Below are 54519 nucleotides of genomic sequence, written 5' to 3' on the forward strand. Positions count from 1 at the left end.
GACCTTGCCCCGACAGACCTCGGCGAAAACTGCCGCCGTGACATCGTGCTTGAGCTTGAAGACATGGGATTTGAAATCGAAGCTTCCCACCACGAAGTGGCACCGGGACAGCACGAAATCGACTTCAAATACGCAGACGCCATCACGGCCTGCGACAACATCCAGACGTTTAAGCTCGTTGTTAAAACGATCGCGCGTAAGCACGGCCTGCACGCAACCTTTATGCCAAAGCCATTGTTCGGCGTAAACGGATCCGGCATGCACTGCAACATGTCCCTGTTCAAAGGCAAAGAGAACGCGTTCTACGACAAGAAGACCGATTCTCAGCTGAGCACAACGGCCATGCAGTTCCTCGCAGGTACACTCGAGCACGCGAAGGCGTTCACGGCGCTGACGAACCCAATCGTCAACTCCTACAAGCGTCTTGTGCCAGGCTACGAAGCACCAGTATACGTGGCGTGGTCCCTGCGTAACCGCAGCCCGCTCGTGCGTATCCCGTCCTCCCGCGGCATGAGCACGCGTATTGAAACGCGCAGCCCGGACCCGGCAGCGAACCCGTACCTTGCGATTGCAGCAATGCTCGCAGCCGGCCTGGACGGCGTCAAGCGGAAGCTTGAGGCACCAGAGCCGACTGACCGCAACATCTATGTGATGGAAAAAGCAGAACGCGAAGAACTCGGCATCGAGGACCTTCCGGCAGACCTGAACGAAGCGCTTCAGCACCTGCTGAACGACGAAGTTCTCGTCAACGCCATCGGCCCACACGCCATCGAGCACTTCGCCGAAGCAAAAGAAATCGAGTGGGACATGTTCCGCAGCCAGGTACACCCTTGGGAACGCGAACAGTTCCTGTCCACTTACTAAGATTGAGAAAACCCTTCAGCCGCAATGGTTGGAGGGTTTTTTGTGTTTCTTAGATTGTCAATTTAAGCGCAACACTTCTTCATGAAACACATTTTCCGTGGTCTCCCCATGTAAACAATTTCTGGGGCGTCGATGAATCAGTCCGGTGACGTAGTCCACTTCCCGCCGGCTGAGGCGAGCTAAATCCATGCCCTTCGGAAAAAATTCCCTCAGAGCTCCTGCATGCACTTAGAAACATAAATGAAGGAGTATCGAGGTATAGAAATGCTTCATTCTCTTTCAATTAATTCCCCCTAGATTCAACTAATTAAGAAAAATATGGTTAATAGAGCTACAAAAAAGAAGAGGGTTCTAGTTATCCTCTTCATAATTTTTGCGTTTCTCTCGCTGGAATTCAATATAGCGAATTGCTTCTTTTTTCTCTTCCTTTGTCATTTTATAGAATTCATGCTAAAGTGTCTGGTCCTCATTAGGCATAGGGTTATAGGGTTGTTCATTCTGTTTGAGGAGTCGTTCATCCTGTTTAATGAAAGGATAGTTCCTTGTATTCATGCTATCTTCTGGGTAATCTTTGCGTCCCAACAAATAATCTGTAGTAACTTCGAAAAAATTAGCAATTTGGGTAAGTTTATTAAAATCAAAACTTCTATTCCCTTGTTCATACATTGCGTATGTCGTCCTGCCCATGCCCAATTTTTTAGCCATCTCTGTTTGATTAAATTTATATTTTTTTCTTAGGCAAGATAGCCTATTACTTAACATAACAAATTTTCCTCAGAATAGATTAATACAATTATAACTACACGGAATGTGTAAAGTAAGTATATGACATTGGAATTCGAATGAACTATTTTTTGAAGATGATAGTCACGATAAGTGTCAAAAAATAAATAAATATAGTGAGGGCAACAATGGACCGAAACAAAGTAACCAAATGTGAAAGCTGTGGCGAACGAAATTGGATAGCGGATTGAGAGACCATCAATAAACACCGCGTGGTGATTCTCTATAGTTGCAAGTCCTGCCGACATGAATGAAAAGCCGAATATCTCTTAAGGGTGTGACGAAATGGATTTACTAGATATTTCTAGTATTGTAATGGCGATTGGAGCTTTATGTTTGTCCATTTATTCTTTGGTGTCCAGCTGAGGCCATTTTTCAAGGTGATAAACGATCCCTTCATAATGAAACTTTTTTCGTTTCGTAACAGCGAACCGATCTTTAGGTTTGGTCCAGGGCTTTCTCATAGAAAATTTAACAGAAAAGCCTAACTCTTTTTGATCTTCCCGAGGAAACATCACCAAATCGAGAATTATAAAGGAATTGCTTTTAATTATGCCGTGGTTTTTATCTGGAATATATAACTCAGTTAAACGAGTTGATTCATTAGAAGTCGGAATCACTTCATATATAGGTTTTTCTCGATGGTCATGATAAACCGCTCTTCTAGTTAATAAGTCTCCGTTGATATTAGTTTGGGGGTCAAAAGCCCGCATATCAAAGAAAGCAATATCCTTGTTCGAAGGATTAACGATTTCTAAACGTGCTTTTAACGCAGAACCGTAAGGCAACGGACCATCTTCTTCCATGATCATTATATGTTGAGGTTTGATAACTTCTGCGTTTTTAGAAATTTCTACTACTAATGTTTTTTTGTTTGTCCAAGCTACTATCCCTGAAATTACTAAAGACACTAAAGCAATACCTACAGATACGTAATCCACCCATTCTGTCACTAGACCCCACCTTTCTAATATAGATGTATTGTAACAGATTGGTAAGTTGACTATTTATTAAGTAGGTAACCGCTATGAACCGAAGATACGGCATTTACTACCAAGGCATCTTGATGGAGGAACACGAAACGCCAGCGGCAGCCTACAAGGCATTGATCGAACGAACGAAAAGCATGCAAGTTTTTCACGAACTAAAAGTTATTGAAGAGGAATCAATATGCGCAATTTCATAATTATAGCCACCACGATCGCCGTTGCAGCCACAACAGCGAAGAAGGTAGCAAAATCGAAAGATAAAAATATAGTAACAATTACTCGTCCGGACGGTTATCACATTACGCATGCCCACATAAGGATGTAAAAGCCGGTGTGCATTTCTATCAAGTCAATAACGAAAGCGAGCAAATGCAGGTGATTTTAATGTGCAAAGGAAGTAGTTTGGCTTAGACAAATACTCAGTGCTGCTAGACGAGATCCGGACCATGTTACGTGCTAATGGTTACCTCAATTAAGTCCAAGCTGTTCCTTGATAAGTTGCCCAGCAATATTAGCTAATACTGGCAGTGATGCTCCAGCTACTTTAGAAGACCTCTCTTTCGTTTTTTGCCATATTGTAGAATCTCGAACATTGTCCAAAAATTCATGGCCTGCAGTGGTTAAGTTGCCGACTCTTATATCTATCAGCATGTTATCGGCATACAAAGGCTTGGCGTGAATATAGCCAGCTTCAATCATTTTAAGCGCGGCATATCTAACTATGTCTTGATCATAACTATCTAAAGGGGAAATAGATTCTAATTTATCGATGGGTACCATATCATTTAGCCCGATGTTGTTCTCGACACTCAGTAATAACTCTCTAACGCAATCGTGATCTAATATCATAATTTCACTCTCCCTTACGCAACCATGTTCGGTACGGAAGAAGGGAGTTCCTACTAAGAACAATTTTTCGAGAACAAAGAACTACTAATTATCCCTTAGAATGGGATTCTAGCTGCGGATACATCTTCAAAATTAAAAAGAATTAATTGGATTAGGCTGACCGGGGGCTGACATGAATAAACGACTGACAGAAATTGAATGGGATAAACATACAGGGAAGTTAGATTTTGATATACTGGAAGCGGAAGAGCCAATGGTCTTAGTAGTGGGACAAGGGCGTATGCGTTGCGCTCCGCTGCCGGCTCATGGCAAGACGAGAATTGTCACTCACCAAGGGAAAGTCAAGCGGGTGGAGTGGGGTGAGGGGGAAGAGTTCTGAAGCTTTTTAAAACCGGGAAGAATATGGCTATATTTCTGTTAGTCATATTGTGCCTTAGTTTACTAGTTTTCGATGTCTCAAACATGGAGATAAGATCTGAAATGCTATCGGGAACAGTATTAGGAGCTATTGGTTCATTAACGGCAGCTGGGATTGCTGCTTATACGGTGTGGTTTCAAAAATTTAGGTACGAAAAAGAAAGAGAGCCACTTCTATCTCCGATGATTCAAAGATTTCATTTGGAAGACATCAAACTAAAAGACGACTGGGAAACACAAAAGAAAGTAGATAAAAAATGGGCTGAGACGTGTGTCACATTAGCCAACTTTGGTTCTACTCCGATTATAGATATTGAATATAGCTACCAATTAATAAATTATGAATATGTAAAAAACAACATAGAAACTTTTAATAATATTTATAAAGATGAAGAAGAATCTGCTATTGTAGAAAAGGAATATAACTATGTAAAAATAGAAGACGCTCCGGATAAAAATTCAGATACTGAACTAAGATACCCGTATCTTTATGTATCAGGACCAGGGATTAGTTCAGTCAATAATGTTATTCATCATTATGCTTTGAAAGCTGATGCTTTAAGACCTGGGGAAGAAGTAGAATTAAAACTACCCTCATATTTTTTAATTATCAATAATTATATTCTAATTTCGACCAGAGATATTCGGGAAACTAAATATATTAATTTTGAACCAGAATTAAAACTATTTGTACATTGTACAGATGTTGAACAAAGAAAATGGATTTTTGAGTTTAAGATTTTTTTGGACGTTAGAAATAAGATTGAATCTAATAAAAACGTTTCTAATTATCATATAACTTTAGCATTTGATTTCGTGAAGTCACATAGAGCATAGTTCTACCAGCCTACTGGAGGACACTGAACGACAGCACAACGCTGTGTCATTGTCACGCACCAGGGATAAGTCAAGCGGGCGGAGTGGGACGAGGGAGGAAGAGTTCTGAGAAAAGATGCTTTTATAGGAGCTACGGTTTTCGTAGTTACTATAGCGCTATTACTTTATTGGAAAGGAATTATAGAAGCTATTGGGCTAGCTAGTGTGGATGGAGGGACCTGGTTACAAACCTCAGGGACGATAATTGGAGCTTTCTTGGGTGCCGCTTTAGCGGGTGTAATTTCATTAAAAAGCGTAGAGAGACAAATCAATCACCAAAAAGATGAAAAAGAAAAAGAAAAAATACATCAAGAAACAGAAAAAAGAAGAGAAGAATGCAGACACTTAATAAATGTATTACAAAGACTAAGAGTCAATTTAGAAGAAGCAGGAAGAATATTTCTAGAATTAGAAAAAACTTATTATAACAATGATGAAGGTCTGACATTATTTCAAGCGATTTCTTATTTGATTGATTTAAAAACTTTGCAAAGAGATTTAGAAAACTTGAACATAAACGATTTGCCTAATGAATATTATTATTCCGCTTATAAATGCAAGCTGACCTTAGTATACAAAGTGAATAATATGGAACAATACAAAGAAAAAATTATACACTATCTAGAAGTTAATAGATTCTCAGAAAAGGCGAAGGCAGAGCGCACAGTCCTAGCTCCGGATTTAATTGCTCATTTGCAGAATGGAAGAGGGGTTATAGGCGAATATTTGCCTACCTTCCATAGCCTTCTAGATTATTATAAAAGTGAGCTAAAAAAAATTGAATCATAGCGTTCTACCAGCCTACTGGAGGACACTGAACGACAGCACAACGCTGTGGTTTGGTGTCCTCTTTTTTTGTTAGGAGGCATGTATGTAAAAGAAATTGCAAGAGTGGAAGAGCCAGCTGCCCGAGCGTGAAGTTAAAGATTTGATGGCTTGCTGATGCCTTGGCACGTAACGAAGTCGCGTTTCAGTGGGGAAAGCACTCCAAGGAGCGAACAGCCCCCCTTAACCAAAGAGAACAAAGTGCAATAGGAGGAGAATAAGTTCATAAACATTACGAGAGCGGAGGGACTAAAAAACAGAGAAGGCTTAAGAAGCTTTCTCTGTACGATACACCTTGGGTTGTACTGGTTGGATGCCCAGGAATAAAAACCGTGTGAGGAATAATTGATTAAATATGTGATAAGCCATAAATGGGAAGAGGATGCCGAAAACGGTGTACGCTAAAGCACTCTCAATGCCGATCGACTGCAGAACGAATTGCACCGGAAAATGGAGATACATGATGCAAACGGAAGTGGAGCCAACGGCATAAATTATGGTGCTGAATCGCCAGTGGCTGACAACGTAACTGACGTATAAAATGCACAGGGCAAAGGAAACAGGCAAAATAAAATCCAACCAGAACGATGTGTAGCTCAAGTATTTCATGCCCATGTAATATCGAAAGGCAGAAAAATGTTCGACGATCCCGAATGTAAGCGCGACACCAAAGGCTAAGGAGGCCCAGACGTAATGGTTCATCTGTTGATAAAAAAGCGACCGTAGTATCCCAAGGCGAAAAATGGGAGTGTATACAGGAGAACATCGGCGTTCCACGGAATCACAATTTCGGAAACATTATTGTCGTACCAGGATTCAACATGGGCAATTGAATAAGCTACAATCAATATGATTATTCGCGCAAGGTGGTTCTTGACGAAATAGAACAGCACGTGGATGCTATGTAAGTAAGAAAGAGTACCGTAATAAACCAAAAAATACCGAAATATCCTTGCAGCTGCTGGCCGCCAAAAAGGAAGAGTTTGACGTTATACCAAATGGAGCCCAGATAATCTCCAGAAGAAGGCCGATCAAAAACAAGGTTGATGGTCAGGATCAAAATAAAAAACGAGACGTAAGGAATCATGAGTTGTCTGGTGAGTTTGCCCAGATTAGCAAGTAACTTTTGTTGATCGAGAGGGATTTTGATTAAAAATCCACTCAATGCAATGCGATTGGTATTTTTAGTCATATGTATTCACCCAACGTAATCATAAGCGTTTCGGAAGGAAAAATAAAGGAGTTATTGGATGAAGTTTGAAGAAGTATTTTTGGAACTATGAGAAGTGAGAACTAACCAAAATATAGGTCGTCGGATTGTCTTCATGTAAACCCCGGACGGAAAACAAGACGCTTGTAAAAATCATTTCTGAAACAGTATTCTAATACCTGTCTTTTATATGACTTTCATCCTGAAAACGCATTTAGACGTTTGCTTCCCCGGTATAAAGAGGTAGAGAAGAATACATAAAAAAATAAAGGATGATAAAAAATGAATAAAGCACATTTGATTACAGAGAAACTGGCGCTGGAGGAAGAGTACGATAAAGGTGAGGTTCCGCACGATGAATATACCGAGCGTGTGGAGGAGCTGCAGCAGCAGCTCGAGCAGCCAAACTTTGTAAAATAAATGTAATGATGAAAAGCTAGAATAGTATGGTAATGTGTAAGCAGAAGGTGATAAAATGAGTAACTTTGCTTACATCAAACGCGGAAAAACCAATGAAATTCTTATCGGAGCGTACAAGGAAATCGTCAATGCGTATTACGGAGAAGAAATTTATTCGTTTGAAACCGAAGAGGAATTATTTCACAGCATTCAAACGTACCGGCAAAAGGAATATATTATCACCCGCCTGAGCGAATTACCCATCATTGATATGCTGTGGAAAAAGACAGGAAGTGCCCGCTACGAAACCGAGTAGCGGGTTTTTTTTGTTCAATTGCGGGCCGTATTGAACCAGGCATGGAAAAAATTCCCCTTACATAATAGTTTTTTATCCCCCGAAACAAATAGTCCAGACAATATACAACGTGGGGAAGACGAAAAATAAATTCGTTGTTTTCTTTGAAAATTATAAAGAGGTGAAAAGTGTGAGCAAGCATCAGGAACTGCGGGCCATCATGAAGAAAATGAGCGGACAGGATCATATAATCACGGTGCCGCGTATCTTTATCGAATTTTTGGACGGCGATCTGAACACGGCGCTCGTTTTAAATCAGCTCGTGTTTTACGCCGACAAAACAAAGCGCACCGACGGCTTCTTTTATAAAAGCTACGGGGAATGGGAGGCAGAGACGGGATTAACCCGGCGCAAAATCAAAGGGTCGATCGATAAGCTGATCCACAAGGAGCTGGTCGCCACCAAGCTGAAAAAGGCGAACGGGGCGCCGACGCTGCACTATGCGCTGGATTACGACAAAATGCTTGCTTCCATTATGACGAAGTGTACAAATCCATCTGAACCACCTGTCACTAACCCGGATTTGGACAAAGTGTCGGATTCCATAACAGATGATTTGCAGTTGAATTCAACAGATGAGTTAAACAGTAGTCCCCGCGCCATCGCAAGCGTTGTTGCGTTTTACGAAGAGAATTTTGGAGGGGCGGTGACAGCCTATCACCGGGAGCGGCTGGGTGATTGGTGCGAGGGTCTTTCCCCGGAGATTGTGCTTCGTGCATTAGAGATTACCATTCTTCAGGGCGGCCGCAGCCTGAAATACGCTGAGCAGATCCTGAATGACTGGCAGCGGTTCGGCTGTCGCACGCTTGATGATGTAGAGAAATACGAAGAAACGAAAAAACAGCAGAAGGAGGCACGCCGACATGGAAGAAGCAGCCAAGGGAATGCAGGAGGTACTCGCCAGTCTCGAAAAGAAATCAGCAGAAATGAAAAGCAGTCTACTCTCGGTAACGGATGGTACCGACCGGAAGCCTGAGTACCAGTGTTCGGTATGCAAAGACCAGACCGGCTGGCTGGAAAGGGTGGAGGGAGTGGAAAAATGGGTGATCTGCCCGTGTATTCGCGAACGCCGGACGCAGCGGCTGCTGCAATTCAGTGAAATTACCGAAAGCTTCCGGAACGTTACCTTCGGGCAGTTTCAGACCGACCACGTGGATCCGCAGGTGGCCAGTATGAAAGAAGCCGCGCTCGCCTACTACAGCCATTACCAGGATCTGCGGAAGCATCGGGAGAACAGCATGCTGATCATGGGTGTTCCGGGCTGCGGCAAAACGCATATTCTGACGGCGCTCAGCAACAACCTGATGCAGCGCAAAAAGATCGAGGAAGAGGGCGGACAGCAGCAGGGCGTATCCGTCCAGTATTTTCCTTACGTTGAAGGGTTCAACGACCTGCGGGACGACTTTAATCTGCTGGAGCGGAAAATGGAGCGCATGAAAAAGGCGGATGTGCTGTTTATCGATGATTTGTTCAAGCCGGTGAAGCAGTGGACAAAGGATGGGTATGAGCGGGTGCCGCGGGCGACCGCCTGGCAGATCGAGCAGATGTACGCCGTGATTAATCACCGGTATCTGAATCACCTGCCGATTCTCGTCTCCACTGAGCTGATCATGGAAGAGCTCGTTGATGTGGATGATGCGCTCGCCTCCCGAATCGTGCAGATGTGCAAATCCTTCCTGGTGACGATCACCGGGTCGAAGAATGAATTAAACTACCGGCTCAAAGGAGTGTATTAAATGGTGCCAGCGTGCGCGATAGTAATGCAGGGGAGAAAGCTGAATGAAGTGGAAGAGCAGCTGCGAAGGGAGCGGGTGCAGCGGAATATGGAGCGCTTTAAAGAAGCAGAACGGAATTTTGAAAAACAGAAACTGGTGGTGGAAGGGTGAAATTATAGTTAATAAAATAAAAATCGGGTTAAACCCTCCAAATATTAGGGGATAGATGAATACATAGCGGGGTGGTGTAATGAAAAGAAGGATCAGGCTCATAGCGCTTTACGGCGGTACATTTCTGGTTATTAGTACGATTATGAGCTACATATTAAATGGGGGACTGGATACAACGCTTGTGGCCGGCCAGACCATCGGAGGCATAATTATTGGATTGTTTATAGCCCCGCACTTTCGGCAGGAATCCGAGGAGAAGGCGCAGAGGCTGATACGCGTTAACAGGATTATCACGAACACGATGTATATCTTTCTGGTACTATTTTTAATTATGTTCAGCTTGAATTTTATCTCCGATTCTATTGATTGGAAAGCTGTTTTGTACTTTTCGATTCCTTTGGTTATAACTGTTTTAGTTAAACTTACTTATCGATGGCGGATGAAGAAAGTGATAAGGTAGGGGGAATTGCCGTAAATATGCTTGTAAATACAGAACCCCTGCAGCCGTAATGACTGCAGGGGTTCTTGTGTTCGAAAATGGTTTTTCAGATGAAAAAATATTTGAGTTTATTCGCTCAAATTAACTTTGGCAGAATTGTTTCCGAACATACCCTCATTTAATTGAGCTTGTAAATCGTCCGCTTCAGCAACATCAGGATTCACATCGAAAACGACTTCACCAGAAATCGTGGAATCTGGATTGACCTGCTCCAAGAATAATTCAGAATTCCCGCCGTCAGCTTCGTACGTATTTCCGTCACTAAGCAATGAAATATAAGAAGAATCCATCGTTACAGCTTCGCTTCCATTGTTGGTCACTTCAACATCCAAGACGATGAAAGTGCCGTCTGCTTCAGCTTCCATGCCTTCCATACCGGCTGTATCGGACGTTTCCATTCCGTTTACGACATAAGTCACATCCCCAACTTGAACTTCCTCACCAGTACTATACGTTTCTTCCTCAGAACCTCCGTCTTCCGACGTGTTACTTTCTTCTGAAGAACCTTCATTGTTGCTACTGTCACTAGACGATTCATCTCCGCCCCCACCGGTAGCCACCACAATGATCACGATAATAATGATCACCAGGACCAGGGCTCCGACGCCTGTCAGACAGCCTTTAAACATTTTTCCCATGAAAATTAACTCCCTACTTATGTAATGAAACGAGGTTAATTTTACCAGGTGTACGCGTAATTGGCAATTTATTTTACATACTTTTTTCATATAATGTAATACTTTTTACTCAATATCCGCTTAATCTGACAACTCAAGCTGATCCTCCTGCTCCGGGGCGTTCTCAATTTCTATATCGCTGTCCTCTGCAATATCCCCTAAAACGAGCGGCACCTCCGTGTTCGGGGCAAAGCCGTCGAAGCCGCCGTACAACGCTATGGTTAAACCAACCTTCAGGTAACTGTCCTCCGGCGCAGTCACTAAATAGGTATCTTTATCCCCGGAGGGCGCGTGCATTCTGTAAACACGTTCGTCGTAAGGGTTAAAATTTTCGTGAGGTGAATACTCATGAGTAATTTCTCCTTCGACAACGATAGGGGCACCTTCGTGCATATTCTCGTAATAAGGCTCGGCCGCGTTTTTTAAATTCTCCTCAAAATCGATTTCCTCAGACGGCTGGGCCACCGGCTCCTCCGGGGCCGAGCTCTCCTCCGTCATAGTGGATGGTTCCTCAGAGGCCTCCTGCTCGTGGCTCTTTTCCTCCGGGGAAGCATTCTGCCCCGGGCTGCAGCCTGCAGACAAAACACCGAATAAAATGCCTGACAAAAGAAGCCTGCATTTCTTTTGCATCTAATCCCTCCATCCCGTACTTAAATATAAAGCTTTCCTTTCTTATCATACTACATTACAGCTTCATGCTTTTTATACAGATGCCTTCCGGGGGCATCTATTTTATATTACTTTTGTACCTAATTGGAAAAGGAAGGTTTGCCGGACCTGCCCAAAGAGGTAGAGAAGAGTACAAAATAAATAAGGGATGATAAAAAATGAATAAAGCCCATCTGATTACAGAGAAATTAGCGCTGGAGGAAGAGTACGAAAAAGGCGAGGTACCGCATGAGGAATATACCGAGCGTGTAGAGGAGCTGCAGCACCAGCTGGAGCAGCCAAACGTTGTAAAATAAATGTAATTATGAAAAATTAGAATACTATGATAGTGTGTAAGCAGAAGGTGATACTATGAGTAACTTTGCTTACATTAAACGTGGGAAAACCAATGAAATTCTCATTGGGGCTTACAAGGAAATCGTCAACGCGTATTACGGAGAAGATATTTATTCGTTTGAAACCGAGGAGGAGCTGTTTCACAGCATTCAGACGTACCGGCAAAAAGAATATATTATCACCCGCCTGAGTGAACTACCCCTCATCGATGCGATGTGGAAAAAAACAGGAATCAACCGCTGCGATACCACGTAGCGGCTTTTTTATGGTTAATGGAGGGCCTCCGGTCAGAAAAGGTGAATCAGAAAGGACCGCCTTTAAAGAAATTCGGGTTAGGACACTCCACAATTAGGGGAAAGACCAGTACGTAATCAAATAGTTTAAGGAAAAGAAGAAGCACATTCATTTTGACGCTGGCGCGATAAAAAGACTTAGACTGGAGCAATAGGTCCTGCATCTGCGCCTTAGTACAAATAAAGGAGACGTTCGATGGAGGATATGAAGAAGGATTTATATTTAAAGGTGAAAGCGATGGGCCCGGGAGCCTCTATTATCCTGCATAAAACGAATGAGGAAAAAGCATTCGATGAATTGATTGCCGCAGGCTATATAAAAGCAAAAAAAATTGACGGCAATCCTCAGGGGGAAATTGAATACCGGGATATTTCTGTTACGTAAAAGGGTGCTCCCTTCCAAATCAAAGGCTATAGGGACTACTGCTAGGACTAGGAGGAATTTAAATGAAAGAGCAGGAAATAACTGCAAAAATAGAGGAGCTTGAAACGGGGCTGGACCGTTCAGGTGACACGTTGGAAAACGATCATAACGTGCCTGTCCATAAAATAAAGGCAGAGGACGGGGCGTCTGTGAAGTATGAATATGGTAAGGATGACAAAGCCAGTGGTGAACAGGAGCTTACCAATCTTCGTGTTGAATTTGGCCGGGGCCAGACCGGCGAATTTACGGCGAGGGCTGCTATCGAAACGAACTGGCATAATACAGAAGTTGCCGGCGGCGAAAAGCCGTTTGACGCGCTGTATTTAACCAAGGAGGGCACGTGGCGCATTAATGCCGCTGACGGAAAAGAGCTGGAGCAGAATGATCTGGATAAAATCCTTGCCTACACCTTCCAAAGCTATTTGCTGGAGTAGATGACTTCAGGTCAGTCCTTATTTGCAAAAAAAGACCCCGCGCGCACGCAGGGCAATCTGAGGGAATATACCTTTTCAAACCAGCATCATTTCCTTCCACCAGGGAGACGAGTTGGGAAAGCGGTACATCCTTTATATTAAAGCGCTTTCATATAAAAAGCACGAGGCGATAGTCCCTTTTACAGAATTGAGACTATTCTGCTAAACAAAAAAAGCCCCGCGGGGAACACGGGGCCAGTCTCAGGATCGGGGATGAAATATTCATCCCACAAGCACTTTATCGGATGAATGACGTTCATTAATGAGTCGTTTGGTATAAATAATGTCAAAAATCTTAAAAAAACTGCCGGCGGCTGCCGAAGGAGCCGTTAACGATTACTGGCTTTTTGAATCGCCTGCTCGACCTTTTCTTTGGACACGCCGAATTTGTCCGCAGTTGCTTCCTCCGGGCTGGTCTTCGAATCGCTGCTTTCTTCGTATGCAGGGCCCGCCCAGTAAAAATACATGTCCAGTTGTTTATCGGTCGGGTAGTTCTCCTCCTGCTTCGGCAGCCCGGGATTGTTGATGGAGCCGTACACCGTGACTATTTCATGATCGCTGTAATCGCCGGGTTCGTAATTTTCAGCCGCATCAATTTCCCCGTTAGGAAAATAATCCGTTTTTCCGTAAACGTAGCTGCCGTAATCCATCGCCTCTTCGTCGTCGATAAAGCTGACCGTGAGCAGGGTAAAGTCCTCTTTTTCTTTGACGTCAATGATTACCTCATCACTGATTATATCAATGTCGGCTTTATCAATGGAGGTCGGATCCGCATCCAGAATCACGAAATAATTAACATAAACGACACCATCGTAGCTGGTGCGTTCGCCCTCCTGCAGGGTGTAGGAGGGAAGCTCTGCTTCAGAAGCCCCGCCGGTCTGTTCTTTTTCGTAGGCTGTGAATTCGCCCTCCATATCCTCGGACAGCACGGCGCACGGCACTCCGTCCCCATTCGCATCAAGATCACCCGGGTCATTTTCAGAGCTGTAGCCATGCTCTGTCCAGTAGTCATACAACTGCTGATCGTCTTCAAAGTCGCTGCAGCTTTGTATATCCGTATCAGCGGCTGCATCGTCTTCGCTGAAATTTTCCGTCGTGTCATTTGCCGGCGCCCCCCTGAATACTGCAGCGATAACACCGATAAGAACCAGGGCATAAACGAGCGTGGCGAGTGTAAGCTTCCACCTGGTGCCTGAGCGGAAGCCGGGCAGCTGCCGCCATTTTTTATTTTTCTGCATGAATCTCCCCCCTGGAAACGTTGCCTGTCGCTATATATGATTCTCCTGCTTTATGGTTTTTAAAAAGTGCTCTTCCTTTGATTTGAACTCCAGCTCACGGACTCTGCTTAAAATAAAATGATATTTAGCAATTTCCCCGCTGATTTTTAAATTCCTTAGAAAGGCATCCACGGCCTGTCTGATTTCTGCTGTCTCGAGCAGGCTTTCAAACGCGATGACATTCCGGGTAACAAGCCTTGCTTTATCATGCACGGATAAGTGCGTGATGACATCAAGCAGATCGTCGTAGTTGCTGGTTTTGGTGTTGTTGATTAAATCAACACTAATCAGAAAAACGCCCACGAAGCATCCCCCCATGGAAGTAGTAGGCGGGCCCATTGCCTTCAAATCAGCGGCCGGCCCGTAAAAACCCCGTTTCTCCAACGGGGTCAATCCTGCTTTGCCTTTTTTTTCGTGTACGCTGTCCACCCAAGGTAAATGACAATCAAAGCGGCAATAATGGAAGCCACCCTATCCCGCCTTCCGTAATTGGTTAAGGCTATTGTACCACAGGAAAATAGCGGAGGGGGTTGTCAAATACGCCTGCGGCCTGCCTTTTGAACGTACAGCTTTAAATGAAAGGGATGGTTATGGTGTATTACGAACCAAACGCGCGGGTGTTCAGTGAGGCGAGACAGCAGTGGGGTGTGGTGATGCTCCGGAATCACCATCATGGACCGGATTGGTACTATGTTAAATTTACGCCGGTCCGCTCGGGATGGCATCACGAAAGCGACCTGTGGGAAGCAGGGGAGGTGTTTGCGTTCAGCTGGGACCGGCACCGGGCCGGGCAAATCTGACCGCAGCGGCGCCATTTTTTCTTAATTGGTGGTCGTTTGGCCCAATTATATGTAAAATAGACGGCGGTGCTATAAATTTGGGAGGGATCGTTATGTACACATCTATTATCTTTTTCATCGAAGACGGGGACCGGCTGATTGTGCCGAAATCCAACGAGACCCCGAGCGTGGATGAAATTATTGAAAAGCTGAAAAAGGGCAAAAAGCAGGATCTGAAAATGTCCGAGGTATTCAGCGAATGGTTCAACACCGAAGTGGAATGCAAAAAAGTAACAAGCGTCAGCGTCAACTTCATTTAACACTGAGCATCTGCCTGCGGGCGGATGCTTTTTTCATCGATGAAAAAATTTTCGGCGGATGGTTGTAAAAAGAAGCGTCCGGGTTCCTTTACTGGATAGGGCGGCAAAAAGCCGGCACCTATTCGCTTCAGGAAAGGATGATGAGCATTGGCACACACATTGGGGCATCAACTGATTACGTACGGGGAGGATCATCTCGGCACGCCGTATGAATTCGGCGGCGACGGCACGGATACGTTTGACTGCAGCGGCTTTGTCCGCTACGTGATCGAGTACGTGACCGGCGAGATTATCCCGCGGACCGCAGCGAGCCAGTCGGAGACCGGTACACCCATTGCGGACGAAGACCTCCGGACCGGAGATCTGCTGTTCTGGAAGGACACCCGATCGGAGGATCTGAACCATAACGAAGTGACTCATGTCGGCTTTTACGTGGACGGACAGACGTTTTTAGGCGCGCAGGGCTCCACCGGGGTGGCGTTCGCCGATTCGACACGCGACTACTGGCAGGCCCGCTACGTCGGGGCACGGCGCGTCGTCGACAGCACAGCGGGCCCGCTCACCAACGTCGGCGGAAAGGGAGACCTGCTCCGGATTGTTGCCAGCCAGGTGAATTACCGCAGCGAGCCCTCCTGGGACAGCGGAGCCGTGGCGGGGAAGGTCACGGAGGGAGAGGTGTTTACGATCGAGCGCCGCGTGCCGATGGAGGAACGCTCAGATCTGTTTGAACTCATCTCGGGCACGTATATTACGACGCATGAAAACTATGTGGAGGTGCTGCCTCAGGATTAAATTGAGACGGCAGCAGCAATAAAAAGCAGGCCCGGCGTACGCTGCCGGGGCCTGCTTTTTTTATCCTATTTACGTTTCACAGCCGACACCGTCGCCGTCACGGTCCAGGTGACCGCCGTAGCCCGGGTCGCCTTCTCGGACCAGATCAGCCCCGGCTTCACGGGCGGCGTCGCAGTTTTCATAATACACGTCGTCAGAGGAGCCTTCGCTGCCGGAGGAGTCAGTGTCTTCCGAAGAACCGGAATCCCCGGAGGACTCCTCCGGTTCCTCATCCTGCTCCACGTAGCCGTCGTCGGTCACGTAATCCTCGCGCGACCAGATGCCAATGGCGGCCGACCGGGCTTCTTCCTCCGCGGCTTCAAATTCGTCGAGGTACTCCGTGTTCGGCGGATAGACAGCGACCCGGGCGAGCCCTTCCTCAATCAGCTGCTGGTTGAAATTTTCCCCGTCCACGAACACGTAGGCAAGCAGCCGGCCGTAGTAGTCGCGTTCCTCGACGCCGAGCTCGAGCCGCACGTCTTCACCGGCCAGCTCGCTTGTCGTAAAATCGGTCGCCTCCGGGCCGAACGGCTGCACGCCCATCTGCGGGTGCTTGGTCTCCGGAGTGTCGACAAGAATGAGACGGATACGCTCCTCGCCGCCCTCGTAGTCTACATCAATGGTATCGCCGTCGACGACGTTGGTGACGGTCGCGTTGGTGTCGTCAGCGGCTGTATCTTCATTCGTACTGCCGCTGTCGGAGGATGTATTTTCAGTGGAGGCTTCTTCAGCTTCACTGGCATTTTCCTCATTTGAAGTGTCCTTCTGCTGTTTTTCCGTCGTTTCATTGCTGTCACTGCCGGAAGCTTCCCCGTTTTCAGCATCCTCGTTATGTTCTTCTGTCTGCTCCTCCGAGTCCGTAGAGCTTTCCTCTGATGATGCCTGGTCGCTCGTCTGCTCCTCCGCAGCGTCGCCGCCGGGCTCTTCACTGCATGCAGTAAGAAGGAGCGTGAGCGCCAGGGTGGAGCACAAAAGCCTGACTGGTTTTTTCAATAGAATCACCCCGCTGCATAATTGGTTGGCGTGTAGATAGGAAATAGATGGACATCATTTGTGAAAAAAGTAGCGGTTATTAGCGTTATTCATAGTGTACAAGAAAGCATGAGAAAAGAAAATAACCAAAACTACAGGGTTTTTCGCCGCCGGCAATCAACAGAATATAACTACAATAAAAGGTACACAGTTGAAAAGAGATAACACTTATTCATGGTAACGGCAGTAAAAAAAGAAAAAAAGCCCGCTGCGCCTTTGCAGCGAAGCGGGCCGAAAGCAAGGCTATTTCGGCAGATAGTCGTTTCGGATAATCAGCACATCGCAGGAGGCACGGCGGACGATGCCCTCCGAGACGCTGCCGAGAAACAGGCGCTCGGCTCGTCCCATCCCGGAGGAGCCGGCCACAATCAGATCCGCTTCGAATTTTTTGGCTGCCTCGGTCGGAATCACAATCTTCGGCGCTCCGTATTCGACGGAAAAATCAATCGCCGATATATTTTCCGCAGCGCTTAAATTCCGGTATTTCTCAAGCAGCTCCTTTCCGCGTTGCCGGTACATCTCGATAATATCCTCGGTATGGTATTCGGCCGAGGAAATAAACGGCGTATTCAGCACGTATACGACCTGCACCCGGCTTTTCTCCCGTTTGGCGATGTCGAGTCCGGCATACAAAGCGCTGGTGGACACCTCGGAGCCGTCCACAGCGATCAGTACAGAACGGTAGGGCGCCGGCGGCTCTTCGTTTTTAACAATCCAGACGTCGCACGAGGCGTGGCGGACGATGCTTGCGGCAACGCTTCCAAAAATCCGTTTTTCAAACGTCCCGGCCCCGGAGCCCCCGGAGAGAATCAGGTCGGCTCCGAACTCATGGGCGATTTCGCCGGGAATTAATGCTTTGGGAGGGCCTTCCTTTAAAAACGTCAGCACCTGTTTTACGCCCTGGTCCTCGGCGCTTTGTTTCGCCCGGTTTAAAATGTCGGTGCCGATACGTTCCGACGCGCTTAACAGATCCGGCGATTCCTGGCGGAGCTCGCGGATGTTGTGATAATCGATAATGTAGCAGAATGCAAGTGCGCTTTCGTAGGTGAGGGCGGTTTCGATGCCTTTTTGAAGAGCGTATTCCGCCTCATCCGAACCGTCGAGAGCGACGAGAATACGTTCATAGTACAGCGTCATTGCAATCAGTCCCTTCTGGCTTTTTGATGGTATCTATAGTTTAGCTCATTTTTTCTTCGCTGCGTGTGAGGAACCTCACATCCAACCGGGACTTTTTTATTTATACTGTGCTCACAAGGAGCTGTAAATGAAAACTGGTACAGCCTGGATGGGCTGCGAAAATAAAGCACAAAGGAGTTTCGGTATGACGGATCGATTAAAGCAGATTGTCTGGAAGGAAATGCTGAATGAGTATGGAGAAGTGCCGCGTACGCTGCCGGAATTAAATGACAAAGCGGACGGCAATACAGAAATCGCCTGCCTGCTTCCCTTTTACGTGTATTACTTTCATACGTATGAATGGCAGGAATATTCGCTAATGACAGAGCGCGCGCTTCCCGGCACGCTGAACCACGCCGCCTTTATTGCACTCGACACCCCGTCACTGCAGGCCCCGGCGCAGATGAAACGGTACTTTTACGGACTGTCTTTCATCAGCAGACTCCCGGAGGACGGAGTGACGGCGTTCACCCTCGAGGAATGGACGCTGCACGTGTTCCGGAAATACTATTACTTAACGACAAAGGCAGCCCTCCCGGCCGGGGAGGCGAACGCGAAAAGGCGGTCCGGCACGTGGACCTTCCGGGTGATGTAGGTATGGCCGGCAAAAATGAGAACGTTCTCAAAGCGCCCAAGTAATAAAGGAGGACTGCTTGAATATGCAGAAGCATTACTACGGATATGCCGGAGAAAGCACGAAAGAGGCAGGAGAGGAAGAGTATATACGGTTTGTGTACATTTTTGACGAGCCGTACCGGCGGGAGGAAGTACTCTACATCGGCATGAGGGAAAACGTCCGAAAATGGGCCCGGGTGGACCATTTAAATATTGAGCTTGCGCTTGCAGACGCTGTCACAGTGGGAGAGCGGACGTTTAAAATTGTCGGAATTGAACGGGTACCGCCGTTTGAGACGGTATACCGGACGTGCCGGGGCGGCATGGTGACGTATTATTTTTCGGAAGCGGATCTGCCGCTGTCCTGAAGGCAGAAAACACAACAAAAAATTAACGTACAGAGGAGATGCGATATGTATAAAACCATTCTTGCTGCAGTGGACCGGTCCGAGGAAGCAAAGCGGGCAGCCCGGACGGCTGTTTTGCTTGCCGGTAAATTTGAGGCATCGCTTGTGTTTGCCCATGTAGTGAACGAACGGGATTTCAGCGCGTTTCAGTATTACGTTCCGTCCGCCTGGGAGGAAACGAAGAAAACGAACGAGGCAATGCTGCAGCAGTTTACCGCCGAAGCTGAAAGCGGGGGTGTGACGAAGGTGGATACGGTGCTGCGCTCCGGCGCTCCCAAGTCGACGGTGCCAAGGGAGCTCGCTCCTGAATTCGGGGCTGATCTGATCGTAACCGGGGCCTCCGGCATGGGCACGGTGGAAAAGCTGGTGATGGGAAGTGTGTCGAGCGGCATTCTCCGCAAAGCCAGGGAGGACGTGCTCATCGTGCGGAAGGAAAGCGCGGGCGGATATAAAAGGATTCTGATAGCCGTGGACGGCTCCGAGGAAGCGGGTTTGGCGTTTGAAAAGGGCATTCAGCTCTCGCTGCAGACAGGGGCGGACCTGTTTATCGTGCACGTGTTTAACTCGTATCTGCTGTATTCCACGTCCCTGAACGCCCATATCCTGAAGACCATCGAGGACGATGACCGGAAAATGCTGGAGGATTATAAAGCCGAAGCGGAGCGTCTCGGTGTTACAAATGTAACGACGTCGCTTCTCTACGGGGCGGCCAAGCTGATTATTCCACAGGAATATGCCATCCAGCATGAAATTGACCTGATCGTAAGCGGCGCGTCCGGGATGAACAGGACGGAGCGGCTGCTGCTTGGAAGCGTGGCTGAAGGAATCGCACACCGGGCGATCTGTGACGTGCTGGTGGTGCGCCAGCCGCTCGAGCATAGAGAGCAGTAGGGCTATTTGCTGGAATGAATCAGCCCGGTTTGATAGGCGTACTCCACGAGCTCCCTCCGGGTTTTCATCGCGAGCTTTTCCCTCAGATTGGTGCGGTGGGCCTCCACGGTTTTGACGCTGATCACGAGCGTATCGGCAATTTCTTTATTGGCGTAGCCAAGGGTGATATAGTAAAGCACCTCCCACTCCCGCGGAGACAGCCGCCTCGGGTGGCGGGTGGCAGGAGGCATGCCTTTGGCCTCCATGAAGGCCTGGAAGGAGGCAGAGGCGTAATGGGTGCGCCGGGCGGCAGCCCGGATAGCTTCGTATAAATCGTCCAGGGAATCGGTGTGCAGCAGGCAGCCGGTGGACGCTCGTTCGTATAGCTGTTGCAAAAAAGCGGGCGTTTCCTCCCCGAAGACTAAAAATACAGCTGGGAGCAGGGGACGGTTTGCGATCGCCGAAACCGGGGACAGCGTGCCGGCATCAACGACACAGACAACCCTCGGGTCCCCGGCCGGGAAAGTCTCTGCCGACGGCCAGTCAGCTGTTTCTTTGACGACGGTACAGTCCGGAGCTTCGTCGAGCAGTGCTCGCAGCGCTTTGCGGTAAATCGGGCGTCTGCTTATTAATACAATCGAAATCATACTGTCACCTTCTTATGCATGGTTAGGCGCTCATACAATCAGGCGCTCCGGGAGCTCCTGCCCAGAGGATTAACCATGAAGTATTAAAAAAGCAGGATAAAATAATTAAGGGTTTTCCCTTATATTTTTTAAAAATACCCTTTGATAGTATCATGGTAATACTATCGAAGGAGATGGAAATAATGAGCAGGCCCCTTCAAAGTCTTCCAGTGCACGAGAAGCCGGGCGGATCCTTTGCGAGTATGCTCTCACCTGAAGAATTTGACCGTTTCCAGGCGCGCACGCAGCCGGCGCACAAACGGGCCGGCACGTACCTGTATTTAGAAGGAGACCCTTCTGATTATTTCTATTTTCTCTACAACGGAACCGTGAAAATCCAAAAAAGCACGAGCGACGGCAAGGAGCTGACGATCACGCTGCTCGGAAGCGGAGATCTGGCCGGTGAATACGGCGATCTGAATGCGGTGCGCCACGATTTTTCCGCGAAAGTCGCCACCGACAGCCTGGTCGGCGTGATCAAAAAAACACAAATCGAAGCACTGATCACAGAATCCGGCACCTTTTCCCTGAAAATGATGCAGTGGATGGGCAGCAATACGTTAAAGGAACAGTCGAAATTCCGGGATCTGCTGCTGTACGGGAAAAACGGAGCCCTCGCATCCACGCTGATCCGGCTCAGCACCACGTACGGCGCCGACACGGAAAATGGAACCGTGCTTCAGCTGAAGCTCACGAATGTCGAGCTCGGGGAATACATCGGCTTATCAAGAGAGGGCGTGAACCGCTGCCTGAATGAATGGAAAAAGGCCGGCGTCCTGTCCTATGAGAACGGACGTATCGTCATTCACGATATGCTTTACCTGCGCAGGCTGTGCAACTGCCCGCTGCACAATCTCTGCTCGAGCGAAATCTGCCGTCTGTAGTGATGTGAATTTCCCCGGAAGCCTCCTTCAGGCCCCGGGGTTTTTCATATTTACCGGACTATAGCCGTACGACCATCACGCTGCAGTGGGCATTTTTTGTAATGTGCTCGGAGACGCTGCCAAGAAACATCTTCTCGACGGCGTTTAAACCAGTCGCTCCTGTGACAATTAAATCAACATGATATTTTGGCACAAGATCGCGTGGAATAGCTGTTTTCGGCGAACCGTATTCAATATCAGCCACCACATCCGTGAGGCCAAACTCTTCTGCCTGCTTTTTGTATTTGTCGAGCAGCTGGCGTGCGTCGTCCTCTACGTTACTGATAACGGTGGAGTCGTAATTGCTCATCGGCCGGTAGGCATTGCGGTTGATCACTTGAGTGATCACAAGCTGGGACCCCTGGGCCTTAGCAATCGGAAGAGTAGTTTCAAACGCATAATCTGCTTCCTCGGAACCATCTACAGCAACCAAAATAACGTTCATCGTATGCATAATCCGCCTCCTCATAAGTTGATGGGGTTAACTGTTTACTTCTAGGTTATAAGCGGATTTTCCTGTTTTCGCGGGGTGAAAATTTCCCATTGGCTGCTTAAAGCAGAAGATGGCCGGGAATGAAATCCAACAGCGTATTATTGAAGAGGGCTTTGCATTTAATGAATAATATAATTATGTTAACTGCTGGGCAGAAAAAGGATTACCCCGGCAGTAAAAGCGGGTAAAAGGGATTAACGGTGATGAAACGTATGATAAAGGAGGAAAGGCCGTGAATAAAAAGCAGAAAAAGCAGCTGGACAAACTGATTGTCGACTATCTGAAGGACCGGGGGAAATCCCATGAACTGAAGGTGGCAGACGAGCTGTCAGAGCGGTTTGAAGGAAAGCTGCATGCAGCCACAGTGCTTGTGAGAATCGACCGAATGAAAAAAAGCAACGAGCTGCGGCATGAGGCGAAAGCTGTCCATGACACGATCGTCTGGGCTAAAAAACTGTAGTTTCCTTTATAAAAAATGAGGATCCTGGTTTTTAATCGGCCCGGAACAGGGAAAGACGGGTATAGGAAGAACGGCAGGCGAACGCTTCTCTGCCGCACAGCACACGGAGGAGGACACCAGGAATGGAAAAACTGGAATTTCAATTTATAACATGTGATAAACGGGGAGAAATCCCGATAGAAAGCGGTATATTGACGATTGAAGACGATAATACCTGGCAGGCGGAATTAATTAATTTCACTGGAGGCATGGAGCTGTTTTCGGATCAGGGCAACGAGTTCCGCATTAAGGACAACAGCCTGGCGGAGTATGAAGGAACAGGCAGGGCGTCGAAAGCAGGCGACGAAGAGTCGGAAGGAAATATTATTATCAAAGGCCAGGGGAAAATTAGCAAGTAATAATAAAGCATCCCGCGTGGGGTGCTTTTTCAATGAGCATGCCGGCCAAAGCGGCCGGAAGGGACAATCTAAAGGAGTTTGAAGGCCCGGGGTACTAACCAGCAGCATAAAACGTTTCTACAGGAGGTAAACATGTCATTTCGAGATTCCATAGGAAAAAATGTTAGAATCGCTCTCGCGGATGTAGCCAAGGAAGATAAAGTACTGCAGTTGATTTTGGCGCCTAAGACAATGGAAAAGTTTATTATCGTAAAAATCGATTCCATCGATGAGATGGGCATATGGATTGAACACGAAATAGAAGCTGAGCTCGATGAAGATGAAGACGGGGAGAAGCTGCTGCAGACGCAGCGCGAAAAAAAGTTCGTCCGGTCAAAATTTCTCATCAAGTGGCACTACATCGAAGGGGCCTACGCGCCGCTCGACGATGATGTTAACAGTAAAATGAAATTCCTGCGATAAAAGGAGGGGTCCATATATGGACACTTGGATTCATCAATTATCAAGCACGGCCCGCCAGAATAAAAAACAGGCGTCCACCGTGGAAGAGGAAAAGCAGATGGAAAGCATACGTGCCTGCTCGGAGGAGCTGACAGGCATGTTTGATGAATTAATGGGGACCATTAACGGACGGTCAGATTTAAAAGTAGAAAAAGTAAAAAGCAACAAGCATGTAAAATATTTTTACGGCGTTTCGGAGCTTATTATTGAATCCGGCGAGATTTTTACCCGTAAAGGCTTTCTGGAAATGAACTTTAAGATTCGTATTAACGACTCTGCCTATAACGTCAGCGATGTCCGGCCGCGCAGTGCTTACCTGAAGGACTTAAACTCATGCCGATGGGAAACGGAAACGGGCACTGTATTTAATGAAGAACAGGCATCAATATTATTTAAACAGGCGCTCCTCCCCTATATTGAAGAATAAAAGCAACAGATGCAGTCCGGAAATATTCCGGGCTGTTTTTTTATTGAATTTGAATAAGTAGTTTTTCCGATACAGGTTAATAAACGGTGTAGCGATACATAAAAGCAACAAAAAATATATAACGGTGAAAAACAGGAACCGGGTTAAAAAGAACCAGAAAATAAATTTCAAAATTCGAAAAATAATAGTACTTTATTACTCGGAATTGAAGTATTATAAAAGAGAGGGGGCTAAGCGATGGCTGTCGTGTATGTCAACCGTCACGTCCGTTATGTGCAGGTGCTGTTAAGCGATGAGGGGAGTCTGTTGCACTGTTTAACGTGGGAGAGCGATGAGGGATTTGTATTTGACATTCATGCGCTTGATGACAGCTCGTTTTCCCCCAAGTATGACCGGATCTTTATGCCATTTGACCAGGAAACGATGACGCTTCATGGAAACACGTATATTTTGTACTAGCAATAGCCAGGGGGAAATAAATCAGGGGATACGCCGGGGTGTCGGGTATCCTTTGTATTTTTATATATACACTATGTACACGTGTAATATACAGTTGTATAAGTGTTTCGCTGATCGTTTTTGTTTCTTTTTATATACACATGTGCAGCATCACTGCTGAATGGAACCTTCGCAATTTTAGCCGGGTCCTGCACTGTACGGCGGCAGGCTCCGGTTCGTTCCTATACAATAGGGATTAGGAGTGTTATGCTTTGGGCGGAACAGAAGTTGAAAGGAGCATGCGCTATCTCTCAATTTTCTTACGTGATCGATGAAGAAGGAAATGAAGTGTTTGTAGGAACGGAAGAGGAGATTAAGGAAAAGTTTCCGGCAAGGAAAAAACATATTTTTAACTCCGAAGAGGAGCTGCTGAAGGGCATACGGGAGTTCCGGGAAAATGAGCGAATCATCTCTGTCGTAAGTGATCTGCCGGTTTTAAATGAACACTGGAAAGATAAGGACAATATGTAAAAGCGATTCGCTTATGCCGGCATCGGAGCAGGCGAGCGTTTTATATTACGCAGGTGCGGACCGGACTTTTTCCAGAAAGTCCGGTTTTTTTTATTAGATGGAAAACTTTTAAAAGCGCTGGCGTAGTATAATGAACAAAGTACCTCCCAGTCTTTGTCAGAGAGGAAGATGATGATGAACAAGAAAAGAAACACCGCCTGGCTGCTGATGCCGCTGCTGCTTCTGCAGGCCTGGTGGCTTTACCGGGAAGCAGAAAAGCAGGGAAAAGCAAAATGGAAATGGGGCCTATGGGGATTAACGCAGTTTCCGACCCCGGCAGTCGCTTTTTATGTCATTCACAAATGGAAGGAGTGACCCGGGCCTTCTGCCCGGGCGCTTTTTTTCCGAGGTTTCAAATCGCCTCCCGGGTGTAATAGGGTAAAAAGAAGCCGGTGATTCTGCCGGCACGTGCAGCACCTATTAGAGTGAAGGGGCGACAAAAATGAAACAGGAAACCCAGGAAATTAACGAAATTGTACTCGACGAATCGGAGCTTCGGTTTGATTCTGCGTACTTGTATCTCGAAACGTCCGATCCGGACCGGATTGGGGAAAGTGCCTGGACCATAGTCATTTATAATGCGGAGCAGGAATTTTCCGGGGAGTTTACGAGCCGAAACAGCATCAGCATCCGGATCAAAACCGAAGAAGCAGAGTATCAGGGACTCGTTCAATTCAAAAACATTGAAGGCAGCGAGAAGAAGCACTGCCACCTCGACGGTCTCGATGAACTCGTGCAGATATAAAGCAGGACTGAAGAACGGGCGGCAGCTGAAGCTGGCGCCTGTTTTTGTATGCTGGGCAGCTGGCAGCCGAACGTTTAATACACGTGAATTCGGGGATTATAGCTGTGAAAAGATGCTCCACGATGGAGAAAGGAGAGAAAGCCATGAGTCCGAGAAAAGAAGCGATGGCCCAGCTCGCCGGAAGAGTCGAGCGCGGGGAAATCGGCGCCGAATGGTCGCCGGCAGATGAAATCGAACAGGACCGTTTTCAGGAGCTTGCGGAGCACGGATACGTGACGTATGACGATGCCTCCGGAGAGAAAGATCAGGCGGTTTACAGCGGCATCGCGATTACAAAAGAAGGCCGCGAGCTTTATGAAGAATATAAGCGGCAGGTGGACGAATAGAAATAAACGCCTCCCCGCGGGCGGTTTTATTTAAGCCGCCTTTTTAAAAATGATACCCAGGAGGACGCGATGCCGACATTAGCACTTGAAGCTGTTAAAACAGTCTCCACAAATGAAGTTATTCATGTAAACGAAGGGCAGCTGCAGGCCGGCGACGGGCCGCTCGAGCGCTGGAACGTCTCCATTACGGACTGCGAAAACGAAGAATTTTTCCATCAGGCGTTCGACAGCGCTTCTCCTGCACTGGACCTGTATTTTTACACCCGGGAAGGATTTCAGTTTGGCGGCCAGGTTTATATTACCCGGGTGGATCAAAAGAGTATCGAGCTCGAAGGAAGCAGCGCGCTCCAGGAACAGTCGTAATTGGATGAAAGGAGGATGACTATGGCACAGGAACCGGATTTTTCCCGGGAGGGGCTGAAAGGCTACCGCGTACGTCCGATCCATTTTGCCGGAGAATCGGTCGAAGTGTATCAGAAGGAAGAGCTGGTGCTGCTCGTCCAGGTAACCACCTCGGCGATGGCAGCCGAAGCCAGTTTAAAGGAAGAAAACGTGCCGGGATGGCTGTGGGATATCGGCATGGACTATCTGAAGCAGGAAGAGCCGACGGAAAGAAAGCGTCTCGTCATCACCGTTCAGGACGTGACCGACGGAGAATTAAACAAAACGTACGACAATTTATTGAGAGAGTTCGAAGCGCCCTCCAGCTGAGAGGGTGCTTTTTGTTTCTATTTATATAGAAGAAACAGGCTGATTGCTTTTTGGGCAGCAGGCGTTGAGAGACACGGCTTTTACCGGGTACGAAGGGAAATTCTTTCTGAAAAAAACGGGCGGGTGTCTTCTCGAACAGCACAAACTGTGGTATAAATAAGTGGAGGGGGTGGATGACAGTGGCTTTAGTGGAATTCAAATGCAGAACGCAGCCGCAGGTGACGTATAGCAGTGACGGTCATGAAATTCATTATAAGGTGATTGAATACGCCGATGGCTATGAAGTGGTGCTTCATTCGATGAGTGATTTTCAGCCGGCCGATGAAAAACTGTTATTTCATCAGGGAAGTCAGGTCATTCACGCCAAAGAGCATACTTACGTATTAGATACCTGCGATTGTGTGTACAGCGGTGAATCCGATGAAACGATCGATCATTCGATCTGTCACAAACCGTATTCTAAATCCATGTAAACGCTAAGCGGAGCTTTCCTTCCCGGGAGGCTCTTTTTTGTGGCGGGCACAGGTGAAAAAAATTCCGGAAAACAGAAAGGGGCATACTAATGCTGCATTTTGAAAAGAAGGATCTTCACAATTTAAACCACGCGGAGGCGCCTTATGTATCCATTTACCAATACGGAAAAACGGACATCAGCAGCCATCCGTCCGACAGCAGCCGGGTGGGGCTCTCCAAGAAGGGCATGATGAAGCTGGTGAGCTACTGGATCGAGGAAGGCAATCTTGATGATAACGACAAGCAGCAGATTAAAGAATGGCTTGACCAGTAGCCTTTCAGGAGGTGTGGAAGAAATTCGGGTTTAGCAGCAGAGGTGCAGGGAAAAGGAATCACAATTCACCAATAGAAAAACGAACTTCGGGCATAGATCAGTCCTGAAGTCGTTAAAGGGGGAAGAGTGATGGCACGCCTGCTAGACTTTTACCACGGATCGTATGAAGGCAGCCCGGGAGAGTCTGAACATTTTAATGGACCGGTGCTTCACATTTTTGAGCGTGAACGATTGCTGCTGTCGATGCAGATTACGGCAGAGGCGCTTCAGAAAAACGAACTGGATGTAGATATGACAACGGTGTATGAGTGGCTCTGGCTCCGGGGGCTCGAATTTATTGAACGGGAACACATTACGTCAGCCACGGTAGTGGTAATTACTGACCGTGATATTCAAAAAGACAAAATTGTTACGGAATACCGGACGCTTGCTGCACGGGCATAATATAGAACAGGCCGCCTGCTTTTTAAAAATTGCAGGCGGCCTGTTTTGTGTGATTAAAAGATGGTGCGGAAAACGCCGGTGACTCTGCCGAGTATCGTACAGTTTTCTAAAATAATCGGATCCATGGTGGCATTTTCAGGCTGCAGCCGGATAAAGTTTTCTTCTTTATAAAACCGTTTAACCGTTGCTTCCATTTCATCGGTCATAGCGACAATGATATCGCCGTTATCGGCGGTCTGCTGTTTTTGAACGACGACAAGATCCCCGTCAAAAATCCCGGCCTCAATCATGCTGTCGCCCTGGATGGTAAGCATGTATACCTGCTCTTCATCGGTTACCATGCGCTCCGGAAGAGGAATGTATTCTTCGACATTTTCCACCGCAGTAATAGGTTCCCCGGCCGTTACTTTACCGATGACCGGCACGTATACGGCTTTGCTTTCGTGGATCGGCTCACTGCCCTGGTCTTCAAGCTCAAGCACTTCAATCGCCCGCGGCTTTGTCGGGTCGCGGCGGATTAAATTTTTATTTTCAAGGCGGGCGAGGTGCCCGTGAACCGTAGAACTCGAAGCGAGTCCGACAGCTTCCCCGATCTCCCGTACCGAAGGCGGATAGCCTTTTTCTTTTACTTCTTCTTTTATATAATCAAGAATTTGCTGCTGGCGCTTGGATAGCTTCATCTCCGCACCTCCTTTTGAGGAATTTTTCTGAATAAAGTATAGCATGAGGGGAACAAAAACGCAAACACCCGTTCTAATATTTTTGTTGACGGGAACAGGTATTCTGGTATACTGGATGAATATAAGAACATACATTCTCATTCAGGGGGAACATGCATATGAATAAACTAAAAACTTTTACTTCCACGGACTGGACCATGCTGGCCTTGTTTGCATTTGCACTTTTATTTCTGGTATATTCAGCGGACGCTTCGATCACGCCGGAAACGCTGGGCGACACGGAAGCAGACCGTCCGGCAGAAATCGTCTATGAGAAGGAGCATCCGGTTTTAAAGGACAGGCCAGGCTATCAGGAAGAGCCGTGGGAACGAACGGTTACATTTGACGCTCCCGAACAGTAAAACACGAACGGAAAGGATCACTGAGACATGAAAACCTGCATCATTTACGCCCGGGTAAGTACGGAAAAAGAAGAACAGCAGTCCTCGCTTGCCAGGCAGCAGGAGGAGCTGGAGGCTCTTGCTGCAGCGAATGGCTGGACGGTGCAGCAGACCGTAACGGAGCAGGAGAGCAGCTATTCCGTGGAACGGGACGGGCTTCTCCGTGTGTTTGAACTCCTTGATGACACGAGCGCGGATACACTGCTGATTACCGATGACACGCGGCTTGGACGTGGAAATGCCAAAATCGCCGTGCTCCATGAACTGCAGAAAAGGGGCACCTCCATCTATACAGTGAAGGATGACGGGGAGCTTGAAATTGCGGACACGGACCATATGATTATGGAGATTTTGTCGATCGTGGAAGAGCATCAGCGCCGGCTGCATAATTTTAAAATCAAACGGGGGATGCAGCGGGCGGTGGAGAATGGCTATCATCCGGAGGAAAACTTTGGGCTGAACCGCAGCGGAGGCCGAAAGAAAATAGAAGTGCCCATTGAGGAAATTGTTAAACTGAAGCAGCGGGAGCTCACGTTTAAAGATATTGCCTCGACGCTCCGGGGTCTTGGCTACGACATTTCCAAAGCGACGGTGCATCGCCGCTATAAAGAATATGAACAGCAGCGTACAGACACGGAACCGCAGTGATTTGTTTGCGGTGCGATGCTGTTTTTAATATAATGAACTGGGAACGCCATTTTAAGGGAGGCAACTTATGCTTTCGAAAGAAAAAATTGACCGGATTAATGAATTGGCCAAACGTCAAAAATCGACGGGGCTGACGGCCGAAGAAGAGGAAGAACAGCATGCGCTGCGTCAGGAATATTTAAGCAAATTCCGTTCTTCATTTAAAAACCAGCTTGAAAACGTTAAAGTGGTGGATGAAGAAGGCACGGATGTAACTCCGAACAAGCTTGAACGTGTCAAACGACGGAACCGCAGCTTTCGGCATTAAGATAAAAGAGAGGCCTGGTCTTAACAAAGAGCAGGCCTTTTGATTTTATTCTTTCTCCGTAAACCCGCTTGTGTAATCGTTTTAAAACCTTTATCATAAAAGCGTACATGAACACGGAAATTCCCGCGGGGTCAACCTACAGATGCGGGTTTCCACCCAAAAATACATACAGTGGAGGGACATATGCATGGCAATTAGCACAGAACAATTAGCAATTAACACGATCCGGACGTTGTCCATCGAAAGCATTGAAAAAGCCCAGTCGGGCCACCCGGGGCTTCCGATGGGCGCCGCGCCGATGGCGTACGCGCTATGGACGAAGGCGATGAACCACAATCCAGGCAATCCGTCCTGGTTTAACCGCGACCGCTTCGTGCTGTCCGCCGGCCACGGATCGATGCTTCTATACAGCATGCTGCACCTGAGCGGCTACGATCTCTCGCTCGAGGAACTGAAAAACTTCCGCCAGTGGGGAAGCCAGACGCCGGGCCACCCGGAATACGGTCATACGGCTGGCGTGGAAGCAACCACCGGCCCGCTCGGACAGGGACTGGCCATGGGTACCGGCATGGCGATGGCCGAACGCCATCTGGCAGCCAAGTACAACACCGACGATCACGCCGTGGTCGACCATTTCACGTACGTGCTCTGCGGCGACGGCGACCTGATGGAAGGTGTGGCGTCGGAATCGGCTTCCCTTGCCGGCCACCTGAAGCTCGGTAACCTCGTGGTGCTGTATGACTCCAACGACGTGTCCCTGGACGGCGCGCTTCACCAGTCGTTTTCCGAAAACGTGCTGCAGCGCTATGAAGCCTACGGCTGGCACACGGTCTTTATCGAGGACGGCAACGACGTCGATGCCCTGGAGGCAGCGATCGAAGAAGCAAAGCAGTCCCCGAAACCATCGATGATCGAAGTGAAAACCGTTATTGGCTACGGAGCACCGAACAAAGGTGGCACGAACGCGGCCCACGGCGCGCCGATCGGCGACGACGAGTACAACCTGGTGAAGGAAGCCTATCAGTGGGAATACGACGCGTTTCACATTCCGCCGGAGGTGACCGAGCTGTTTGACGAAGTGAAACAGGCCGGCGCGAAGGCCGAACAGGAATGGAACGAGCGGTTTGGCGCCTACAAGCAGGCGAATCCGGCACTCGCCGAAGAACTCGAGCAGGCGATGGCCGGCAAGCTGCCGGAGGGCTGGGATGCGAAGCTGCCGGTCTTTACGGATGAAAACGTGGCGACCCGTGCCGCTTCCGGTGATGTGCTGCAGGAAGTAGCGGCCGCCGTGCCGTCCCTGTTCGGCGGATCGGCGGACCTGGCCGGCTCCAATAAAACGCTGATCAAAGCGGAACAAGATTTCAGCCGCAACGACTACACCGGCCGCAACATCTGGTTTGGTGTCCGGGAATTCGCGATGGCCGCAGCCGTCAACGGCATCCAGCTGCATGGCGGCCTGAAGCCGTTTGGCTCGACCTTCCTGGTCTTTTCCGATTATCTGCGTCCGGCGCTGCGCCTGAGTGCGCTGATGGAGCTTCCGCTCACCCAGGTGTTCACCCACGACAGCATCGCGGTCGGCGAAGACGGCCCGACCCACGAGCCGGTGGAACAGCTGGCGGCGCTCCGGGCGATTCCGAACCTGAACGTCATCCGCCCGGCGGACGGCAACGAGACGGTTGCTGCCTGGCGCGTAGCGATGGAAAGCGAAAACACACCAACGGCGCTCGTGCTGACCCGTCAGGGCGTACCGACGCTTGAAGATACGAAGGAAAAAGCGGTCGAAGGCGTACGCCGAGGAGCCTACGTGATCGGCGAACAGGCCGAACAACCGGATCTGCTTCTCGTCGCTGCCGGCTCCGAAGTGTCCCTCGCGGTGGACGCGAAGGCCCAGCTGCAGAACGACGGCTGGACGGTCAACGTCGTCAGCATGCCGAACTTCCATGCGTTCGATCATCAGTCCGAGGATTACCGTCGCTCGGTGCTTCCGGACGGTGTACCGGCCATGGCGGTGGAAATGGGATCGTCCTTCGGCTGGTACAAGTACGTCGGCTCCCACGGCGCCGTGTACGGCATTGACCGCTTCGGTGCTTCCGCGCCGGGCGGGGAAGTCGTCGAAAAGTACGGCTTCACGCCGGACAAAGTTGCCGAAGCAGCCAGACAGCTGATCAACTAACTATGTGTTGGGGAAAAAGCAGCCCACCGGCTGCTTTTTCTTATTTTCACCCCGGTAAAAAAACAGGCACCGGTGCTGAATCTTTCGAATCGGTGCTTTCTTTACATAAAAGAATGCGTTATAATAAACAAGGTCTGTTTAGAGACGCTGACAACACACACATATATGTTAGGTATTCGGGAAAGGGGTAAGACACATGGGCTGGCTATGGTTAACAATTATCGGCATTGTCATTTTACTAGTTGGTATAGCCATCGGTTTCTTTATCGCAAGAAAAACGATGATGAATTATTTGAAAAAGAATCCTCCTATTAATGAACAGATGCTGCGCGTTATGATGATGCAGATGGGGCAGAACCCGTCCCAGAAGAAGATCAACCAAATGATGAAAGCAATGCAGCGACAACAAGATAAGAAATAATGGTCAGCACCCTTCTAGCTTCTAGAGGGTGCTTTTTTATCCATAGAGAGGATGAGACAAATGCGCGCGTTTTGGGATTTGCGCTGGTTTTTCTGGCAGGAGCGGTTTAAGTACAGCTTTGGCATACTATTACTTGTTATTGTGGCGCTGCTGTCGCTTCTGCCGCCGTATGTGGTTGGGGTGGTGGTCGATGCCATCGAACAAAACCGCCTGACGACCGGGATGCTTGCCCGCTGGATGGGAGCGATGATTGCGGCAGGGATATGCATGTACGTTCTCCGGTACGTATGGCGGATTATGATTTTCGGTTCCTCGCTTCATCTCGGCCGTACACTCCGCTATAATCTGTATCAGCACTTCACGCGGATGAGCAGTGACTTCTTCGGGCGGAAGCGGACCGGGGATTTAATGGCACACGCCACCAACGATATTACCGCGGTACAGATGATGGCCGGGCAGGGCGTGCTAACGATTGTGGATTCGCTCGTCATGGGAGGATTCGTGGTTTTGGCCATGGCAGTCGGCATTAGCTGGCAGCTGACGCTGATTACGCTGCTGCCGATGCCTTTGATGGCGCTGTTGACGAGCTGGTACGGCCATCTGCTCCATCAGCGGTTTGGGGCGGCCCAGCAGTCTTTTTCGCAGCTGAACAACCGGACGCAGGAAAGCATTTCCGGCGTGAAGGTAACAAAAACGTTCGGGTATGAACAGGAAGACATCGAAGCGTTTGACGCCCAGTCCCGCGACGTCGTAAACAAAAACGAGCGGGTCGCCCGCATTGATGCCCTGTTTGATCCGACGATTACGCTCATTATCGGCGTCTGCTACCTGCTTGCAATTGGGTTTGGGGCCGGGTATGTCAACGACGGGAGCATCACCATCGGGCAGCTGACGACGTTCAGCGTCTATTTGGGCATGCTGATCTGGCCGATGCTTGCGTTTGGCTGGTTTTTTAACATTATTGAACGCGGGCACGCGTCGTATGACCGCATTCGCAGCCTGATGGCCGAACGGACCGATATTACCGACCAGGAGGCCGGAGTGGATCAAGTGCCGGCCGGGGCGGTGCAGATCAGCATAGATGAGTTTTCTTACCCGCGGTCGGAAACGAACGCGCTGCATGACATTCACGCATCGGTGCAGCCGGGCCAGACGATCGGGATCGTCGGGCGGACCGGCAGTGGGAAAACCACACTTTTGCGGCTGCTCTTGCGGGAGCTGAAAAGCGGGGCCGGGGCCATTACGATCGGCGGAACCTCGGCAGAGGCCTATTATCTGGATACGTACCGTCTGGCGTTCGGAAACGTGCCTCAGGAGCATTTTCTGTTTTCGATGACGCTTGCGGACAATATCGCCTTCTCAAGCCCCGAAGCCACCCAGCAGGATATTCAGCGGGCGGCCGGGCTTGCGGCCATTCATGACGATATCGTGGCACTTCCCGGGGGCTATGCGACAGCCGTCGGGGAACGAGGGGTCACGCTTTCCGGAGGCCAGAAGCAGCGTATTTCGATTGCGCGGGCGCTTCTGAAGAATCCGGAAATCCTCATTCTGGATGACGCTCTTTCCGCTGTGGACGCAAATACCGAGCAGCAGATCCTCGAAGCGCTGAAGCAGGAGCGGCGGGGAAAAACGACCTTTATCGTCACGCACCGCATGAGCACGGTAAAAGAAGCGGATGCGGTATGGGGAATGGAACACGGAACGATCGTTGAAAACGGCTCCCACCGTGCATTAATGGAAGCCGGAGGCATCTATGCAGAAATGGTGAAGCGCGAAGAACTGAAGGCGCAGGTGGAAAGGGGGGACCGCTGATGCTGCATGAGGATAAAGTATTAACCAAACAAGAACAGCGGGCGATCGTGAAGCGGCTGTTAAAGTACGCGGCTGTACACAAACGGCTGCTGGCATTTGCCTGTACGTTTCTCGTGATCGGGGTCGGAGCGGAGCTTCTCAGCCCGTATCTCGTGAAGGTCTTTATTGACAGCTATGTGACGCCGGGCGTGTTTCCGGCCGGCGAATTGACGTGGCTCGCGGCCATTTTTGCATCGGCCACCATCGTTTCCGCGGTCATGGTGTATTTTCACACGTACTGGTTCCAGCGTATTGCGCTAAAAAGCATTCAGCAGATCCGGGTTGATGTGTTTTCGAGCGTCGAGGGCGCATCGATGCGCTTTTACGACCAGACGCCGTCCGGAGCGCTTGTGAGCCGGATCACCAACGATACCGAGCGGATCCGGGAGCTGTACATGGAGGTGCTCTCGACCTTTATCCAGAACGGGGTGTTTCTCGTCGGGGTGCTTATCGCCATGTTCTTTCTGGATGTCCGCCTCGCTGCTGCCGCGATACTGATTATGCCGCTGCTGCTTATTTTAATGGCGCTTTATCGCCGCTACAGCTCCAGGTACTACGGGGAAATGAGCGGTAAGCTGAGCCGGCTGAATACGAAAATTAACGAAAGCCTGCAGGGCATGTCGGTGATCCAGCTGTTCCGGCAGGAAAACCGGATGAAGCAGGAATTTTCCGGTATCAATGACGCTCACTACGAAGCCGGGCTGAAAAGCATGAAGATTGACGGCCTGCTGCTCCGGCCGGCGATCGACCTCGTGTCGGTGCTTGCCCTCGTCGGGGTGCTGTCGTATTTTGGCATTTTATCCATGGAAGGGGCCGTGCAGGTCGGGGTGATTTATGCCTTCGTCAACTATTTTGAACGCTTCTTTGAACCGGTGAATGAAATCATGCAGCAGATGTCGCTGTATCAGCAGTCAATTGTCTCCGCCGGCCGGGTGTTTCATTTAATGGATGTGACCGGCCAGGAATCAGCAGTCGTCCGGGGACGTCAGACCGGGGGAGCATCCGAAAGCGGCGAGATTAAGTTTGATCACGTGACGTTCAGCTACGACGGCGAGAATCCGGTCCTCCGGGACATTAACCTGTCAGTCAGGGAAGGAGAGACTATTGCGATCGTCGGCCATACCGGCAGCGGTAAAAGCTCCATCATTAACCTGCTGCTTCGGTTTTACGAGCACGATGCCGGCACCATCTTCCTCGGCGGCAGGGACCTGCAGCGCTGGCCGGAGCAGACGCTGAGGAAGCACGTCGGACTTGTGCTGCAGGATCCGTTTTTGTTTACCGGCACGGTGCGCGAAAACATTGCGATGCACAATCACCGGTTGAGCGATGAAGAGGTGCGGCAGGCAGCTGCCTTTGTCGGCGCCGATCAGTTTATTGAAGCGCTCCCGAACCAGTACGACGAGCAGGTGGGCGAGCGGGGAAGCTCGTTTTCGAACGGTGAAAAACAGCTGATCACGTTTGCCCGCACGGTCGCCCATGACCCGAAGGTGCTTGTGCTCGATGAAGCAACGGCCAACATTGACAGTGAAAGTGAAGCAGTGATCCAGCAGGCGCTTGCCAGTCTCGTGGAGAACCGGACGACCATTATGATTGCCCACCGGCTGTCCACGATCCGGCATGCCGACCAGATCATCGTGCTCCATCAGGGCGAAATCGCAGAGCGCGGCACGCACCAGGAGCTGCTTGCCTCCGGGGGGCTGTATGAAAAAATGTACCGGCTCCAGCATGAAAATGAAGAGGTGCTGTAAAAGAGGGAACAATTGCGAGCCGCTGCTGCGGGGTGTATCATAAAGGCAGGAAAGCCTTCATGTGATACACCCTATTTTTATAGAAAGGAAGGCGGCCGAAGTGAGCACACTGCTGATTATTACGACCCTCACGGCCTTTTTTATGGCTTCTGTCGTGATTGTTATCCGCATGAAAGCCATCAAGCAGCCCGCGACTTTTAAAAAAATCGTGCTGCCGCCGTTTTTTATGGCGACGGGAGCGCTGATGTTTGTTTATCCGCCGGCGCGGCCAACCGGACTGGAAGTCGGCGAGGCGCTCCTCGTCGGATTTATTTTCTCCTTTCTGCTGATGGCCACCACGTCGTTTGAAATAAGGGAGCGCCGGATTTTTGTGCGCCGGTCCAAAGCCTTTTCCTTTATTCTGGTCGGCCTGTTAATCGTACGTACGATTATTAAGCTGATCATCGGCGATGCCATTGAGCCGGCGGTGCTTGCCGGAATGTTTTTCCTGCTGGCCTTTGCCATGCTTGTGCCGTGGCGCGTCTACATGGCCGTGAAATACAAACAGCTTGAAAAGGTTCTTCAGCGGGACCCGGAGCCTGAGAGCTCTGTATCCTCCCGCCATTCATCTTAAGGAAAGGGAGAAGTGCCGATGTCAAACGATGTAAATGAACACCTGCAAAATGAAATTCATGGCAAAAAACTGCCCAATGAAGCGGAGCGGCGTCTGTATCTCGATACGTACCGGGAACGCGTTATCCTTGCGCTGACGAAAAAACAGGTGATGGAAAAAGGCATACGCCAGGAAGTGCTGAATGCGATGCACGACCGGAAGGCGAAAGAAGTGTTGGTCGACGGTCACCTGAGCCTCGAAGCGCTGCGGCCGTACCGCAAAGCAGCGGAAACCCGGCGCGTACCTTACCGGCGCGTCACGCTCGATGAGCCGGAAGATTCCTACGGCCTGGTCGTCACCTCCGACACGGCCATTAACCGTGAGGACGTGTTGGCCGAGGATGAGCCGGAAGAGAACAGCAAAGAAGCAGCCGCGGGAGAGAAAAAACCGTGGTGGAAAAAGCTGCTTGGCATCTGAAAAACGAAAAAGAGGCAAGCGTTTTCCGAATTTTTATCCGAAAATATTTATCTTTGAGGAAAGTTTTGCTATTCTATGAAAGTGGGTCGAGAAACAGATCAGGAAAGGCGGCAGTGAAGTAATACAGCTGCAGGCCTTTCTGCTTATCCTCATCTACTTTTTCGACAACGTTATTGGATTGTTGTATAATAGATCAAGAAGGAGGGGTACATATGGCTCAAAATCAAGACGTATTCAATGCTCGCAAGGCTTTTGAATCGAATGGCAAAACGTATCACTACTACGACATTAAAGCTATTCAGGATGCAGGAGTCGGCGATGTATCGAAGCTGCCATATTCCATTCGTGTGCTGCTCGAATCTGTACTAAGACAGTTGGACGGACACGTAATTAAACAGGAACACGTAGAAAGCTTAGCAAAATGGGGTTCGGAAGAAGGATCCAAGTATGACGTACCATTCAAACCATCCCGCGTTATCCTCCAGGACTTTACCGGGGTTCCGGCAGTCGTGGACCTTGCATCACTGCGAAAAGCAATGAATGATTTTGGGGGAGACCCGGATGTCATCGACCCGGCGATTCCGGTTGATCTTGTGGTGGACCACTCGGTACAGGTGGACCGTTACGGTACTAATGACTCGTTAAACCAGAACATGAACTTTGAATTTTCGAGAAACGAAGAGCGCTACAAGCTCCTCAGCTGGGCGACCAAAGCGTTTAACAACTACAGCGCTGTGCCGCCGGCTACAGGCATTGTGCACCAGGTGAACCTGGAATATCTTGCCTCCGTCGTACACACGAAGGAAACTGAAAACGGCGAAGTGGACACGTATCCGGATACGCTCGTCGGTACGGACTCCCACACGACCATGATCAACGGCCTCGGCGTGCTTGGCTGGGGTGTTGGCGGTATCGAAGCGGAAGCGGGCATGCTGCAGCAGCCATCCTACTTCCCGGCACCGGAAGTGGTCGGCGTTCGTCTCGTAAACTCCCTGCCGAATGGTTCAACAGCGACAGACCTGGCGCTGCGCGTTACCCAGCGGCTCCGGGAAACGAACGTTGTCGGCAAATTCGTGGAATTCTTCGGCGAAGGTCTGGCGGAAATGCCGCTTGCTGACCGGGCGACGATTTCCAACATGGCACCGGAATACGGTGCGACCTGTGGGTTCTTCCCGGTCGACGAAGAAGCGCTCAACTATCTGCGCCTGACCGGCCGCGACGAAGAGCATGTGCAGCTTGTTAAAGACTACTGCAAGCACAACCACATCTTCTTTGATCCATCCGAAAAAGAACCGCAGTTCACCCAGGTGATTGAAATTGACCTCGCGGAGATTGAACCAAGCCTGAGCGGACCGAAGCGCCCGCAGGACCTGATTACTTTATCCGACATGAAAAAACAGTTTAATGAAGCGCTGACGGCTCCAGCCGGCAACCAGGGATTCGGCCTGTCTCCGGAGGAGATCGACAACGAAGCGACCATCGAGCATCCTAACGGCAAAACGTCGACGATGAAAACCGGGGCGCTCGCCATCGCAGCCATCACAAGCTGTACGAACACGTCCAATCCATACGTAATGATCGGGGCAGGCCTTGTTGCCCGTAACGCGGTGGAAAAAGGGCTTGAAGTACCGGAATACGTTAAAACGTCGCTCGCGCCGGGTTCCAAAGTTGTTACCCGCTATCTCGACGATTCCGGCCTGATGCCGTATCTGAACGATCTCGGGTTTAACCTGGTCGGCTACGGCTGCACGACATGTATCGGCAACAGCGGCCCGCTGCTCGAAGAGATCGAAAAAGGGATCACAGACAGCGATCTCCTTGTGTCCTCTGTACTGAGCGGTAACCGTAACTTTGAAGGACGGATCCATCCGCTCGTGAAAGCCAACTACCTGGCATCGCCGCCGCTCGTTGTAGCTTACGCGCTGGCTGGTACGGTTGACTTTGATATGTACCGTGATTCGTTCGGCAAGGATAAAGACGGCAATGACGTATACTTCAACGACCTGTGGCCGTCGGCAGCCGAAGTCAAAGACTTTATTACGCAAAACGTGTCTCCGGACCTCTTTAAAGAAGAGTACGAGAATGTCTTTGATAATAACGAGCGCTGGAACGAGCTGCAATCGGACGAAAATGCGCAGCTGTACGACTTTGACGATGAGTCCACGTACATTCAGAACCCGCCGTTCTTTGAAGAAATGTCCAAGGAGCCCGAAGACATTAAACCGCTGGCTGCTCTGCGGGCCGTGGCGAAATTCGGCGATTCGGTTACGACCGACCACATTTCTCCGGCAGGGTCCATCGCGAAGGACAGTCCGGCTGGCCGCTACCTGATGGAAAAAGGCCTGAAGCCGGCACAGTTTAACTCGTACGGCTCCCGCCGCGGTAACCACGAAGTGATGATGCGCGGAACCTTCGCCAACATCCGGATTAAAAACCAGCTGGCGCCTGGCACAGAAGGCGGCTATACGACCTACTGGCCAAACGGCGAAGTGCTGTCCATCTATGATGCAGCGATGAAATACAAAGAGGAAAACACTGGCCTGCTTGTAATGGCCGGCAAAGATTACGGCATGGGAAGCTCCCGTGACTGGGCAGCGAAAGGAACCAACCTGCTCGGCATTAAGACCGTTATTGCGGAAAGCTTTGAGCGTATTCACCGCAGTAACCTTGTGCTGATGGGCGTGCTCCCGCTGCAGTTCCAGGAAGGGGAAAACGCTGATTCTCTTGGTTTGACCGGGGAAGAGCAGTTCGATGTGAAAATCGATAATACCGTGAAGCCGCATGACATGATCGACGTCGTTGCCACTGACCAGGACGGCAAAACGACTACCTTCCAGGTAGTTGCCCGTTTTGACAGTGACGTTGAGATGGATTACTATCGTCACGGTGGTATTTTGCAGATGGTTCTCCGCAACAACCTTGAAGCGGCAGAAGCAAAACGCAATCAGTAATTTTCCGATAGAAGGTCCCGGTCCGCCGGGGCTTTTCTTTTGAAGAATTTTTAAATTTCACATACCGTAATGATAAAATTTGTCACACATTCCTCAACCTCTTATAATAAAAATAAGGACTAATGCGTGTTCAACCAGGGAATACGATAAAGATGACTACTCATTTTCGTCCTTTTCCCGATAGGGGGTGCCTTTATTGCAAATTAATGAGCAAAATAACATTTACGATATAATCGATAGATGGGAAAAAGAAGAAAATAATATAACGGTCAAACGTGCCTACGAGTGCATCCGGACGCTGGAGGAGAGCGAGCAGCCCTCCGGCTGTGCCCGCGTGTATGCGCTGATGGCCAGAGACCGCTGGAAGTATCAGCGCCGGTTTGATCCGATGATCCGCAACTGGCTGCAAAAAGCAGAAGAGCTCGACGAATCTGTGCCGCTTCTGCAGCAGCTGCGGCCGATGGAGCGGATCGACAGCATTCAGGAAAACATTCTCGACACCCAGCTGACGCCGCTCCGCGAAACGGATCCGGCCTCGGCCCGCTACCGCGTGGCTGAACAGCTGCGGGAGCAGTGCCGCCAGATGATTCAGTATCTCGATGACACGCTTGAAACGTGGAACCCGGAAGAATTGACCGTGGACTTTTTGAACGTGGTGGAAAACGAGCACCTGCGTGAGCTTCCGTTTCTGCTTGAAAACATCAAGCAGGCGTGCGAACGGCTGGCGTCGAGTACCCAGGCCTATATGGATACGGCGTCGGGCTCGTTTTATTCCCCGGAGGCCGTCCGCGAAATTAAAGAAGCGATCAGCCATGTGGAGCAGCTGAAACAAAAATGGAACGAAGCGTCGAGCTCGCTCACGAAGGTGGGCGAGGAGTATGCCGACCCACTTGAAGAGCTCAATGACATGATTGGGCTTCACGGCGTGAAGTCCCGCGTGCATAACATGTATCATTATCTGCAGTATCAGAAGCGTCGCAAGGAGCAGGGGTACCAGTGGAAGGATGAACGAAGCCTTCATATGATCCTGACGGGCAACCCCGGCACGGGCAAAACCATGCTCGCCCGCCTGCTGGCTAAAATTTATCACCAGCTCGGCCTGCTTCAGCGCGATGAAGTACTCGAAACCGATCGTTCGCGCCTCGTCGGCTCGTACGTCGGCCAGACCGAGGAAAAAACAATGGCGCTGATTAAGGAAGCGGTCGGCGGCGTGCTGTTCATCGATGAAGCCTACAGCTTAAAACGCGAGGGCATGGCCGGAAACGACTTTGGACAAACGGCGATTGATACCCTGGTTTCTGCCATGACGAGCGGGGAATATGCCGGTACGTTTGCCGTTATTCTGGCCGGCTACCCGGAGGAAATGCGGCAGTTTCTGCACGCCAATCCGGGACTTCGCAGCCGGTTTCCGGAAAGCAACCATATTCATCTGCCTGACTACAGCATGGATGAGCTGATGGAAATCGGGGAAAAGGTCGCGCTTGAAAACGACTTTTTCCTGAGCGAGGAAAGCAAACGGGTGCTTGAAGAGCGGATCGAAAAAGAACAGGTGGATGAAACGTTCGGCAACGGCCGGACCGTGAAAAATATTGTGCTCGACAGCATTTTCCAGAAGGGGGCGGCGATCGGCAACCAGGACTATATCGGCATCGATGACTTTTCGCTGCTGACGGCCGATGACATCCAGGAGCCGGAAGGCGAACAGCCGAAGGACAAACGATCCGCCGTGCAGCAGCTCGATGACTTTATCGGCCTTGATCACGTGAAGCAGGAAATGAAAAAGCTGGCCTCCTTTATCCGCGTGCAGCAGCAGCGCCGCGAAGAAGGCGCGCCGACTGTGCCGATTCAGCTGCATACCGTGTTTTCCGGACCGCCGGGCACCGGCAAGACGACGCTTGCCCAGGTGTATGCCGGCATCCTGAAGGAATACGGCTTCTTAAAGCGCGGCCACTGCATCGTAGCCGGCCGTAGCGACCTGGTCGCCGAGTACGTCGGCCAGACAGCCGCGAAAACGAAGCGGAAGGTCCGCGAAGCCCTCGGCGGGGTGCTGTTTATTGACGAAGCGTACGCCCTGATGTCGAGTTCGCGGAGCGACTTCGGCCGGGAAGCGATGGATACCCTCGTCGAAGAAATGACCAAGCACGACGAAAATCTGGTGGTTGTGCTTTCCGGCTATCCGCAGCCGATGCAGCAGCTGCTTGAAATGAATCCGGGTCTTGAATCCCGCTTTAAAAAAACCTTTTACTTCCCGCCTTACACGCCGCAGGACCTGGCCGAGATCACGGAGCGTTCGGTGGAGCGGTTCGGCTATCACTTTGAGCCGGAGGCGCGCGAGCTGCTTGAAAGCAGGTACGCCGTTTCCAACACGGACGGCAACGCCCGGCTCGCTGAAGATGTGGCCGAAGAAATCTTTCAGCAGCAGGCCTTCCGGCTGTTCCAGTCGGAGGAGAACGATGAAAATCTTCACGAGCTGACGGCTGATGACGTGAAGCATGCGCTTGAAGTACGGGTGAAATCCGAAGGAGAAGAAGGACATGAAGAGCGTTCACACACCAATTGAAGTACGATATGCTGAAACGGACCAGATGGGCATCGTCCACCACGGCTCTTATGTGGTCTGGTGCGAAATCGGACGCACGCACCACATGAAGGAGATGGGCTTTCACTATCCGGATATTGAGAAGGCTGGCTATTTGTTCCCGGTGCTCGGTATTAATATCGATTACGAAACGCCGGCCGTCTATGGCGAGGATGTGGAAATTGAAACGTGGATTGATTCTTATGACGGAGTGCGTGTAAAATATGGGTATATTGTGACTAACGCCAAAGGACAGACGTGCATCCGGGCGTTTTCAAGCCACGTATGTGTCCGCAAGGAAACGTTCAAACCGGTAGCCATCCGAAGGGCGCTGCCGGACTGGCATGAGGCCTACAGCCAGCTGGCGGAGTCCACAGCCGCCGGGTCTGCCAAAGGCGGTGGAGATGATGGCGTTTGGCATTAAAGCCCAGGAACTAAGAGCCTGGAAACGAAAGGCTGCGTCGGGCGAGGTCGCCCTCTTAACGCACTACTGGTATGACCCGCGCTTTCCTGACTGTGATACGGTCACAAAAGCCTCCTGCCGGGACGTGGAAACACTCGTGCGCTGGGGCAGGCAGTACGGGCTGAAGGCTGGCTGGATCCATTACCGCGACGACTACCCGCACTTTGACCTGCTCGGAGATTATGAAGCGCATATTCTGTCCGAGGAAAAACAGTGGGAGCAGATGCAGCGGTTTGGTATCGAGGCTCCCCGTTCAAACAAATAATTTAATCTGGAGGCACAATCTATGAATGCAACGCAGAATGAAATTATTGAAGCACTGCAGACAACGCCGGAGATTGACCCGAAGCAGGAAATCGAGCGCCGGGTGCACTTTTTAAAGGAATACGCGAAGCAGGCCGGAGTTAAAGGCTTTGTCCTCGGCATTTCCGGCGGCCAGGATTCGACGCTCGCGGGCAAGCTTGCCCAGATGGCGGTCGATGAGCTCGAAACTGAGCAGGCCGTGCCGTTTAAATTCGTCGCGCTCCGTCTGCCGTACGGCCAACAGCATGATGAAGACGATGCGGCAAAGGCGCTTGACTACATCGAGCCGCAGGAAACGTATACGATCGACGTGCAGCCGGGCGTGGACGCGTCGGTGCAGGCGTTTGAGCGGGCCCTCGGGACGACCATGTCCGACTTTATCAAAGGCAACACGAAGGCCCGGGAGCGGATGAAGGCCCAGTACGATGTTGCCGGGGCCGAAGGGCTGCTTGTGCTCGGCACCGACCATGCGGCAGAAGCGGTCACCGGCTTTTATACGAAGCACGGGGACGGCGCCTGCGATGTGGCACCGCTGTTTGGCCTGAACAAGCGGCAGGGCAAAATGCTGCTGCGCGAGTTGGAAGCACCGGCATCGACGTTTGAAAAGGTACCGACCGCCGATCTGGAAAGCGACCGTCCGGGTCTTCCGGACGAGGAAGCGCTCGGGCTGACGTATGATCAGATTGACGACTTTCTCGAAGGACGCAGCATCGATGCCAACGCCCATGAACGGCTGGTGGACATGTATAACAAAACGGCGCATAAACGGGAGCTGCCGGCAACGTTATACGATACGTGGTGGAAAGAATAACAAGCGTCTGCGGATGGTCCCTTGCGGCCATCCGTTTTTCACAAATGCGGGAAATACTGGACGCCGGCTGTGAAGTTTGATATACAGATAACAGAAAGAAAAGGAGAGAACACCGAAATACGCTAAAGGAGTACGATAGTGCATGCCTATTAAAGTGCCTGACTATTTACCGGCCAAGGATACGCTGGAAAAAGAAAATATTTTCATTATGAACGAAAGCAGGGCCTATCTGCAGGACATCCGTCCCCTGAAAATCGTCATCCTGAACCTGATGCCCCTAAAGGAACGCACAGAGACCCAGATTCTGCGGATGCTCAGTAATACGCCGCTGCAGGTGGACGTCTCGTTTCTGCATCCGGATACCCACCGCTCCAAAAATACGCCGCGCGAGCATCTGTCATCATTCTATAAAACGATCGATGAAGTGCGGAGCCGGAAATTTGACGGCATGATTATCACCGGCGCCCCGCTTGAAAAAATTCCATTTGAAGAGGTGGACTTCTGGGAGGAGCTGCAGAGCATTCTCGACTGGAGCGACCAGAACGTCACGAACACGATGCACATCTGCTGGGGCGCGCAGGCCGGCCTGTACCACCACCACGGCATCGACAAGCACCCGCTTCCGAAAAAGCAGTTCGGCGTCTACCCGCACTATATTAATGGACGCAATGAAAAGCTGTTGAGCGGGTTCGACGATCAGTTTTACGTGCCGCACTCCCGGTACACGAAAACGAGGCGCGAGGACGTGGAAGCCTGTCCGGACCTCGACATTCTGTCGGAATCCGACGAAGCGGGACTGTATATCGTAGCGACCAAGGATCGTAAGCGGATTTACGTGACCGGCCACAGTGAATACGATGCAGAGACCCTGCGCGATGAATTTGAACGCGATATGCGCCGCGGCCTGGGGACCGAGGTGCCGGAGAACTACTTTCCGGATGACAATCACCTGTATTCCCCGCTGAAAATGTGGCGCGCCCATGCGACGCTGCTGTTTACGAACTGGCTGAACTACTATGTGTATCAGGAGACGCCGTTCGATTTTGCCTAAAGCTGTTTCCAAATTGGAAACAGTTTTTTCAGTCGGCGGAAAAAAGATGATATAATAGACGCGTGTGTGAGCAGCAGGCAATGACAAAATGGCAGTGCCGCCGAAGACTGAAAGCGGAAGATTGGGTGATGGAGTTGGATGCGCTAGACGTATTGATGAATAAAGAACAGATCATGGTATACTTTCAGCCGATACTGAGTGCCGATAAGCTGGAAATTTCTGCGTATGAAGTGCTCGGCCGCTTCCAAAACGACAACGGGAACGCCGAAACGCTCGAGAGCTGCTTTCGGGACCCGGGAGTGCCGTGGGAGTACAAGCAGGAAATCGACCGTGCCGTGCACCAGGCTGCCCTGGAAACCTTTGCGGCCGGAGAGCGGACGGATATGATTTTTTTGAACGTGGATGCGGCCACCATTCTGGGCGACGGAGGAGACGGACTGGTCGAATTTCTGCTCGGATACGAAGAAAGAGGTATCGCCCCGACCTCGATCTGCCTGGAGCTGAAGGCGACGGATTTTCAGCAGGACCTGTCCCGCCTGAAGCATTTCATGCAGTATGCCCAGAGCGCCGGCCTGTCGATTGCGATTGACAATCTCGGCCAGGAAGCGATTCATCTGGAGCAGATTGCCTACTTAAAGCCGAATGTCCTGAAGGTGGATGTGACATTTTCCGAAAATTTTGCAGTCCCGAGCATTTACCGGGACGTGCTGCATTCGTTATCGACGCTGTCGAGAAAAATCGGGGCTTCGCTTTTATTTGAAAAGATCGAGTCCTTTAATCAGCTGAATTACGCCTGGCGCAACGGTGCCCGGTACTATCAGGGATTTTATCTGGATAAGCCGAAAGAGACGTTCATAGAAAAAGACCAGTTTCAGGAACGGATGAAAAAGGACATCCATCATTTTATTGATGTGGAACGCAAAAAAATTGAAGCCCAGATCCAGCTGACCTCCGAGCTGAACAAGCGGCTGAACGACCGGCTCAAGCACGCGGATGTGATGGAGGATATCGACGGCTGGACGATGAAGACCGCCGAGTCGCTCGAGGAAATGAGCTTCCGGGTGTACGTGTGTGACCGGGAAGGATATCAGCTTTCCGGCAACGCCTCGCGCCAGAGCGGGGAAGCCTGGGAATACCGGACGGAGGAGCGCAACCGCAACTGGAGCTGGCGGCCGTATTTCCTCGAAAACATTGTGCGCATGAACTTTGAACAGCGGGGGATTCTTTCTGATATGTATACGGATTTTCACAGCGATGAAATGATCCGGACGTATTCCCATCCGATCACGGAGGATCTGTACGTGTTTGTGGACATTCCTTATGCGTTTTTGTATGAAAAAGATTATCTGCTGTAAACAGCGCCGGCTTCTCCTTCTGCGGAGGAGCGGCGTTTTTACATAAAAAGGAGCGCGGTATCGGTGCAGCGGCCAAGTTTTGATATGTATCAATGGAATAATGACACGGTCCGGAGCTTTTTCTCCCGGCATACGTTTTCAGAGGCGGCGGTCACGGACGGCCTGGAAAATCTCCAGGCCACGGCAGCTCTGGGCGAAGAGGAGCAGAAGGACCTTGAGCGGCTGAAGGCGAAAAACAGCGAGTCGGCGTACCATGTGCTCGTCTGCGGCCATTTTTCCGCCGGTAAAAGCACGCTGATCAACCGGATGTTGGACGGGGAATGGCTGCCGGCCCACCCGGTACCGACGAGTGCCAATATCGTTTCGTTTACGACCGGAAGCGCTTCCTCCTATCAGGTGACCACCGGCGGAGAGACCGCGGCTATACCGCCCGGGGAATGGACGAACGCCTGGATGATGGCCACAGAGACCGAACGGGTGGAGGTGAAGCATCCTGATCTGCCGCTGCCGCCGGGAGTGACGCTTTTTGATACGCCGGGCATCGATTCCACCGAAGCCGCTCATCAGCGGGCGGCGGAATCGGAATGGATGGTAGCCGATGAGCTGTTTTACGTCACCGACTACCAGCAGGTGGAGTCGGAGGAAAATTTCTTATTTATGCAGCAGCTGAACGAGCAGTATGTCCGCCCGTGTCTTATCGTCAATCAGGTGGATAAGCACGAGGAGGAGGAGCTGTCGTTTCAGGCGTACCAGGACCGGATCCGGCAGAGCCTGGACCGCCGGCAGATCGAATACGAAGCCATTTTCTTTGTGTCCGCCCTTTACCCGGAGCGGACCGCTGCTTCGTGGCAAGCCCTGCGGGAGAAAATGCTGCCCGCAGATTACCGGGAGCGTGAGGAGCGCATCCGGCAGACATGCGCCGCGAGAGCCTATTACATCATTGCTTCCCATGTGCGAAGTCGTCTTGCTGCTGCGGAGCCGGACGGGGACGTGCAGCGCGTCTGGGAGACGTTTTCCACGCCGGGGGCCCTTTACGAGGCGCTCAAGGCCGATGAGGAGGCCGCCGGCGAGTTCAGGCACTGGGAAACGAAGGCGGAAAAAGCAATGCGCCGGACCATCCACGACGGCTTTGCCCGTGCCAAGCTGATGCCCTATCATACCCGGGCCGCTGTGCACGCGTATCTGGAATCCCGCCTGGTCACGTTCCGGGTGAAAAGCTGGCTGGGCACCCGGAAAACAGCCCGGGTGCGAAAAGAGCGCGAGGCCCGGGTGCTCGAAGAGCTGAATGAAAACATAAAAAACGAGCTCGAAAATCATTTAAAGCGTGACATGAAGCAGACCGCCGAACAGTATGCGGGGAAAAGTCCGGAGGTGGAAGCCGCTATTGAGACCATGAAGGTGCGCGCAGACCCCGCAATGCTCGAGGAAGCGGAAAACAAGGGAGCGCGTCTTACGGAGGCCTATGCAAGAACCTACTGCCGCACGCTCGAGGAAAAAATGCAGACGGCGTACCGGCGCCAGCTTGCTGAATGGATGCCGCTGTTTTTAGAGAAGGCTCGTGCCCATAAACAAATGGAAGCCGAGCGGCAGGAAGCAAACGCGGCAGCCCATCGGCAGGCATGGGAGGCCTACGAAGCGTGGCGGGAGGAATTTTATCAGAAGAAGGAGCTGCTCGAAGCCCAGCAGCAGTGGTGGGTTCAGGAGGCGGTTCCGCTCGCGCAGCAGGAAGAGCGGGAGCCGGCCATGCAGGTCGTGGCCCCTTCGGCGGGCGCAGAAGGTTACTCGGTGCGGGAATGGTACCGGGATTATCTGGACCGTGCCGGACGGGAGCGGTCCTCTCTCGCAGATCCGGAGGCTGAGGCAGAGAGGTGGCAGAAGCTTGCCCGCCTCGTGCAGCCGTATGCGCCGCTTGAAGGCTTTGCCCAGAGGCTTGAGGCCCGGGCAAGACGGCTTCGGGAGCAGGCATTCCGTGTTTCCTTTTTCGGCGGCTTCAGCGCCGGGAAATCCACCGTGGCCAACGCCATGGCCGGGGAAGCCGTTCTGCCGGTGTCGGCGAACCCGACGACAGCAGCCATCACGCACATGAAAGCGCCGGACGGCCGGCACGCAGACCGGAGCGCAGTGATTTATTATAAACAGCAGACCGACGTCCTGCAGGACATGAATGACCTGCTTGCGCCGTTTGAGGTGCGTCTTTCGCATGTGTCGGAGTGGCACAGCCGGTACGCCGCCTATGAAGAAGAGGTGCAGGAGCGGGCGGAGAAGGCCGAAAAGCAGAAACGGACGGAGCTCGAGCAGCAGCATCTGGAGCCGCTCGTGTTTGACGCCATGCGGGAGGAAGAAAAAAGGATGCTTGATCAGTATGTGGCGTCCTATGAGAAGCAAAAAAGCCGTGCCGGCCGCCCGGAAACGGTGACTCTGGAGGCGTTTCAGCAGGCTGCAGGTGCTGAAGAAGCCGCCATGATGATCGAGCGGGCGGATGTTTACCTTTCGACCCGGTGGACCGAAAGAGGAATGGAAGTCGTCGATACGCCCGGCATCCATTCCGTGTATCAGCGGCACGCGGACATTTCGTTTCAGGAAATGAAGCGGGCGGACGCTATTTTGTTTTTATCCTATTATAACCATGCGTTTTCCCGCGGGGACAAAGCATTTTTGGAGCAGTTGGCTGCCGTGAACCAGACCTTTTCCTATGACAAGCTCCTTTTCCTGGTTAATGCAGCGGATCTGGCCGCGGGACGCCAGGAGCTCGAGGAGGTTCTCCACTACGTCCGGCAGGAGCTGGCCGCGATTGGTATCCATGATCCGCTCGTTCTGCCTGTTTCCGGAAAAGTATCGCTGCAGGACAAATCGGCCGGCGGCCTGGAAGGGTTCGAAGCCGTGTTTGAGCAGTTTCTTTCCTCTACGCTTGAGACGACTGTGATGAACGAGGGCAGCCGGGAGGCAGCGGAGGTCCTGACCTATGTGGAACGAGCGCGGGCGCAGGCGGAACGGACGGATGACGAACAGGAGCGGGAAAAGCAAAACGATATCGCACAGCTCGAGCAGTTCATCACTCATGACAAATGGACGGAATCATGGAAACGGATCGAAAAGCGGCTTACGGAGGAAACGGAGGAGTTGTTTTTTTACGTGCGCCAGCGCCTGTTTTATTACTACCGGGAAGAATTTATGTTTTGGTTTTCGCGGGCGTACTTTTACGAGCAGCCGTCGTTTCGCTCGCAGCTCCGCCGGAAGACGACGGAAGCGGTGCAGCAGGTGCTGCAGCGGTTCCTGCAGGAGACAAGAATCACCTCCGCCCGGATTGAACAGTGGATGCACCGTACCATGGACGACGAAGAGCAGGACTGGAGACAGCAGCTGCCGGACCATTTCGGTTATGTCTTTTCAGGGGAGAAAACGGCTTTTCCGGCAATCGAATTTTCCCCGCCGGAGGTGCCGGCGATCGCAGAGGCAGTGGAGGGCGAGTGGAAGACGCTCACCCACCATGATTTTTTCATGAACGGGCAGAACAAAGCGTATCGGGAAGTGCTGGAGCAGCAGCTGCGTCCGGTCGTCGAAGAAGAACTGCAGATTGCCAAAGCAGAGGTCTACGCCTGGGCAGAGGCGGCTGCAAGGGCCCGGTGGGAGCAGCGCACCGCTGACTGGGAAACGGCGGCCCGCCGGCAGACGGAGTGGCTCCGGCAGGAAAAAACAGGAGAGACCGGGCTGGAGTGGGCCGAGCTTGAAGCAGCGATCCGGAGGCTGGTTGGACAGGAAGAGTAAGTGTGTTATAATACAAGTACTCTGTAAGACAAAGGATGGGGACATGAACGGAACAAATATTTTTCTAGACGACGTCCGACAGTCTCCGGATAATCACGTATTAGTAAAAACAGCGGAAGAATGTATGCGATTGCTGCAAAACACGGCAGATATCAGTCATCTGTCGCTTGACCACGATTTGGGAACGAAGTATTTTAATGGATTTTCCGTCGTGCTGTATTTACTTGAAAAACAAATTATACCTTCAAAAATTACTATACACTCAGCTAATGCAGTTGGCGGTAAACGGATGTACCGGAGACTGATGGAGGCGCGCAGGTCCGGAGAACTTCCTGAACGAGTGAAGATTCTGCACCGGCCGCTTCCATTGAATGCCTAAAAGAAGCCTATCAGGGCTTCTTTTTTATATACCGGGAAAAGCTTTGCTATAATGAACAGAGGAAAAGGAGGCATACGCTATGCAGATACACGTAACAGACCGTGCGAAAGAAGCGATCCGACATCTCGGGGACAATCAGACGATAACGATTGCCTATGAATTCACGGGCGGCTGCCAGGGGCTGCAGGAATTCCAGCTGCACGCCTCCCCGGGGACAACGCCGGACGTCCGGGCTGCCGATGAAGACACCCTGCATCTGATTGAGCCGTCGCCGGTTCTCGATTATCATCCCACGCTCAAGTGGATGCTGAAAAACAAAAACCAGACGATCGCAAACAATATTCATTTGTATGAACACACCGAAGCGTAAGGAGGGCCAGGCAATGGAGCGTTTAGTGGACATGAACAACGTCAGCGTACGGACGAATGGACGAATCAGGCTTGAAGACGTCTCATTTACGGTCAATCAGGGCGAACATCGGGCGCTGCTCGGCCTGAACGGATCCGGAAAAACGACGCTGCTGCAGGCAATTTTAGGGCAGGTCTGGGCAACGAAAGGGGAAGTGCATACGTGGTTTGGCCGTCACGGCAGGGTGAATATGCAGGATCTCCGCCGGGAAATTGGTATCGTCAGCAATGCCCTGGATGACCAGTACCAGCACCGGGCGGGGGAAACCGCCTTTAATGTCGCGTTAAGCGGTTATTTTGCAAGTATCGGCATTTATGAGCAGGCACCGCAGGAAATCACCGCCCGGGCGGAAAACGCGCTGCACACGTTTGGGGTTTCCCAGTATAGGGACGTGCCGTATGCCGCGCTCTCGCAGGGAGAGAAGCGACGGGTGATGCTTGCGCGGGCGTGGACGACTGGAGCGAAACTGCTTTTGCTTGACGAGCCGTGCACCGGGCTAGATGTAAAGGGAAGAGAAGAGCTGATCGAAGGACTTGAATCGTCGCTTAAAGAGCCGGAGGCGCCGACGGTGCTGTATGTGACCCACCATCTCGAAGAACTGCCGGGAGCGGTCGAAGCTGCAACGATTATGAAAAACGGACGGGTGCAGGCGGATGGAAAGAAACAGGACGTTCTGACGGACGAGGAAATTTCGACCGCCTTTGATGTAAACGGAAGCATCCAGTGGCATGAGCAGCGGCCGTGGTTTATTACCGGGGGCGCGCCGATACGCTGACGCCGAACATAGTTGTTATAGCTGTTCGGTTAGCAATGAAAATTTCAATTACCGCAATTATTATAAATTTGAAATTATATAATTAAGAACATAAGCGAAAGATGCCAAAAATGAGCCCCTTCCTTCTAAAGGAAAGGGCTTGGGAACGCGGTTATGCCTCGAACGATGCGACGATTTTTCCGCGTGTATGACCGTCCTGCATGTCCTTTAATGCATCTGGAATGTCACTGAAGCTGACGGTCCGGCTGACGGAAGGCTTTACTTTTCCCTGGGAAGCCAGTTCTCCAAGCTCCCGGGCGATAAATCCGAGATCTTTAATCTGCGCTTCGTCATCGGAGCGGTACACAAATCCAAGTGCCACTTCATGAATGGAAGGGGCGAGCGTTTTCGCTACGTAGTGGGAAAGGTCCGGCCATTCCACCACAGCAATCAAATGCCCGTTAAAGGCGAGATAATCCAGCGCATCGGTCGCCGTCTGCTGTCCCACCAGATCAAGCACGGCATCCACGCCGCGGCCATCGGTCCATTTGTGTACTTCCTCCACCACATTATCCCTGCGGTAGTCCACCACGTGATCGGCGCCCAGGTCTTTGACATAGTCCGCATTGTCACCCGAGCAGGTGGAAATGACCGTAAGGCCGAGATGCTTGGCAAGCTGGACGGCAAAGCTGCCGACACCGCCGGATCCGGCCTGAATCATGATCGTCTCCCCGGGGCGAAGCAGTGCTTTCCGGTACAGCGACTGGTAGGCCGTGAATCCGGCCGTCGGCATCGACGCAGCCTCCACATGGGATAGTCCTTTCGGTACAGACGAAACCACATCTGCACGCGTGGTCGTAAATTCCGCAAATCCGCCATTTGTCGTCATACTTCCGTGATAATACACTTCATCGCCTACGGACCAATCGGTTACGTCCGCGCCGACGGCATCGACTACTCCGGAAACGTCCAAGCCCGACACGTGGGGGAAGGACCATTCTGGGAGAGGAGAGCCCATTAATTTATAATCGACCGGATTTAATCCAACGGCGTGTACTTTGACCCGGAGCTCATGAGCTTCCGGCTCCGGCATGTCGATATCTGTTTCCTTTAAATCGCCGGGACCTCCGGCTTTATTTATCACAAGTGCTTTCATTCTATCAGCCTCCTGTTTATCTATACCTTCCGTGCCCGGGCCAAAAACATCCAAAAATAAAAACTCCCGTCTGGATGGCTTTAACACCCGCTGCCCGGGGCCGATATATGAAGTAAAGAGATCAGGAGGGAAAAACGGCATGTCCTTAGCAGACGAAAAACATATTTTATTGGAATCCGGGACAAACGAGCTCGAAATCGTTCTGTTTTCCATCGGAACCAGTCAGTTTGGCATCAATGTGCTGAAGGTGCGCGAAATCATTCATCAGGTGGAGGTCACTCCTGTCCCCAATCACCACGAGCATGTGAAGGGAATCGTCCGGCTTCGCAATGAAGTGATACCGGTGATCGATTTAAAAAAAGTGCTTCATCACGACGGGGCGGACGACGTCCGGCACGACAAATACATTATCGCAGAGCTGAATCAGATGAAGGTGGCGTTTCATGTAGAAGAAGTATCCCGTATCCACCGCATCAGCTGGGAGGATATTGAAAAGCCCAATGCGCTCTCCCAGGGACTCGAAGCACGCTCCATCGGTATTGTAAAAATGGAGCACGCCATGGTCTTTCTGCTTGATTACGAAAAAATCATCAGTGATATTTCCCCGGACACCCTGTCTGGCCAGCACCTGCCGGCGTACAGGCAGGACCGGGAAAATACGACTGTGTTAATTGTAGAGGATTCGCCGGTACTCAAGCACTTGATTGCCGATACCCTCACAGAAGCCGGGTACAGCCAGCACCGCTCCTTTGAAAACGGCGGGGAAGCGTACGAATACTTAGAAGCGTTACTTGCCGACAACGAAGAAGCAAGCCTCCCGGACCTTGTCATTACAGACATTGAAATGCCGCAGATGGACGGTCATCATCTGACGAAAAAGATCAAGGACCATGAAAACCTCCAAAGCCTTCCGGTCATTATTTTTTCGTCGCTGATCACGGCGGATCTGTTCCATAAAGGAAAAGAAGTTGGAGCCGACGCCCAGGTGAGCAAGCCCGAAATTAATACCCTCGTAAAAACCATCGACAGCTGCATCCGGGCTGCCGCCGGCCGCTGAGCCGCTAATAGGGCCTCTCTGCCACAGGGCAGAGAGGCTTTTTATAAAAA

General features: G+C 50.7%; 71 protein-coding genes (1 of these 71 cut by a window edge). 57 read left to right on the top strand and 14 right to left on the bottom strand.

Annotated elements, in window-relative coordinates; genetic code table 11:
* Positions 1-864: the 3' portion of a type I glutamate--ammonia ligase gene (gene glnA / locus Q0757_RS06830; protein WP_298785621.1), read on the top strand. Its footprint begins 483 nt before the window's first position; only the last 864 of its 1347 coding nucleotides appear in the window; its start codon lies beyond the left edge, outside the window; the stop codon is at positions 862-864.
* A gap of 450 nt (positions 865-1314) precedes the next feature.
* Here the strand turns inward: glnA and Q0757_RS06835 are convergent, their stop codons facing one another.
* Both Q0757_RS06835 and Q0757_RS06840 read right to left on the bottom strand, forming a co-directional pair.
* Positions 1315-1626 (bottom strand): helix-turn-helix domain-containing protein, encoded by a 312-nt coding sequence (locus Q0757_RS06835; protein ID WP_298785622.1) that lies wholly within the window; start codon positions 1624-1626, stop codon positions 1315-1317.
* 365 nt (positions 1627-1991) lie between these two features.
* The gene (locus tag Q0757_RS06840; protein WP_298785623.1) at positions 1992-2600 is read right to left on the bottom strand and encodes a hypothetical protein; all 609 of its coding nucleotides are present in this window, start codon (positions 2598-2600) and stop codon (positions 1992-1994) included.
* Between the two features lie 217 nt (positions 2601-2817).
* Here Q0757_RS06840 and Q0757_RS06845 point away from each other — a divergent pair, with 217 nt between their 5' ends.
* Positions 2818-2961, top strand: a complete 144-nt coding sequence (locus Q0757_RS06845; RefSeq protein WP_298785624.1) for a hypothetical protein — start codon at positions 2818-2820, stop codon at positions 2959-2961.
* A gap of 143 nt (positions 2962-3104) precedes the next feature.
* Here Q0757_RS06845 and Q0757_RS06850 read toward each other — a convergent pair whose 3' ends face one another.
* Positions 3105-3485 carry a DUF2513 domain-containing protein gene (locus Q0757_RS06850; protein WP_298785625.1) on the bottom strand — a complete coding sequence of 127 codons (381 nt, stop codon included), beginning with the start codon at positions 3483-3485 and terminating at the stop codon, positions 3105-3107.
* A 172-nt stretch (positions 3486-3657) separates the two neighbouring features.
* Between Q0757_RS06850 and Q0757_RS06855 the strand changes: the two genes are divergently transcribed.
* The 3 genes from Q0757_RS06855 to Q0757_RS06865 all read left to right on the top strand — a co-directional run bounded on the left by Q0757_RS06855 (position 3658) and on the right by Q0757_RS06865 (position 5567).
* Positions 3658-3864, top strand: a complete 207-nt coding sequence (locus Q0757_RS06855; protein WP_298785626.1) for an XtrA/YqaO family protein — start codon at positions 3658-3660, stop codon at positions 3862-3864.
* A 101-nt stretch (positions 3865-3965) separates the two neighbouring features.
* On the top strand, positions 3966-4739 hold the full coding sequence (locus tag Q0757_RS06860; protein WP_298785627.1) for a hypothetical protein: 774 nt from the start codon (positions 3966-3968) through the stop codon (positions 4737-4739).
* 204 nt (positions 4740-4943) lie between these two features.
* Positions 4944-5567, top strand: coding sequence for a hypothetical protein (locus Q0757_RS06865; RefSeq protein WP_298785628.1), 624 nt, complete (start codon positions 4944-4946; stop codon positions 5565-5567).
* 889 nt (positions 5568-6456) lie between these two features.
* Here the strand turns inward: Q0757_RS06865 and Q0757_RS06870 are convergent.
* The gene (locus Q0757_RS06870; RefSeq protein ID WP_298785629.1) at positions 6457-6795 is read right to left on the bottom strand and encodes a hypothetical protein; all 339 of its coding nucleotides are present in this window, start codon (positions 6793-6795) and stop codon (positions 6457-6459) included.
* Positions 6796-7095: 300 nt separating this feature from the next.
* Between Q0757_RS06870 and Q0757_RS06875 the strand changes: the two genes are divergently transcribed.
* The 6 genes from Q0757_RS06875 to Q0757_RS06900 all read left to right on the top strand — a co-directional run bounded on the left by Q0757_RS06875 (position 7096) and on the right by Q0757_RS06900 (position 9913).
* Positions 7096-7233, top strand: a complete 138-nt coding sequence (locus tag Q0757_RS06875; RefSeq protein WP_022794716.1) for a hypothetical protein — start codon at positions 7096-7098, stop codon at positions 7231-7233.
* Positions 7234-7288: 55 nt separating this feature from the next.
* A complete protein-coding gene (locus Q0757_RS06880) occupies positions 7289-7528 on the top strand; it encodes a hypothetical protein (RefSeq protein ID WP_298785630.1) in 240 nt (79 codons plus the stop codon).
* A gap of 169 nt (positions 7529-7697) precedes the next feature.
* Positions 7698-8543 carry a DnaD domain-containing protein gene (locus tag Q0757_RS06885; protein ID WP_298785631.1) on the top strand — a complete coding sequence of 282 codons (846 nt, stop codon included), beginning with the start codon at positions 7698-7700 and terminating at the stop codon, positions 8541-8543.
* Positions 8431-9303: an AAA family ATPase gene (locus Q0757_RS06890; protein WP_298785632.1), complete on the top strand. Its 873-nt coding sequence runs from the start codon at positions 8431-8433 to the stop codon at positions 9301-9303. The genes Q0757_RS06885 and Q0757_RS06890 overlap by 113 nt, the downstream gene beginning before the upstream one ends.
* The gene (locus Q0757_RS06895) at positions 9304-9453 is read left to right on the top strand and encodes a hypothetical protein (RefSeq protein ID WP_298785633.1); all 150 of its coding nucleotides are present in this window, start codon (positions 9304-9306) and stop codon (positions 9451-9453) included.
* A 79-nt stretch (positions 9454-9532) separates the two neighbouring features.
* A complete protein-coding gene (locus tag Q0757_RS06900; protein ID WP_298785634.1) occupies positions 9533-9913 on the top strand; it encodes a hypothetical protein in 381 nt (126 codons plus the stop codon).
* A 107-nt stretch (positions 9914-10020) separates the two neighbouring features.
* Here the strand turns inward: Q0757_RS06900 and Q0757_RS06905 are convergent, their stop codons facing one another.
* Complete coding sequence (locus Q0757_RS06905) at positions 10021-10590, bottom strand: DUF4352 domain-containing protein (protein ID WP_298785636.1); 570 nt, start codon at positions 10588-10590, stop codon at positions 10021-10023.
* A gap of 120 nt (positions 10591-10710) precedes the next feature.
* Positions 10711-11259, bottom strand: coding sequence for a hypothetical protein (locus tag Q0757_RS06910; RefSeq protein WP_298785638.1), 549 nt, complete (start codon positions 11257-11259; stop codon positions 10711-10713).
* Between the two features lie 197 nt (positions 11260-11456).
* On the opposite strand from Q0757_RS06910, the gene Q0757_RS06915 reads away from it, so the two are divergent.
* The 4 genes from Q0757_RS06915 (at position 11457) to Q0757_RS06930 (ending at position 12785) form a co-directional block, all read left to right on the top strand.
* Complete coding sequence (locus Q0757_RS06915) at positions 11457-11594, top strand: hypothetical protein (protein WP_298785640.1); 138 nt, start codon at positions 11457-11459, stop codon at positions 11592-11594.
* A 55-nt stretch (positions 11595-11649) separates the two neighbouring features.
* Positions 11650-11889: a hypothetical protein gene (locus Q0757_RS06920; protein ID WP_298785642.1), complete on the top strand. Its 240-nt coding sequence runs from the start codon at positions 11650-11652 to the stop codon at positions 11887-11889.
* Positions 11890-12123: 234 nt separating this feature from the next.
* Positions 12124-12312, top strand: a complete 189-nt coding sequence (locus Q0757_RS06925) for a hypothetical protein (protein WP_298785645.1) — start codon at positions 12124-12126, stop codon at positions 12310-12312.
* A 62-nt stretch (positions 12313-12374) separates the two neighbouring features.
* Positions 12375-12785 (top strand): hypothetical protein, encoded by a 411-nt coding sequence (locus tag Q0757_RS06930; protein ID WP_298785647.1) that lies wholly within the window; start codon positions 12375-12377, stop codon positions 12783-12785.
* Positions 12786-13153: 368 nt separating this feature from the next.
* On the opposite strand, the gene Q0757_RS06935 is transcribed toward Q0757_RS06930, so the two are convergent.
* Both Q0757_RS06935 and Q0757_RS06940 read right to left on the bottom strand, forming a co-directional pair.
* Positions 13154-14062 (bottom strand): hypothetical protein, encoded by a 909-nt coding sequence (locus tag Q0757_RS06935; protein ID WP_298785649.1) that lies wholly within the window; start codon positions 14060-14062, stop codon positions 13154-13156.
* A 30-nt stretch (positions 14063-14092) separates the two neighbouring features.
* Positions 14093-14485 (bottom strand): hypothetical protein, encoded by a 393-nt coding sequence (locus tag Q0757_RS06940; RefSeq protein WP_298785651.1) that lies wholly within the window; start codon positions 14483-14485, stop codon positions 14093-14095.
* A gap of 191 nt (positions 14486-14676) precedes the next feature.
* Between Q0757_RS06940 and Q0757_RS06945 the strand changes: the two genes are divergently transcribed.
* From Q0757_RS06945 to Q0757_RS06955, 3 genes are all read left to right on the top strand, one after another.
* Complete coding sequence (locus Q0757_RS06945; RefSeq protein ID WP_298785652.1) at positions 14677-14901, top strand: hypothetical protein; 225 nt, start codon at positions 14677-14679, stop codon at positions 14899-14901.
* Between the two features lie 92 nt (positions 14902-14993).
* On the top strand, positions 14994-15200 hold the full coding sequence (locus Q0757_RS06950; RefSeq protein WP_022792098.1) for a hypothetical protein: 207 nt from the start codon (positions 14994-14996) through the stop codon (positions 15198-15200).
* 147 nt (positions 15201-15347) lie between these two features.
* Positions 15348-15992: a C40 family peptidase gene (locus tag Q0757_RS06955; protein ID WP_298785655.1), complete on the top strand. Its 645-nt coding sequence runs from the start codon at positions 15348-15350 to the stop codon at positions 15990-15992.
* Positions 15993-16061: 69 nt separating this feature from the next.
* On the opposite strand, the gene Q0757_RS06960 is transcribed toward Q0757_RS06955, so the two are convergent.
* The gene (locus Q0757_RS06960; protein WP_298785657.1) at positions 16062-17024 is read right to left on the bottom strand and encodes a thermonuclease family protein; all 963 of its coding nucleotides are present in this window, start codon (positions 17022-17024) and stop codon (positions 16062-16064) included.
* A 282-nt stretch (positions 17025-17306) separates the two neighbouring features.
* Complete coding sequence (locus Q0757_RS06965) at positions 17307-18200, bottom strand: universal stress protein (RefSeq protein ID WP_298785659.1); 894 nt, start codon at positions 18198-18200, stop codon at positions 17307-17309.
* Between the two features lie 184 nt (positions 18201-18384).
* Here Q0757_RS06965 and Q0757_RS06970 point away from each other — a divergent pair, with 184 nt between their 5' ends.
* The 3 genes from Q0757_RS06970 (at position 18385) to Q0757_RS06980 (ending at position 20152) form a co-directional block, all read left to right on the top strand.
* Positions 18385-18834, top strand: coding sequence for a hypothetical protein (locus Q0757_RS06970; RefSeq protein ID WP_298785661.1), 450 nt, complete (start codon positions 18385-18387; stop codon positions 18832-18834).
* Between the two features lie 64 nt (positions 18835-18898).
* Positions 18899-19222, top strand: a complete 324-nt coding sequence (locus tag Q0757_RS06975; protein ID WP_298785663.1) for a hypothetical protein — start codon at positions 18899-18901, stop codon at positions 19220-19222.
* A gap of 45 nt (positions 19223-19267) precedes the next feature.
* Positions 19268-20152, top strand: coding sequence for a universal stress protein (locus Q0757_RS06980; RefSeq protein WP_298785665.1), 885 nt, complete (start codon positions 19268-19270; stop codon positions 20150-20152).
* Between the two features lie 2 nt (positions 20153-20154).
* Here Q0757_RS06980 and Q0757_RS06985 read toward each other — a convergent pair whose 3' ends face one another.
* On the bottom strand, positions 20155-20778 hold the full coding sequence (locus Q0757_RS06985; RefSeq protein ID WP_298785666.1) for a response regulator transcription factor: 624 nt from the start codon (positions 20776-20778) through the stop codon (positions 20155-20157).
* A gap of 182 nt (positions 20779-20960) precedes the next feature.
* Here Q0757_RS06985 and Q0757_RS06990 point away from each other — a divergent pair, with 182 nt between their 5' ends.
* Positions 20961-21701 carry a Crp/Fnr family transcriptional regulator gene (locus tag Q0757_RS06990; RefSeq protein ID WP_298785668.1) on the top strand — a complete coding sequence of 247 codons (741 nt, stop codon included), beginning with the start codon at positions 20961-20963 and terminating at the stop codon, positions 21699-21701.
* A 58-nt stretch (positions 21702-21759) separates the two neighbouring features.
* Here Q0757_RS06990 and Q0757_RS06995 read toward each other — a convergent pair whose 3' ends face one another.
* Positions 21760-22194: a universal stress protein gene (locus Q0757_RS06995; protein ID WP_298785671.1), complete on the bottom strand. Its 435-nt coding sequence runs from the start codon at positions 22192-22194 to the stop codon at positions 21760-21762.
* Positions 22195-22465: 271 nt separating this feature from the next.
* Between Q0757_RS06995 and Q0757_RS07000 the strand changes: the two genes are divergently transcribed.
* The 14 genes from Q0757_RS07000 (at position 22466) to Q0757_RS07065 (ending at position 28100) form a co-directional block, all read left to right on the top strand.
* Entirely contained in the window at positions 22466-22693 is a 228-nt protein-coding gene (locus Q0757_RS07000) for a hypothetical protein (RefSeq protein ID WP_298785672.1), read from the top strand.
* Positions 22694-22815: 122 nt separating this feature from the next.
* Positions 22816-23091: a hypothetical protein gene (locus Q0757_RS07005; RefSeq protein ID WP_298785674.1), complete on the top strand. Its 276-nt coding sequence runs from the start codon at positions 22816-22818 to the stop codon at positions 23089-23091.
* Positions 23092-23223: 132 nt separating this feature from the next.
* Positions 23224-23553 carry a hypothetical protein gene (locus Q0757_RS07010; RefSeq protein WP_298785676.1) on the top strand — a complete coding sequence of 110 codons (330 nt, stop codon included), beginning with the start codon at positions 23224-23226 and terminating at the stop codon, positions 23551-23553.
* A 16-nt stretch (positions 23554-23569) separates the two neighbouring features.
* Positions 23570-24019, top strand: a complete 450-nt coding sequence (locus tag Q0757_RS07015; protein ID WP_298785678.1) for a hypothetical protein — start codon at positions 23570-23572, stop codon at positions 24017-24019.
* A gap of 237 nt (positions 24020-24256) precedes the next feature.
* Entirely contained in the window at positions 24257-24478 is a 222-nt protein-coding gene (locus tag Q0757_RS07020; protein ID WP_298785680.1) for a hypothetical protein, read from the top strand.
* Positions 24479-24781: 303 nt separating this feature from the next.
* Complete coding sequence (locus tag Q0757_RS07025) at positions 24782-24988, top strand: hypothetical protein (RefSeq protein WP_298785682.1); 207 nt, start codon at positions 24782-24784, stop codon at positions 24986-24988.
* Between the two features lie 174 nt (positions 24989-25162).
* Positions 25163-25342 carry a sigmaY antisigma factor component gene (locus Q0757_RS07030; protein WP_245723995.1) on the top strand — a complete coding sequence of 60 codons (180 nt, stop codon included), beginning with the start codon at positions 25163-25165 and terminating at the stop codon, positions 25340-25342.
* 127 nt (positions 25343-25469) lie between these two features.
* Positions 25470-25772 carry a hypothetical protein gene (locus tag Q0757_RS07035; protein ID WP_298785687.1) on the top strand — a complete coding sequence of 101 codons (303 nt, stop codon included), beginning with the start codon at positions 25470-25472 and terminating at the stop codon, positions 25770-25772.
* A gap of 143 nt (positions 25773-25915) precedes the next feature.
* Positions 25916-26158 (top strand): hypothetical protein, encoded by a 243-nt coding sequence (locus Q0757_RS07040; protein WP_298785689.1) that lies wholly within the window; start codon positions 25916-25918, stop codon positions 26156-26158.
* 69 nt (positions 26159-26227) lie between these two features.
* The gene (locus Q0757_RS07045) at positions 26228-26521 is read left to right on the top strand and encodes a hypothetical protein (protein WP_298785691.1); all 294 of its coding nucleotides are present in this window, start codon (positions 26228-26230) and stop codon (positions 26519-26521) included.
* Between the two features lie 21 nt (positions 26522-26542).
* The gene (locus Q0757_RS07050; protein ID WP_298785693.1) at positions 26543-26869 is read left to right on the top strand and encodes a hypothetical protein; all 327 of its coding nucleotides are present in this window, start codon (positions 26543-26545) and stop codon (positions 26867-26869) included.
* Between the two features lie 173 nt (positions 26870-27042).
* Positions 27043-27342, top strand: a complete 300-nt coding sequence (locus Q0757_RS07055; RefSeq protein WP_091610843.1) for a hypothetical protein — start codon at positions 27043-27045, stop codon at positions 27340-27342.
* A gap of 89 nt (positions 27343-27431) precedes the next feature.
* A complete protein-coding gene (locus tag Q0757_RS07060; RefSeq protein WP_298785700.1) occupies positions 27432-27656 on the top strand; it encodes a hypothetical protein in 225 nt (74 codons plus the stop codon).
* Positions 27657-27785: 129 nt separating this feature from the next.
* A complete protein-coding gene (locus Q0757_RS07065) occupies positions 27786-28100 on the top strand; it encodes a hypothetical protein (RefSeq protein ID WP_298785701.1) in 315 nt (104 codons plus the stop codon).
* Positions 28101-28153: 53 nt separating this feature from the next.
* Here Q0757_RS07065 and lexA read toward each other — a convergent pair whose 3' ends face one another.
* Positions 28154-28780 carry a transcriptional repressor LexA gene (gene lexA / locus Q0757_RS07070; protein ID WP_022792125.1) on the bottom strand — a complete coding sequence of 209 codons (627 nt, stop codon included), beginning with the start codon at positions 28778-28780 and terminating at the stop codon, positions 28154-28156.
* Positions 28781-28938: 158 nt separating this feature from the next.
* Between lexA and Q0757_RS07075 the strand changes: the two genes are divergently transcribed.
* The 20 genes from Q0757_RS07075 (at position 28939) to Q0757_RS07170 (ending at position 52277) form a co-directional block, all read left to right on the top strand.
* The gene (locus tag Q0757_RS07075) at positions 28939-29181 is read left to right on the top strand and encodes a hypothetical protein (protein ID WP_298785706.1); all 243 of its coding nucleotides are present in this window, start codon (positions 28939-28941) and stop codon (positions 29179-29181) included.
* A 27-nt stretch (positions 29182-29208) separates the two neighbouring features.
* The gene (locus Q0757_RS07080) at positions 29209-29868 is read left to right on the top strand and encodes a recombinase family protein (RefSeq protein ID WP_298785708.1); all 660 of its coding nucleotides are present in this window, start codon (positions 29209-29211) and stop codon (positions 29866-29868) included.
* A gap of 67 nt (positions 29869-29935) precedes the next feature.
* A complete protein-coding gene (locus Q0757_RS07085) occupies positions 29936-30175 on the top strand; it encodes a DUF896 domain-containing protein (protein WP_079476458.1) in 240 nt (79 codons plus the stop codon).
* 187 nt (positions 30176-30362) lie between these two features.
* Complete coding sequence (tkt, locus tag Q0757_RS07090; RefSeq protein WP_298785713.1) at positions 30363-32348, top strand: transketolase; 1986 nt, start codon at positions 30363-30365, stop codon at positions 32346-32348.
* Between the two features lie 196 nt (positions 32349-32544).
* Positions 32545-32769 (top strand): YneF family protein, encoded by a 225-nt coding sequence (locus tag Q0757_RS07095; RefSeq protein WP_022792130.1) that lies wholly within the window; start codon positions 32545-32547, stop codon positions 32767-32769.
* A gap of 60 nt (positions 32770-32829) precedes the next feature.
* On the top strand, positions 32830-34581 hold the full coding sequence (locus tag Q0757_RS07100) for an ABC transporter transmembrane domain-containing protein (protein WP_298785717.1): 1752 nt from the start codon (positions 32830-32832) through the stop codon (positions 34579-34581).
* Positions 34581-36368, top strand: coding sequence for an ABC transporter ATP-binding protein (locus Q0757_RS07105; protein WP_298785719.1), 1788 nt, complete (start codon positions 34581-34583; stop codon positions 36366-36368). Before Q0757_RS07100 ends, Q0757_RS07105 begins: the two co-directional genes overlap by 1 nt.
* 100 nt (positions 36369-36468) lie before the next feature.
* On the top strand, positions 36469-36981 hold the full coding sequence (locus Q0757_RS07110; protein WP_211218991.1) for a CcdC family protein: 513 nt from the start codon (positions 36469-36471) through the stop codon (positions 36979-36981).
* An 18-nt stretch (positions 36982-36999) separates the two neighbouring features.
* On the top strand, positions 37000-37437 hold the full coding sequence (locus Q0757_RS07115; RefSeq protein ID WP_298785723.1) for a YueI family protein: 438 nt from the start codon (positions 37000-37002) through the stop codon (positions 37435-37437).
* Between the two features lie 212 nt (positions 37438-37649).
* The gene (acnA, locus tag Q0757_RS07120; RefSeq protein ID WP_298785725.1) at positions 37650-40388 is read left to right on the top strand and encodes an aconitate hydratase AcnA; all 2739 of its coding nucleotides are present in this window, start codon (positions 37650-37652) and stop codon (positions 40386-40388) included.
* Between the two features lie 196 nt (positions 40389-40584).
* The gene (locus Q0757_RS07125; RefSeq protein WP_298785728.1) at positions 40585-42948 is read left to right on the top strand and encodes an AAA family ATPase; all 2364 of its coding nucleotides are present in this window, start codon (positions 40585-40587) and stop codon (positions 42946-42948) included.
* Entirely contained in the window at positions 42923-43390 is a 468-nt protein-coding gene (locus tag Q0757_RS07130) for a thioesterase family protein (RefSeq protein ID WP_298785730.1), read from the top strand. The genes Q0757_RS07125 and Q0757_RS07130 overlap by 26 nt, the downstream gene beginning before the upstream one ends.
* Positions 43374-43694, top strand: coding sequence for a hypothetical protein (locus Q0757_RS07135; protein ID WP_298786159.1), 321 nt, complete (start codon positions 43374-43376; stop codon positions 43692-43694). Before Q0757_RS07130 ends, Q0757_RS07135 begins: the two co-directional genes overlap by 17 nt.
* A gap of 21 nt (positions 43695-43715) precedes the next feature.
* Positions 43716-44543, top strand: a complete 828-nt coding sequence (gene nadE, locus Q0757_RS07140; protein ID WP_298785732.1) for an ammonia-dependent NAD(+) synthetase — start codon at positions 43716-43718, stop codon at positions 44541-44543.
* A gap of 142 nt (positions 44544-44685) precedes the next feature.
* The gene (metA, locus tag Q0757_RS07145) at positions 44686-45594 is read left to right on the top strand and encodes a homoserine O-succinyltransferase (protein ID WP_298785734.1); all 909 of its coding nucleotides are present in this window, start codon (positions 44686-44688) and stop codon (positions 45592-45594) included.
* 62 nt (positions 45595-45656) lie between these two features.
* Positions 45657-46949: an EAL-associated domain-containing protein gene (locus tag Q0757_RS07150; RefSeq protein ID WP_298785736.1), complete on the top strand. Its 1293-nt coding sequence runs from the start codon at positions 45657-45659 to the stop codon at positions 46947-46949.
* Between the two features lie 63 nt (positions 46950-47012).
* On the top strand, positions 47013-50714 hold the full coding sequence (locus Q0757_RS07155) for a dynamin family protein (protein WP_298785738.1): 3702 nt from the start codon (positions 47013-47015) through the stop codon (positions 50712-50714).
* Between the two features lie 43 nt (positions 50715-50757).
* Positions 50758-51093 carry a cyclic-phosphate processing receiver domain-containing protein gene (locus Q0757_RS07160; protein ID WP_298785740.1) on the top strand — a complete coding sequence of 112 codons (336 nt, stop codon included), beginning with the start codon at positions 50758-50760 and terminating at the stop codon, positions 51091-51093.
* Between the two features lie 79 nt (positions 51094-51172).
* The gene (locus Q0757_RS07165; RefSeq protein WP_298785741.1) at positions 51173-51463 is read left to right on the top strand and encodes a hypothetical protein; all 291 of its coding nucleotides are present in this window, start codon (positions 51173-51175) and stop codon (positions 51461-51463) included.
* 13 nt (positions 51464-51476) lie between these two features.
* Positions 51477-52277, top strand: a complete 801-nt coding sequence (locus tag Q0757_RS07170) for an ABC transporter ATP-binding protein (RefSeq protein ID WP_298785742.1) — start codon at positions 51477-51479, stop codon at positions 52275-52277.
* Between the two features lie 151 nt (positions 52278-52428).
* On the opposite strand, the gene Q0757_RS07175 is transcribed toward Q0757_RS07170, so the two are convergent.
* A complete protein-coding gene (locus Q0757_RS07175; protein WP_298785744.1) occupies positions 52429-53412 on the bottom strand; it encodes a zinc-binding dehydrogenase in 984 nt (327 codons plus the stop codon).
* A gap of 139 nt (positions 53413-53551) precedes the next feature.
* Between Q0757_RS07175 and Q0757_RS07180 the strand changes: the two genes are divergently transcribed.
* Positions 53552-54469 carry a chemotaxis protein gene (locus Q0757_RS07180; RefSeq protein ID WP_298785746.1) on the top strand — a complete coding sequence of 306 codons (918 nt, stop codon included), beginning with the start codon at positions 53552-53554 and terminating at the stop codon, positions 54467-54469.
* Positions 54470-54519: the final 50 nt, after the last annotated feature.

This window comes from uncultured Marinococcus sp., from assembly GCF_947493875.1.
Classification (GTDB): domain Bacteria; phylum Bacillota; class Bacilli; order Bacillales; family Marinococcaceae; genus Marinococcus.

Excerpts from the sequence above, each read along its gene's own strand:
- nadE (WP_298785732.1), top strand. The coding sequence starts at position 43,716 with ATGAATGCAACGCAGAATGAAATTATTGAAGCACTGCAGACAACGCCG.
- Q0757_RS07095 (WP_022792130.1), top strand. The coding sequence starts at position 32,545 with ATGGGCTGGCTATGGTTAACAATTATCGGCATTGTCATTTTACTAGTT.
- Q0757_RS07040 (WP_298785689.1), top strand. The coding sequence starts at position 25,916 with ATGAGTCCGAGAAAAGAAGCGATGGCCCAGCTCGCCGGAAGAGTCGAG.
- Q0757_RS06930 (WP_298785647.1), top strand. The coding sequence starts at position 12,375 with ATGAAAGAGCAGGAAATAACTGCAAAAATAGAGGAGCTTGAAACGGGG.
- Q0757_RS06935 (WP_298785649.1), bottom strand. The coding sequence starts at position 14,062 with ATGCAGAAAAATAAAAAATGGCGGCAGCTGCCCGGCTTCCGCTCAGGC.
- Q0757_RS06905 (WP_298785636.1), bottom strand. The coding sequence starts at position 10,590 with ATGGGAAAAATGTTTAAAGGCTGTCTGACAGGCGTCGGAGCCCTGGTC.
- Q0757_RS07055 (WP_091610843.1), top strand. The coding sequence starts at position 27,043 with ATGACAGTGGCTTTAGTGGAATTCAAATGCAGAACGCAGCCGCAGGTG.
- Q0757_RS07010 (WP_298785676.1), top strand. The coding sequence starts at position 23,224 with ATGTCATTTCGAGATTCCATAGGAAAAAATGTTAGAATCGCTCTCGCG.
- Q0757_RS06925 (WP_298785645.1), top strand. The coding sequence starts at position 12,124 with ATGGAGGATATGAAGAAGGATTTATATTTAAAGGTGAAAGCGATGGGC.
- Q0757_RS07165 (WP_298785741.1), top strand. The coding sequence starts at position 51,173 with ATGCAGATACACGTAACAGACCGTGCGAAAGAAGCGATCCGACATCTC.
- Q0757_RS06985 (WP_298785666.1), bottom strand. The coding sequence starts at position 20,778 with ATGATTTCGATTGTATTAATAAGCAGACGCCCGATTTACCGCAAAGCG.
- Q0757_RS07005 (WP_298785674.1), top strand. The coding sequence starts at position 22,816 with ATGGAAAAACTGGAATTTCAATTTATAACATGTGATAAACGGGGAGAA.
- Q0757_RS06965 (WP_298785659.1), bottom strand. The coding sequence starts at position 18,200 with ATGACGCTGTACTATGAACGTATTCTCGTCGCTCTCGACGGTTCGGAT.
- Q0757_RS06850 (WP_298785625.1), bottom strand. The coding sequence starts at position 3,485 with ATGATATTAGATCACGATTGCGTTAGAGAGTTATTACTGAGTGTCGAG.
- Q0757_RS07015 (WP_298785678.1), top strand. The coding sequence starts at position 23,570 with ATGGACACTTGGATTCATCAATTATCAAGCACGGCCCGCCAGAATAAA.
- Q0757_RS06880 (WP_298785630.1), top strand. The coding sequence starts at position 7,289 with ATGAGTAACTTTGCTTACATCAAACGCGGAAAAACCAATGAAATTCTT.
- Q0757_RS07045 (WP_298785691.1), top strand. The coding sequence starts at position 26,228 with ATGCCGACATTAGCACTTGAAGCTGTTAAAACAGTCTCCACAAATGAA.
- Q0757_RS06910 (WP_298785638.1), bottom strand. The coding sequence starts at position 11,259 with ATGCAAAAGAAATGCAGGCTTCTTTTGTCAGGCATTTTATTCGGTGTT.
- Q0757_RS06845 (WP_298785624.1), top strand. The coding sequence starts at position 2,818 with ATGCGCAATTTCATAATTATAGCCACCACGATCGCCGTTGCAGCCACA.
- Q0757_RS07105 (WP_298785719.1), top strand. The coding sequence starts at position 34,581 with ATGCTGCATGAGGATAAAGTATTAACCAAACAAGAACAGCGGGCGATC.
- Q0757_RS06875 (WP_022794716.1), top strand. The coding sequence starts at position 7,096 with ATGAATAAAGCACATTTGATTACAGAGAAACTGGCGCTGGAGGAAGAG.
- Q0757_RS07065 (WP_298785701.1), top strand. The coding sequence starts at position 27,786 with ATGGCACGCCTGCTAGACTTTTACCACGGATCGTATGAAGGCAGCCCG.
- Q0757_RS07115 (WP_298785723.1), top strand. The coding sequence starts at position 37,000 with ATGTCAAACGATGTAAATGAACACCTGCAAAATGAAATTCATGGCAAA.
- Q0757_RS06900 (WP_298785634.1), top strand. The coding sequence starts at position 9,533 with ATGAAAAGAAGGATCAGGCTCATAGCGCTTTACGGCGGTACATTTCTG.
- Q0757_RS06915 (WP_298785640.1), top strand. The coding sequence starts at position 11,457 with ATGAATAAAGCCCATCTGATTACAGAGAAATTAGCGCTGGAGGAAGAG.
- Q0757_RS07160 (WP_298785740.1), top strand. The coding sequence starts at position 50,758 with ATGAACGGAACAAATATTTTTCTAGACGACGTCCGACAGTCTCCGGAT.
- Q0757_RS06945 (WP_298785652.1), top strand. The coding sequence starts at position 14,677 with ATGAAAGGGATGGTTATGGTGTATTACGAACCAAACGCGCGGGTGTTC.
- Q0757_RS06995 (WP_298785671.1), bottom strand. The coding sequence starts at position 22,194 with ATGCATACGATGAACGTTATTTTGGTTGCTGTAGATGGTTCCGAGGAA.
- Q0757_RS07180 (WP_298785746.1), top strand. The coding sequence starts at position 53,552 with ATGTCCTTAGCAGACGAAAAACATATTTTATTGGAATCCGGGACAAAC.
- Q0757_RS07035 (WP_298785687.1), top strand. The coding sequence starts at position 25,470 with ATGAAACAGGAAACCCAGGAAATTAACGAAATTGTACTCGACGAATCG.
- lexA (WP_022792125.1), bottom strand. The coding sequence starts at position 28,780 with ATGAAGCTATCCAAGCGCCAGCAGCAAATTCTTGATTATATAAAAGAA.
- acnA (WP_298785725.1), top strand. The coding sequence starts at position 37,650 with ATGGCTCAAAATCAAGACGTATTCAATGCTCGCAAGGCTTTTGAATCG.
- Q0757_RS06870 (WP_298785629.1), bottom strand. The coding sequence starts at position 6,795 with ATGACTAAAAATACCAATCGCATTGCATTGAGTGGATTTTTAATCAAA.
- Q0757_RS07080 (WP_298785708.1), top strand. The coding sequence starts at position 29,209 with ATGAAAACCTGCATCATTTACGCCCGGGTAAGTACGGAAAAAGAAGAA.
- Q0757_RS06975 (WP_298785663.1), top strand. The coding sequence starts at position 18,899 with ATGCAGAAGCATTACTACGGATATGCCGGAGAAAGCACGAAAGAGGCA.
- Q0757_RS07060 (WP_298785700.1), top strand. The coding sequence starts at position 27,432 with ATGCTGCATTTTGAAAAGAAGGATCTTCACAATTTAAACCACGCGGAG.
- Q0757_RS06980 (WP_298785665.1), top strand. The coding sequence starts at position 19,268 with ATGTATAAAACCATTCTTGCTGCAGTGGACCGGTCCGAGGAAGCAAAG.
- Q0757_RS07075 (WP_298785706.1), top strand. The coding sequence starts at position 28,939 with ATGAATAAACTAAAAACTTTTACTTCCACGGACTGGACCATGCTGGCC.
- Q0757_RS07050 (WP_298785693.1), top strand. The coding sequence starts at position 26,543 with ATGGCACAGGAACCGGATTTTTCCCGGGAGGGGCTGAAAGGCTACCGC.
- Q0757_RS07130 (WP_298785730.1), top strand. The coding sequence starts at position 42,923 with ATGAAGAGCGTTCACACACCAATTGAAGTACGATATGCTGAAACGGAC.
- Q0757_RS06860 (WP_298785627.1), top strand. The coding sequence starts at position 3,966 with ATGCTATCGGGAACAGTATTAGGAGCTATTGGTTCATTAACGGCAGCT.
- Q0757_RS07175 (WP_298785744.1), bottom strand. The coding sequence starts at position 53,412 with ATGAAAGCACTTGTGATAAATAAAGCCGGAGGTCCCGGCGATTTAAAG.
- Q0757_RS06835 (WP_298785622.1), bottom strand. The coding sequence starts at position 1,626 with ATGTTAAGTAATAGGCTATCTTGCCTAAGAAAAAAATATAAATTTAAT.
- Q0757_RS07100 (WP_298785717.1), top strand. The coding sequence starts at position 32,830 with ATGCGCGCGTTTTGGGATTTGCGCTGGTTTTTCTGGCAGGAGCGGTTT.
- Q0757_RS06970 (WP_298785661.1), top strand. The coding sequence starts at position 18,385 with ATGACGGATCGATTAAAGCAGATTGTCTGGAAGGAAATGCTGAATGAG.
- Q0757_RS06990 (WP_298785668.1), top strand. The coding sequence starts at position 20,961 with ATGAGCAGGCCCCTTCAAAGTCTTCCAGTGCACGAGAAGCCGGGCGGA.
- Q0757_RS07020 (WP_298785680.1), top strand. The coding sequence starts at position 24,257 with ATGGCTGTCGTGTATGTCAACCGTCACGTCCGTTATGTGCAGGTGCTG.
- Q0757_RS06950 (WP_022792098.1), top strand. The coding sequence starts at position 14,994 with ATGTACACATCTATTATCTTTTTCATCGAAGACGGGGACCGGCTGATT.
- tkt (WP_298785713.1), top strand. The coding sequence starts at position 30,363 with ATGGCAATTAGCACAGAACAATTAGCAATTAACACGATCCGGACGTTG.
- Q0757_RS06895 (WP_298785633.1), top strand. The coding sequence starts at position 9,304 with ATGGTGCCAGCGTGCGCGATAGTAATGCAGGGGAGAAAGCTGAATGAA.
- Q0757_RS07085 (WP_079476458.1), top strand. The coding sequence starts at position 29,936 with ATGCTTTCGAAAGAAAAAATTGACCGGATTAATGAATTGGCCAAACGT.
- metA (WP_298785734.1), top strand. The coding sequence starts at position 44,686 with ATGCCTATTAAAGTGCCTGACTATTTACCGGCCAAGGATACGCTGGAA.
- Q0757_RS06920 (WP_298785642.1), top strand. The coding sequence starts at position 11,650 with ATGAGTAACTTTGCTTACATTAAACGTGGGAAAACCAATGAAATTCTC.
- Q0757_RS07135 (WP_298786159.1), top strand. The coding sequence starts at position 43,374 with ATGGCGTTTGGCATTAAAGCCCAGGAACTAAGAGCCTGGAAACGAAAG.
- Q0757_RS07030 (WP_245723995.1), top strand. The coding sequence starts at position 25,163 with ATGAACAAGAAAAGAAACACCGCCTGGCTGCTGATGCCGCTGCTGCTT.
- Q0757_RS06890 (WP_298785632.1), top strand. The coding sequence starts at position 8,431 with ATGGAAGAAGCAGCCAAGGGAATGCAGGAGGTACTCGCCAGTCTCGAA.
- Q0757_RS07170 (WP_298785742.1), top strand. The coding sequence starts at position 51,477 with ATGGAGCGTTTAGTGGACATGAACAACGTCAGCGTACGGACGAATGGA.
- Q0757_RS06855 (WP_298785626.1), top strand. The coding sequence starts at position 3,658 with ATGAATAAACGACTGACAGAAATTGAATGGGATAAACATACAGGGAAG.